Annotated in this window: 45 protein-coding genes and 2 pseudogenes; 8 read left to right on the forward strand and 39 right to left on the reverse strand. The window is 36.2% G+C overall.

What is annotated here, in order from left to right:
• From IKV95_RS05345 to nagA, 3 genes are all read right to left on the reverse strand, one after another.
• Positions 1–409 (reverse strand): GNAT family N-acetyltransferase (locus IKV95_RS05345; protein ID WP_029092517.1); only part of this gene is annotated, 409 nt, incomplete at its 3' end.
• Positions 410–583: 174 nt separating this feature from the next.
• Positions 584–1,294 carry a glucosamine-6-phosphate deaminase gene (locus IKV95_RS05350; RefSeq protein ID WP_029092518.1) on the reverse strand — a complete coding sequence of 237 codons (711 nt, stop codon included), beginning with the start codon at positions 1,292–1,294 and terminating at the stop codon, positions 584–586.
• Complete coding sequence (gene nagA, locus IKV95_RS05355; RefSeq protein ID WP_287451483.1) at positions 1,295–2,440, reverse strand: N-acetylglucosamine-6-phosphate deacetylase; 1,146 nt, start codon at positions 2,438–2,440, stop codon at positions 1,295–1,297.
• 249 nt (positions 2,441–2,689) lie between these two features.
• On the opposite strand from nagA, the gene IKV95_RS05360 reads away from it, so the two are divergent.
• Complete coding sequence (locus IKV95_RS05360) at positions 2,690–3,382, forward strand: DsbA family oxidoreductase (RefSeq protein WP_287451484.1); 693 nt, start codon at positions 2,690–2,692, stop codon at positions 3,380–3,382.
• 63 nt (positions 3,383–3,445) lie between these two features.
• Here the strand turns inward: IKV95_RS05360 and IKV95_RS05365 are convergent, their stop codons facing one another.
• From IKV95_RS05365 to IKV95_RS05400, 8 genes are all read right to left on the reverse strand, one after another.
• A complete protein-coding gene (locus tag IKV95_RS05365; RefSeq protein ID WP_036027739.1) occupies positions 3,446–3,745 on the reverse strand; it encodes a rhodanese-like domain-containing protein in 300 nt (99 codons plus the stop codon).
• Positions 3,746–4,524: 779 nt separating this feature from the next.
• Positions 4,525–5,124: an ECF transporter S component gene (locus tag IKV95_RS05370; protein ID WP_069132235.1), complete on the reverse strand. Its 600-nt coding sequence runs from the start codon at positions 5,122–5,124 to the stop codon at positions 4,525–4,527.
• Between the two features lie 965 nt (positions 5,125–6,089).
• Positions 6,090–6,980, reverse strand: coding sequence for an ABC transporter permease (locus IKV95_RS05375; RefSeq protein WP_029092522.1), 891 nt, complete (start codon positions 6,978–6,980; stop codon positions 6,090–6,092).
• A 7-nt stretch (positions 6,981–6,987) separates the two neighbouring features.
• Positions 6,988–7,938, reverse strand: coding sequence for an ABC transporter permease (locus IKV95_RS05380; RefSeq protein ID WP_069120717.1), 951 nt, complete (start codon positions 7,936–7,938; stop codon positions 6,988–6,990).
• Between the two features lie 88 nt (positions 7,939–8,026).
• The gene (locus tag IKV95_RS05385; RefSeq protein WP_029092524.1) at positions 8,027–9,601 is read right to left on the reverse strand and encodes an ABC transporter substrate-binding protein; all 1,575 of its coding nucleotides are present in this window, start codon (positions 9,599–9,601) and stop codon (positions 8,027–8,029) included.
• 129 nt (positions 9,602–9,730) lie between these two features.
• Complete coding sequence (locus IKV95_RS05390; protein ID WP_029092525.1) at positions 9,731–10,891, reverse strand: MFS transporter; 1,161 nt, start codon at positions 10,889–10,891, stop codon at positions 9,731–9,733.
• Positions 10,892–11,074: 183 nt separating this feature from the next.
• Entirely contained in the window at positions 11,075–12,316 is a 1,242-nt protein-coding gene (locus IKV95_RS05395) for a Y-family DNA polymerase (RefSeq protein ID WP_081312133.1), read from the reverse strand.
• A 20-nt stretch (positions 12,317–12,336) separates the two neighbouring features.
• A complete protein-coding gene (locus tag IKV95_RS05400) occupies positions 12,337–12,660 on the reverse strand; it encodes a hypothetical protein (protein ID WP_141690173.1) in 324 nt (107 codons plus the stop codon).
• Between the two features lie 219 nt (positions 12,661–12,879).
• Between IKV95_RS05400 and IKV95_RS05405 the strand changes: the two genes are divergently transcribed.
• Complete coding sequence (locus tag IKV95_RS05405; protein ID WP_029092527.1) at positions 12,880–13,416, forward strand: hypothetical protein; 537 nt, start codon at positions 12,880–12,882, stop codon at positions 13,414–13,416.
• Positions 13,417–13,499: 83 nt separating this feature from the next.
• On the opposite strand, the gene IKV95_RS05410 is transcribed toward IKV95_RS05405, so the two are convergent.
• The 3 genes from IKV95_RS05410 to IKV95_RS05420 form a co-directional block, all read right to left on the reverse strand.
• Entirely contained in the window at positions 13,500–14,003 is a 504-nt protein-coding gene (locus tag IKV95_RS05410) for a DUF1648 domain-containing protein (RefSeq protein WP_029092528.1), read from the reverse strand.
• A 17-nt stretch (positions 14,004–14,020) separates the two neighbouring features.
• Positions 14,021–16,186 (reverse strand): DUF2339 domain-containing protein, encoded by a 2,166-nt coding sequence (locus IKV95_RS05415; protein WP_287451485.1) that lies wholly within the window; start codon positions 16,184–16,186, stop codon positions 14,021–14,023.
• 258 nt (positions 16,187–16,444) lie between these two features.
• Positions 16,445–17,797: an aldehyde dehydrogenase family protein gene (locus tag IKV95_RS05420; protein ID WP_220709461.1), complete on the reverse strand. Its 1,353-nt coding sequence runs from the start codon at positions 17,795–17,797 to the stop codon at positions 16,445–16,447.
• Positions 17,798–18,044: 247 nt separating this feature from the next.
• Between IKV95_RS05420 and IKV95_RS05425 the strand changes: the two genes are divergently transcribed.
• Positions 18,045–18,788, forward strand: coding sequence for a helix-turn-helix domain-containing protein (locus tag IKV95_RS05425; RefSeq protein ID WP_029092530.1), 744 nt, complete (start codon positions 18,045–18,047; stop codon positions 18,786–18,788).
• 205 nt (positions 18,789–18,993) lie between these two features.
• Here IKV95_RS05425 and IKV95_RS05430 read toward each other — a convergent pair whose 3' ends face one another.
• The 13 genes from IKV95_RS05430 to IKV95_RS05490 form a co-directional block, all read right to left on the reverse strand.
• A complete protein-coding gene (locus IKV95_RS05430; RefSeq protein WP_029092531.1) occupies positions 18,994–19,617 on the reverse strand; it encodes a GyrI-like domain-containing protein in 624 nt (207 codons plus the stop codon).
• A gap of 185 nt (positions 19,618–19,802) precedes the next feature.
• On the reverse strand, positions 19,803–21,143 hold the full coding sequence (locus IKV95_RS05435) for an aldehyde dehydrogenase family protein (protein WP_069120727.1): 1,341 nt from the start codon (positions 21,141–21,143) through the stop codon (positions 19,803–19,805).
• A 428-nt stretch (positions 21,144–21,571) separates the two neighbouring features.
• Positions 21,572–22,312: a 2-dehydro-3-deoxy-phosphogluconate aldolase gene (dagF, locus tag IKV95_RS05440; protein WP_029092532.1), complete on the reverse strand. Its 741-nt coding sequence runs from the start codon at positions 22,310–22,312 to the stop codon at positions 21,572–21,574.
• Positions 22,313–22,327: 15 nt separating this feature from the next.
• A complete protein-coding gene (locus IKV95_RS05445; RefSeq protein ID WP_069134602.1) occupies positions 22,328–23,437 on the reverse strand; it encodes a DgaE family pyridoxal phosphate-dependent ammonia lyase in 1,110 nt (369 codons plus the stop codon).
• Complete coding sequence (locus IKV95_RS05450; RefSeq protein ID WP_069125881.1) at positions 23,424–24,530, reverse strand: amidohydrolase/deacetylase family metallohydrolase; 1,107 nt, start codon at positions 24,528–24,530, stop codon at positions 23,424–23,426. Before IKV95_RS05450 ends, IKV95_RS05445 begins: the two co-directional genes overlap by 14 nt.
• Before the next feature lie 15 nt (positions 24,531–24,545).
• Positions 24,546–25,196: a DUF4310 family protein gene (locus IKV95_RS05455; protein ID WP_029092535.1), complete on the reverse strand. Its 651-nt coding sequence runs from the start codon at positions 25,194–25,196 to the stop codon at positions 24,546–24,548.
• An 18-nt stretch (positions 25,197–25,214) separates the two neighbouring features.
• Positions 25,215–25,997: a DUF4311 domain-containing protein gene (locus IKV95_RS05460; RefSeq protein WP_029092536.1), complete on the reverse strand. Its 783-nt coding sequence runs from the start codon at positions 25,995–25,997 to the stop codon at positions 25,215–25,217.
• 33 nt (positions 25,998–26,030) lie between these two features.
• Positions 26,031–26,396: a DUF4312 family protein gene (locus tag IKV95_RS05465; RefSeq protein WP_069120733.1), complete on the reverse strand. Its 366-nt coding sequence runs from the start codon at positions 26,394–26,396 to the stop codon at positions 26,031–26,033.
• Between the two features lie 23 nt (positions 26,397–26,419).
• Positions 26,420–26,770: an SFCGS family glycine-rich protein gene (locus IKV95_RS05470; RefSeq protein ID WP_287451486.1), complete on the reverse strand. Its 351-nt coding sequence runs from the start codon at positions 26,768–26,770 to the stop codon at positions 26,420–26,422.
• A 25-nt stretch (positions 26,771–26,795) separates the two neighbouring features.
• The gene (locus IKV95_RS05475; RefSeq protein WP_119945496.1) at positions 26,796–27,128 is read right to left on the reverse strand and encodes a PRD domain-containing protein; all 333 of its coding nucleotides are present in this window, start codon (positions 27,126–27,128) and stop codon (positions 26,796–26,798) included.
• 15 nt (positions 27,129–27,143) lie between these two features.
• Positions 27,144–29,000 (reverse strand): BglG family transcription antiterminator, encoded by a 1,857-nt coding sequence (locus IKV95_RS05480; protein WP_069120736.1) that lies wholly within the window; start codon positions 28,998–29,000, stop codon positions 27,144–27,146.
• Between the two features lie 784 nt (positions 29,001–29,784).
• On the reverse strand, positions 29,785–30,897 hold the full coding sequence (locus tag IKV95_RS05485; protein WP_287451487.1) for a glycerate kinase family protein: 1,113 nt from the start codon (positions 30,895–30,897) through the stop codon (positions 29,785–29,787).
• 97 nt (positions 30,898–30,994) lie between these two features.
• Positions 30,995–31,891, reverse strand: a complete 897-nt coding sequence (locus IKV95_RS05490; RefSeq protein WP_051536021.1) for a TetR/AcrR family transcriptional regulator — start codon at positions 31,889–31,891, stop codon at positions 30,995–30,997.
• A 194-nt stretch (positions 31,892–32,085) separates the two neighbouring features.
• Between IKV95_RS05490 and IKV95_RS05495 the strand changes: the two genes are divergently transcribed.
• Both IKV95_RS05495 and IKV95_RS05500 read left to right on the forward strand, forming a co-directional pair.
• On the forward strand, positions 32,086–33,573 hold the full coding sequence (locus IKV95_RS05495; RefSeq protein ID WP_069132254.1) for a DHA2 family efflux MFS transporter permease subunit: 1,488 nt from the start codon (positions 32,086–32,088) through the stop codon (positions 33,571–33,573).
• A 131-nt stretch (positions 33,574–33,704) separates the two neighbouring features.
• Complete coding sequence (locus IKV95_RS05500) at positions 33,705–34,265, forward strand: GNAT family N-acetyltransferase (protein ID WP_069119857.1); 561 nt, start codon at positions 33,705–33,707, stop codon at positions 34,263–34,265.
• A 95-nt stretch (positions 34,266–34,360) separates the two neighbouring features.
• Here IKV95_RS05500 and IKV95_RS05505 read toward each other — a convergent pair whose 3' ends face one another.
• Both IKV95_RS05505 and IKV95_RS05510 read right to left on the reverse strand, forming a co-directional pair.
• Positions 34,361–34,621, reverse strand: coding sequence for a hypothetical protein (locus IKV95_RS05505; protein WP_029092543.1), 261 nt, complete (start codon positions 34,619–34,621; stop codon positions 34,361–34,363).
• A gap of 100 nt (positions 34,622–34,721) precedes the next feature.
• Positions 34,722–35,062, reverse strand: a pseudogene (locus tag IKV95_RS05510) (winged helix-turn-helix transcriptional regulator).
• 142 nt (positions 35,063–35,204) lie between these two features.
• Between IKV95_RS05510 and IKV95_RS05515 the strand changes: the two are divergent.
• Positions 35,205–35,546, forward strand: coding sequence for a DoxX family protein (locus IKV95_RS05515; protein WP_152792306.1), 342 nt, complete (start codon positions 35,205–35,207; stop codon positions 35,544–35,546).
• A 154-nt stretch (positions 35,547–35,700) separates the two neighbouring features.
• Here IKV95_RS05515 and IKV95_RS05520 read toward each other — a convergent pair whose 3' ends face one another.
• Genes IKV95_RS05520 through IKV95_RS05530 form a run of 3 tightly spaced genes read right to left on the reverse strand, consistent with a single transcriptional unit; the run spans position 35,701 to position 39,406 of the window.
• Positions 35,701–37,065 (reverse strand): PTS ascorbate transporter subunit IIC, encoded by a 1,365-nt coding sequence (locus IKV95_RS05520; RefSeq protein ID WP_029092546.1) that lies wholly within the window; start codon positions 37,063–37,065, stop codon positions 35,701–35,703.
• A gap of 21 nt (positions 37,066–37,086) precedes the next feature.
• Entirely contained in the window at positions 37,087–37,368 is a 282-nt protein-coding gene (locus tag IKV95_RS05525; RefSeq protein ID WP_029092547.1) for a PTS sugar transporter subunit IIB, read from the reverse strand.
• A complete protein-coding gene (locus tag IKV95_RS05530) occupies positions 37,361–39,406 on the reverse strand; it encodes a BglG family transcription antiterminator (RefSeq protein ID WP_069125887.1) in 2,046 nt (681 codons plus the stop codon). The genes IKV95_RS05525 and IKV95_RS05530 overlap by 8 nt, the downstream gene beginning before the upstream one ends.
• A gap of 553 nt (positions 39,407–39,959) precedes the next feature.
• Here IKV95_RS05530 and IKV95_RS05535 point away from each other — a divergent pair.
• The gene (locus IKV95_RS05535; protein ID WP_069126263.1) at positions 39,960–40,688 is read left to right on the forward strand and encodes a hypothetical protein; all 729 of its coding nucleotides are present in this window, start codon (positions 39,960–39,962) and stop codon (positions 40,686–40,688) included.
• Positions 40,688–41,794, forward strand: coding sequence for a hypothetical protein (locus IKV95_RS05540; protein ID WP_287451488.1), 1,107 nt, complete (start codon positions 40,688–40,690; stop codon positions 41,792–41,794). Before IKV95_RS05535 ends, IKV95_RS05540 begins: the two co-directional genes overlap by 1 nt.
• 177 nt (positions 41,795–41,971) lie before the next feature.
• Here IKV95_RS05540 and IKV95_RS05545 read toward each other — a convergent pair whose 3' ends face one another.
• The 7 genes and pseudogenes from IKV95_RS05545 to IKV95_RS05575 all read right to left on the reverse strand — a co-directional run.
• The gene (locus IKV95_RS05545; RefSeq protein ID WP_069119872.1) at positions 41,972–42,898 is read right to left on the reverse strand and encodes a transketolase family protein; all 927 of its coding nucleotides are present in this window, start codon (positions 42,896–42,898) and stop codon (positions 41,972–41,974) included.
• Complete coding sequence (locus IKV95_RS05550; protein WP_029092551.1) at positions 42,891–43,733, reverse strand: transketolase; 843 nt, start codon at positions 43,731–43,733, stop codon at positions 42,891–42,893. Before IKV95_RS05550 ends, IKV95_RS05545 begins: the two co-directional genes overlap by 8 nt.
• 11 nt (positions 43,734–43,744) lie before the next feature.
• Positions 43,745–45,106 carry a PTS ascorbate transporter subunit IIC gene (locus IKV95_RS05555; RefSeq protein ID WP_069134612.1) on the reverse strand — a complete coding sequence of 454 codons (1,362 nt, stop codon included), beginning with the start codon at positions 45,104–45,106 and terminating at the stop codon, positions 43,745–43,747.
• Positions 45,107–45,124: 18 nt separating this feature from the next.
• Positions 45,125–45,406, reverse strand: a complete 282-nt coding sequence (locus IKV95_RS05560) for a PTS sugar transporter subunit IIB (RefSeq protein ID WP_029092553.1) — start codon at positions 45,404–45,406, stop codon at positions 45,125–45,127.
• A 1-nt stretch (position 45,407) separates the two neighbouring features.
• Positions 45,408–47,465, reverse strand: coding sequence for a BglG family transcription antiterminator (locus IKV95_RS05565; protein ID WP_069126266.1), 2,058 nt, complete (start codon positions 47,463–47,465; stop codon positions 45,408–45,410).
• Positions 47,466–47,686: 221 nt separating this feature from the next.
• Positions 47,687–47,926, reverse strand: coding sequence for a hypothetical protein (locus IKV95_RS05570; RefSeq protein ID WP_029092554.1), 240 nt, complete (start codon positions 47,924–47,926; stop codon positions 47,687–47,689).
• Positions 47,927–48,151: 225 nt separating this feature from the next.
• Positions 48,152–48,408 (reverse strand): annotated as a pseudogene (locus IKV95_RS05575) (MFS transporter); the annotation flags it as partial.

Here is a 48,408-nt window from a genome sequence, read left to right on the forward strand (position 1 = left end):
ACTTTTTTTGACGTTCATAATACATTCCACGGCCACTTGGACCAACCGGTTCAAAACGATACTGCGCATACAATTTATGCGCTTCGCCATCGGCAATCAAACTCACATAACTGTCTTCAAATATTGCCGTCTCAATATATGTAGTAATATGTTCCATAATTTTCTTTCCTAGTCCTTTACCTTGATGATCTGGTCGCACTGCAATATCCACCACTTGGAAATTACAACCACCGTCACCGATAATACGCCCCATTGCAATCAATTCATTGTCATCCGAACGAATCGTTGCCGTGAAAATACTATTTGCTAGCCCTATTTCAGCATGTTCTATTTTACGTGGTGATAAACCTGCCGCTACCCTTAAACCAACAAACTCTGTTGCCGTTGGTGTATCATAAAGCACTCTCATCTGCTAGCCCCCTTTTTCAGTTACAATTGTTATTTCTTTTCTATACTAGCATATTTACTTTTACCCTTTCAATGATTCGCGCTTTGAAAAAAGCTAATTTAAAGCACTTTAATTGAACAAAAAAACACCCCAATAAAATTTATCAGGATGTCACTTATTATTATTTAGTATGTATTACTTCGACAACAAACTTGCTGCTGCTTCGTCTAAGAACACCATAACGTTATCGTGGCTTTGCAATGCTGTTGCAGGCACTTCATTCGTTACTGGTCCTTCAATCATCGCTTTAATTGCTGCTGCTTTTTCTTCACCAAAAGCTAATAAAACAATTTTCTTACTTTTCAAAATTGAACCAATTCCCATTGAGTAAGCTTCTGTTGGCACTTCATCGATTGAATCGAAAAAGCGAGCATTTGCTTCTAATGTTGCTTCTGTTAATTTAACACGTTGTGTTGTTCCTTCAAAAGAAGCTCCTGGTTCGTTAAAACCAATATGACCGTTTCCACCTATACCTAATAATTGCCAATCAAGTGGGTTTTCATCTAATACTTTATCATAACGTGCACATTCAGCTTCAGAATCTTCAGCTAAACCATTTGGTAAATAATGTTTTTCAAATTTAACTGAATCAAAAAGATTTTCATGCATGAAGTAATTGTAGCTTTGATCATGGTCTGGCGCTAAACCAACATATTCATCTAAGTTAACTGTTGTGATATTTTCACAATTTGGTTGTGCTTCACGTGCATATTTGTAAAAATCTAACGGTGTTGAACCTGTTGCTAAACCAATTGTTTTAATGTCACCTTTACTAATATCGTTAGCAAATACCTCGTACGCTTCTTTTGATGCTTCTGCTTTTGTTTTACTTACAAAAATTTTCATTTATTTTTCCTCCCATTGATAACGGCGTCCAATTGAATAAGTTTCAGAAACTTGCATTTCCGTATTTAAAAGTACGAAATCAGCATCTTTGCCTTCAACAATATCGCCTTTATGTGCTAAATTAAATTCTTTTGCTGGATTGTATGATGTCATTTGGATTGCGTCTGCAATTGAACAACCTGTAAATAACATCATATTGCGGAATGCATCATCCATTGTTAAAACACTACCTGCTAATGTGCCGTCTTCAAGACGTGCCTGTTTATCTTTAACATAAACAGTTTGACCACCTAGTTCAGATACACCCTCTTCTAAACCTTTTGCTCGCATTGAATCGGTAATAACCGTAATGTGGTCTACACCTTTCATTTGATAGGCTAACTTCACCATATCAGGTGTCACGTGAATACCATCAACAATCAACTCGGCCATAATATTACGTTCTAATAACGCATGTCCTACTGTCCCAGCTTCACGGTGGTGAAGCCCACGTGAGGCATTAAATAAGTGCGTTGCGTGACTGACTTTACTTTGCGCAAGCTGTGCACGAGTCGCATCAGTATGTCCCATTGACGGAATAATATGATGTTCAACAAGGTAATCTTCAAAAACACGTGTGTTTTCATTTTCTGGTGCATATGTTACCAAACGAATTAAATTGTTTGCTGCTGCGTTCCAGCGTTTAAACTCTTCTAAATCAGGCGCTTTAATATATTCTTCTGGTTGAGCACCTTTATGTATCACTGATACATAAGGGCCTTCAAGATGAATCCCTTGAATTTGTGGAATACGCGTTGCAGACTCCGCAATATTTGCTAAAGCTTTTTCAATTGCTTCTGGTGCTTGTGTCATTGTCGTTGGGAAAATTGATGTAATCCCTTCTTGTAACATTGAATTAATTTGAATTTCTAATTTTTCAGGATCAGCATCCATTACATCAAATGAATAACCACCATGAGTGTGCACATCGATGAACCCTGGAATCAATCGACTACCTTTTGGCGCGTTAATGATTTCTTCACCGGCTACAGCCACGTACTCATCCATAATGCCTATTTTTTTTATTTTTTCATCGAAGCGAATGTATCCGTTTTCAATAACACCATCATGTGTATAAATAGTTACGTCTTTCATTACTTTTAACATCTACTTCTCCTCCATTCAGAATAAAAGGTCTATACCAATATAATAAAACGAATTACACTATTTGTAAACCTTTTCTGCTTATAATTTTGAAATTAATTTCTTTTCGAAGAATAAACACACGAAATATTCACAATTACTTAGTTTTACCCTCTTTTGAGCAACATAATTGCTTTTCCTGTTAATTTAGCTAAACTAGAGTTATACACTTACTTTTTAGAAGTGACTACTAATTATTAAAGGAGCGTTTTTATGAAAGTTGAAATTTGGTCTGATTATGCCTGTCCATTTTGTTATATAGGTAAACGTAACTTTGAGGCCGCTGTGGATGGTGATGAGAACATTGAAGTTTCTTATCGTAGTTTTGAACTTGATCCTACTGCACCTGCTGAAAAATTAGCACCCTTACGCGAAATGTTATCTGAAAAATATAATGTTTCTGTTGAAGAAGCTGATGCCATGAACGCAAATGTTATTAATATGGCAAAACAAGCTGGTTTGGATTATGATTTCGATCATATCAAACCTACAAACACATTAAAAATGCATCGTTTAAGTCATTACGCTCGTGAAGAAGGCAAAGAAGCCGAGTTGACTGAAAAAGGACTTGATGCTTATTTCACAAAAGGTGCTTATCTTAATGACAACAGTACTTTATTAGAACTTGCGGATGCAGCAGGACTTGATTCTGAAAAAGCAGAAGCAGTCTTACGTTCAGATGCATACACAAAAGGTGTTCGTGATGATCAACAACGTGCACGTGATTTAGGTATTTCAGGTGTTCCTTTCTTCTTATTCGACGGTAAGTACGCTGTTTCTGGCGCTCAACCGACTGCTCAATTTAAAGCAGTGATTCAACAAATCAAAGAAAAAGAAAAAATTGTTCAACCCGAAAAACTTATTCCTGATGCAGCTGATTGTGCAGATGGTTCTTGTAATATCTAACAAAAAAAGAAGACTTCCTCATTAAAGGAAAGTCTTCTTTTTTTATTATCACTATCTGCTTGATTAACCTTCAACAACGTCTCCAGGCCATGCTGACATGCCGCCCATTACATTTGTCACATCATACCCCTCGTCCGTTAAAAGTTCACACGCTCGAGCTGAACGGCCTCCTGCTAAACAGATAACATGATAAGACTCTTTTTTATCTAAACGTGCTAATTCTTCACTTAAAATTGATAGTGGCACTGATATAGCACCTTCTATATGACCATCACTAAATTCATCGCTTTCTCGAACATCAAGAAGCATAAGCGGTTGTTGTTTGAATGCTTGTTCAAATGCTGGCATTGTTACTGATTTCATTAGTTATTCCACCTTTTCTACTTGTCTATGGGTCTAATACAGGCTGAGCCTATTCACCCTACATCCACTTACTATTATAACAAGCACTACTTTTAATTCATAACAAACAAGCTCAGTGTTTTCAAAACAATGTTCTCACAACCTAACAGAACATATGCTTTTTTCTAATGCTACCTCATCTAATACAAACAAGATTAAAACTCGTTACCTCTAAATATTAATATCTTTAATGTTGCTTTCTGCATCCAGAACTCCAAGCTTACTTTATCAAAACTTCATAAACGTAAAAAAATACGGCGAGACCTGAAATTTAAATCAGAAATAGACATCCTCTAGCAATCTAAACTTACTTCACCAAAATTTCATAAGCACATAAAAAAACTCACTGGACCTGAAAATAAAATTGGAGTATAGACATCCTCTAGCAACCTAAACTTACTTTATCAAAATTTCATAAACACATAAAAAAATCACTAGACCTGAAAATCAAATTGGAGTATAGACATGGACCAGTCTATAACAATTTAATTTCATTAGTCTAATGAGTGAGATTTTTAGTATTTCAATTGGGATAAAGTAGAACGAGCTTATCTTTCTTTCGGTGATCAGTCTATGACGATTAAAATTTCTAGCCTAAAGCGCCGTATTTTTATGGTATTCCAATTGAGATAAAGCAGTTAGAACGTTACTCTTAAGTTATAAACAAATGAAATGGCACTCAATTGCTCACGCAACAATGCCAGCAGCTTATCGTTCTTTCACTTATTCCACTTTTATTTTCACTTCAGTCGGTTTCGCCAGCGTCCCATTAATGGGCGTGCAATAATTGGTACAACAATTCCGGCGAAGACTGCTTCAAATATACCGTTAGTACCTACTATTGCCAATAACGCTCCTATAACCTGATCGTTAGCAATGTTTGAAACACTTGCATAAACTTCTTTATAAAACACATAGATCAACCCTAAGACTAGCACAGTATTAACAAGTGAACCTATCACTCCTGATAATACTAACGCCAACGAGCGTCGCATCTTTAACTTAGTAAACCCATTATAGGCATAACCTGCCAATAATCCAATTAAAATTCTTGGCAAAATAGAAATAATCGGATTTGTGAAAACATAAGCAGCCATTGGACTTGTTGGCATTGTGTAAGCTCGTATAAAAACAATGAGTCCCCAAATACCTCCAATAATGGCTCCTTCTTTCGGTCCTAAAACTACTGCTGCTACAATTACCGTTACAGGGATAATTGTAATATTTAATACGCCTAATGGAATATATCCAAGAAAAGGCACAAAAGTTTGAATAATAATAATTGCTGATAATACACCGAGTAACGTTAAACGTAATGTTTTGTTTTTTGAATTCTGCATAGCGTCTCCTCCTTTATAAAAAATAATTATAGACTATATTTCACTTTTTAGCTATCCTGTCATTTTACCCATTACAAATGTAATGAAAAACGCCTGTTCTATAACATCTCAGAGTAGCCCTGTTTTTAAATATATATTTCTTGAAAAATAGCAACCTCCTAAAACAGACCATTTTCAAAGGTGTCTCTCTTATGAAAATTTCATAATCAAAAAAATCAGATCTAAAAATCAAGTTTTAAATAGCAAGGTCTCTACCGCTTTTTGTCTCCAAAATCCAAAACTAAAACATTGAATTAGTACTCTTAAGGAATTGATATAAGGATTGGTACTCTTACTGCTTAACACATGGTTTGGTACTCGCTTTCGCTCCGTCCGTTTGGTGCTCTTACTACTTAACACATGGTTTGGTACTCGCTTTCGCTCCGTCCCATACTACTCCCGTAAAGCGGATAAATCCGCTACGGTAGTAGCACCCATACTGTTCTCGTAAGCGAATAAATTCGCTACGATAACAGTAATTTCAAAAATACCATCCTGACAAAATGTCAAAATGGTATTTTCTCAAGCCTCTTCAGTTTTAAATAGGTGTGAAAGTGCTTTCGCTACTCTCCAGCAAAAGCCAAACAACTCCTGCTAAATTTCACTCTCTCAACCCGATGAAAAGAGTCGCTCATTCAAGAGTTCCAATTTCTTTGGCGCTGAACGTTTGGTTTTACTTTTATTTGTATCTAGCACTTCAAGCCAAAACTTGTGAGATTTCAAAGAGACTCATAGCGATAAAAATAATCGCTAATCATTCTTTTCCAATCTCTTCAGTTCTGAGTGGGCTTGAGAGTGCCTTTATTTGTGTCTAGCAAATGCCAAACAACTCCTGCTAAATTTCACTCTCTCAATCAGACGAAAAGAGTCGCTCATTCAAGAGTTCCAATTTTTTTAGAGCTGAACGTTTGGTTTTGCTTTCGCATTTATCTAGCCATTGCTTTTCTAAATACATCTCCTAAAATGTTGAATGACAAAATTGTCAGTAAAATTAGCAGTCCTGGGAAAATAGCTAGGTAGGTAGCATCTCCCATGTAACCTTGTGCATTGTTCAACATACTTCCCCATGAAGCATTTGGTTGTTGAACGCCAAGTCCTAAGAAGCTCAATGCTGATTCTGTTAAGATAGCCCCAGCGACATTAAGAGATGCTGCAACTACTATAGAAGGTATCGCATTAGGAATAATATGCTTCAAAATGATACGCATAAATCCTGCACCAGAGGATTGAGCATACATGACGAATTCACGCCCTTTTAAGGTTAGTGTTTCAGCACGAACAATCCGAGCCACATCCATCCACGAAAGCAAACCAATGATAACAATAATATTTCCAATTCCTGGTTTTAAGTAAGCATTTAAAATCATCAAAAGGAAAAATGATGGAATTGACATAAAAATATCAAGGAATCGCATCATTAAATTATCAATCACTCCGCCAAAATAACCACTGATTGTTCCTGCAAGCGTACCTACAACAATGGCGATTATCATGGATAATACACCTACTGCAATTGAAATACGCCCACCATATAGAACCCTCGTGAAATAATCACGGCCGTGATCATCCGTTCCAAACCAGTGAGAACCACTAGGCGGTAAGAGCTTATCTTGGATGGATAAAGCATTTTGATCATAGGGTGTTAAAAAGGCTAACAGTGAGGCAACGCTCAAAATCACTAGTACACTGATTGCAAATATTGCACGTTTATCTGCTAAAATAAATCGCCAAGTACTGCTATTACGTGTTTTTTGCACAACGCCTGCTTCTTTAACAAAGCCTTCATTATGTTTTTTTACAAATTCAAAGCCTGACATCGTTCCCTCACTCCTTTTCCCTGATGCGCGGATCAATTATTGTGTATGCTATATCTGCTAATAAGTTTCCGATTATTAATAATAATGCCGAGAATAAAGTAATTGCCATGATAACTGGATAATCTAATTGGAAGATGGCATTAATACCTAAACTTCCCATACCCGGCCATGAAAAAATACTTTCAGTAATAAACGCGCCACTAATAATTTGCGGCAAAGACATACCTAATAACGTAATAACTGGCAACAACGCATTTTTTAATACGTGTCGTGCTAAAACATGTAATTTAGATAAGCCTTTTGCATAACCAAACAACACGTAATCCTCTTTTAATTGATTGATTGTATTCGAACGTACGTAACGGTAATACGAAGCGCACCCTTGAAAAGTTAATGTGACTACAGGCAAAACAGCATGCCATGCCATATCCGAAAACGAGGTTTCGCCAATCGTTCGCATCCCTAAACTAGGGAACCATCCTAGTCGAATCGAAAAGAAATCAATTAAAATCATCCCAAACCAGAATACTGGTATCGAGATACCTACATACGAAAGACCATTCAGAAACTTATCGATCCAACGATCTTCATAAGCTGCTGCTACCAATCCTAATGGGATTGATAATAACAATGTTAAAAAGAGCGATGTCCCCATTAAACCTAAAGTTGCAGGAATACGTTCCAAAATTTGTTCCAGTACAGGTTGGCTATTGCTGATTGAATACCCAAAGTTTCCTTGGAATACATTGGCTAACCAGCGAATATACTGCACATAAATGGGTTGATCTAATCCTAAACTTTGACGAATACGTTCGACATCATCAGGGTTCATGTCAGGTGTCACAAAGGAGTTAATCGGATCACCAGGTGCGAGTTTGATGAGCGCAAATGAAATTAACGAAATGACAAATAACATCGGTATCATTTGTAAGACGCGCTTTATTATTGTTCGGATCATTCTATATCTCCTACCTTTTTCCTAAAGAGTAAAAAACTGGTCACCCACACAGAGGTGGTCGACCAGTTTTTTTAACAGCTGATGCCTGTTATTTTTTCAAATAAAGTTTAGAGTAATCTTTAAACATTGATACAGGTTGTGGTTCTGCTTCTTTAACACCTGCAAAACGTTTATCTAATGCCAATACCGCATTATCATATGAAATTGGGTAAATGACTGCATTGTCAGCAATGTTTTTTTGAACATCAACATAAACTGCTTCACGCGCTTTATCATCAACAGTAACGGCACCTTTATTGAATAGTTCATCTAACTTTTTATCGTGGTTGTTACTATAGTTATATGGTGAATCACTAAGGAATAATGTTTTGTATGCATCTGGATCATTACCCATGATATAACCATTAATTGCAATTGAGTAATCTTTATTTTTACGGTCTAACGTAATGTTGCTTAACGCATTCGGGTCAGTTGGTTTCAATTCCAAGTTCACACCGATTTTTTTGTATTCTTGTTGTACATAAAGCGCAATACTTTCTTGTGCTTTACTGTTGTTCAAGTAATAAATACTTAATTTCGTTGATTTATCAAAACCACTTTTATCAACTAACTCTTTTGCTTTATCTAAGTTAGTATTATAAGTTTCAACGTCTTTAGTGAAGAATTTTGTGTTCTCTGTTAAGAATGAACTTGCTGGTTTTGCATATTCATCTGAACCATATGCTGCATCAATTAATTCTTTACGATCAAGTGCATAAGATAATGCTTGACGTAATTCTTTTGATTTTAAAGCTTCTTGATTTTGGTTAAATGCTAAGTAGCTTAAACGGTTTTCTGGGTATGTGATAATATCAACATCACTAGCTTTTTCAACCTTTTTACGATCAGCTGGTTGAATTGATTTTAAATTAATTTCACCGTTTTGTAAAGCTAGATTTGCTGCATTTTGGTCTTTTGTGATACGGAATGTTAATTTAGCTAATTTTGGTTTACCACCAAAATAATCATCAAAACGTTTTAATGCAACATATTCACCTGATTTATATTCAACAAATTGGAAAGGTCCAGAACCTACTGGTTTTTTATTTTTATCACTTTTCTCAATATTGTCAACACCTGCAAAAATATGTTCAGGGATTGGGTAGAATGTGTTTAATGTCTCTTCAAAAGCTGGAGATGCTGTTGGTAATGTAAATTTAACGGTTGTTTTATCTACCGCTTCTACTTTTAATGGTTTGCCATCAAAAACAAATTTACCACGGTTAGAAGAGTTTTGTTTCTCATCTAAAGTTGATTCAACTGTAAATACAACATCTTTAGCTGTTAAATCTTTACCATCATGCCATTTCAAGCCATCTTTTAATTTAACTGTATACACAAGACTGTCATCAGAAACATCGAGGCTTTTAGCTAATGCTGGTTTACCATCAAGTTCCCAAAATAACGGTGCATAAAGTGCTTCTTGCAAAGTTAAAGTAACACGATCTGAAGCGTAGTTTGGGTTCATAACACTCGGGTCACCTGCTACACCAATAATGAGTGAACCATCTGGATCTACTCCACCTTTACCAGACGACTCTTTTGTTGAACTGCCTGAATTACCACACGCCGCTAACACCACTGCAAAAACAGCGATTAACGTACCTAATAAAACTTTTTTCATTTTATTTCTCCCCCTAAACATCTCTTTTTCTACACTTTTCCAATTCCAAGTGAACGAGTGTGAATTAAATATAATTTACAATTATTTAGACTAATTGTCAAGCTTCTTATCTTTTTATTTTATCTTCTTTTAAACAATCTGTTTCCGTTTGTCGTAAGATATCTGAGCTAAAAGTAAGACAAGTCCAACCAAAGATAAAAGCGGTGCTGTTAAAACAACGAATTGTAAAGGCAATACTGTAATAATTATTCCTCCAAAGAAAGCTCCTAATGCATTTCCCACATTCATTGCCGACTGATTCAATGTACTCCCCAGCGTTGGCGCTTGTAGAGATAATTTCATGCTTCTAAATTGTAAACTTGGTGTCAAACCAAAAGCGATGATACCAAAGATAAATACACCAAACGGCACCAAATAGAAATTGAATTGTATAAAATAAAGGACTACAAACCAGATTTCTAATAATACAAGCAGAATAATCAGACCTTTATTAATATTCCAGTCAGCAATTCTACCACCGACCAAGTTACCAATCGTTACACCCACACCAAAAATGATCAAGACAAGAGCAACACCATTATCGTCGTAGCCACTTACTTCTCGTAAAATCGGTGAAATATAAGTGAAAAAGGCAAACACACTACTAAAACTGAATGTCGAAATCAATAGCGTCGTCCACATACTACCGGATTTCAAAATACTCAGTTCTGTTTTAATCGAGACTTCTTTACGTTGTTCGGCTGCTGGAACAAACTTCCATATGCCCGCAAAAGCAATGATACCAATAACAGAAATAATCAAGAAACTTGCACGCCATCCCCATTGTTGACCAATAATCGTCCCAAAAGGTACCCCGATAATATTAGCAACGGCCAAACCAGAAAACATTAACGCCATTGCACTTGCTTGGCGATTTTTTGGAACAAGACTCGCTGCGATAATCGCACCTAAGCCAAAGAATGACCCGTGAGCAAAAGCTGTGACAATTCGACTTAACATCATCACGCCATAGTTATCAGCAACACCTGCGATGGCATTGCCTATTATAAAGATGGCCATTAATATTAAAAGCGTTGTTTTTCGCTTTAATTTATAGGTTAGTAAAACAACAATTGGACCACCTATAGCCACACTTAGTGCATACATTGTAATCAATTGTCCTGCTTGAGTCACGCTTACTTTCAAATCTGTTGCTACTTCGGTTAATAGTCCCATAATAACAAATTCTGTCATTCCGATAGCAAATGCACCAATCACGAGCATCCAAATTGGCAATGGGTATTTTTTCATACACGATACCTTTCATTTATATATGTAAACTCGTTTAGTTTGAAACTTCAATTTATCAAACAATTTGCCTAATATACAAACGTCTCTCTTATTTTTTGATAGTAACTTTCTTTATGTCGAAACTAATTCTATCATTTTATCTGTCATCAAGTTAGTATTTTGTCTCGAAAAAACAAATTATTTTTAATGACCGCCTACAAGGCGTGAACGTTTAATCGCGGTCGCCCCTTCAGACAAGCTGCTAGCATGTATTAATGCCCGATAACCATAACGTTCTCTAATCAAGTCAATCGTACGTTCTAAACGTTCATTTGCGACAGTTTCTTCTATTATTTCAAACAAGTTAAGCTGCGAAGTTTTTTTAGCTGCGGTTTTACCACAGCTTATAGATATACGACGCACCGGTCCCTCTTGATAATTATCTTCAAATAATTTAACGGCGACTACTTGTAACTTTGTCGTGGAACTCGTTGCATTAATTTTGCGTTGAATAGAAAAGCTAGCGACTTCACTGCCTTTTGAATAATTGATTGCTAGATGCAAAACTTCACAATCTCGTTGATGTTTTCGTAAACGCGTAGCAACCTTATCAACCATTTCACGAATAACAACCAGCACCTCTGCTGGATTATGATAATCACGTTCCAAAATTTGAGACGTACCATAACTTGTACTTACTGGTTGTATGCGTTCTGCTAAGATAGAATAATCAATTCCATGCGCATGATAATAAAGTTGTTCGCCTATAATACCTAATTTTTTTTGCAGACTTGCCACATCTGTCTCTGCCAACGCTTTGACAGTAAAGATACCCATTTTTTGTAATGTTCTTTCTGTACGATGACCAATCCCCCACATCGCAGATAATGGATGAATCGCCCAAATTTTCGCTATATCTTGGTAGCTCCAATATGCTAAGTAAGGGTATTTTTCTTTTGCCTCATGATCCAATGCTAACTTAGCTAATAAAGGGTTATCACCAATTCCAACGCAAACAACCAAACCCAGTTCTTTAAAAATAGTTGTTTGAATAGCTCTCGCAATTTCTAAAGTTGTTCCGAACAGCGTGTGAGAATGCGTGACATCAATAAAGCTCTCATCAATGCTATATGGAAACCAGTTAATATCATCCGTATAACGTTTTAAAATCGTATTAACTTTTAAATTCATCTTTATATAATCATTCATTCTTGGTTCAACGATGGTAACAGGCCATTCTGGTTGTATCTCATATCGTCTCGTACCCGTTTTAATGCCATATTCTGCCTTTGCTCGCGGCGAAGATGCTAAAACAAGTCCTCCCGCTGAATCGCCACGACTCATTACGACCACTAAACTTTCTAAAGGATGCTCACCTCTTCTAACACTTTCAACACTTGCAAAAAAAGATTTACAGTCTATGCAAAGAATATCGCGTTTTGGCATTTCTTCATAAATAAAGTTCTTCATTCATACCACTTTTTTTCTGTTGTCAGAGTAACATGCCTTATTTCTGCAAGAGGAACACTGCAATAACCATTTGTCTCTTCATCTAATAGATACACCACCGTTGAATGATAACCCATGACGATTCCACTCATAGCAGATTGATAACTACCGTTTATCATAATATTTTGTTGAATGTTTACAGGGGTTTTATTCAACCAACTAGCCTCTAACCTTTTACTGATAACATCTAAAGATTGTTGTTCCTCAACTGGACCTTTTTCATTTGACAACGCTAAGGCCTCATTGTGTTCACTAAGAAAAAAACCTTGCCACTTCAGCATTTTCCGATCATTATATAGCATTCCATCACCTCTCACAAACAAGAACATACGTTCGCTTTTTACTTCATTTTACACGAACTCACCTTCTTTATGCAAATTAAACTTCTTTTGCGACAATCATCAAACGAAATATCCGTGCTATTACTACTTTACTTTTAGTCGTCCTTCAACTGAAATAATGCTATAATAATACTATTATGTAAAAAAAGGAGTAACTTCATGAATCACAACTTTTGGTTTATTTTCTTCGCTCAAATTCTATTTTGGCTTGTGTTTTTTTCAGCATTTATCAGCCGTTATCTCTTCAAATCAAAGAAATTAAGCGTCACCTTATTTATCGGCACTCTATTCATTGATTTTGCGTTACTATTTGCAACCACAATTGCAATAAAAGATGGAACAATCGCAACAATCTATCATGGACTAGCAGCAGTATATATTGGTCTTGTGCTTTTTTGTGGCCGTTCTATTCTTGCTTGGATTGACAATAAATTTAAGCCTGCTACCGAAAAACAGTTGCCTATCGCACAACAATTAACTGGAAAGTCTTTAGCCCGTTATAAATTAAAGGGCTCGCTTCGCCATCTGTACGCTTGTTTCTTTGGATCAATTTTGTTAATTATTATGGTGCTTCAAATTGACAACACGAGTCACACAAAAGGGCTCACCGATGTTATTAACCTGTGGCTATTCTTTTTATCACTTGATTTCTTATATTCACTAACATTCTACTTTTGGCCAAAAAAAAATAAATAAAGCGCCAACCCATCGATTTTCCGATAAGGTTGACACTTCATTTACAAGTTAACGCTTACCTCTAAAAGAGGGGAAGCGTTTTTTTATTGTTTTTTTGGTTTAAAGCGTCGTAAACTGACTAGTGCAGCAATCATCGCAAGTATTCCTAAAATAACGACGATAATAATGCTTTGGAAAAGGAGCGGATACACATCCCCTAACGCCCGGTTCATCACATCTAGAGAAAGCAATGCAAATACAACACTAATAAATAAATTCGTAACGGCTAATAGTGAACATGAAAACCGGTATTGAGCCGTTTTATTTTCTTCTCTTAAGTAATAATAATTATGCAGTTCTGGCCGATCACTCAAAATAAAGAGTAACACCCACATAAATAGTGAGATAGCAGGTAAAAACCAAACACTGCCTTTTCCACCCCACCCGTCAATTTCACCGCTAAAATTGAAATGCATCGGTACCACTTGTGGCAACTGTTGATACATAAATGCGACATAAAACGCTGTTGCTGCAGTGATTGCTAAACTAATCCAAGTACACCATTGTTGTAGAGGTGTGCGTTGATAACTTTCAGTCTTTTCCTTCATTAAATTATTCACCTCAATCAATTACTTTTTCGTGATTCGTTCCCTTTTAACGTTAACCATAAGCCGATACCACCCATACCAATAAACAGCAGTGAGCGAACAAACAAGCCCAAGTACCATAGATCAATAAAAATGAGTTTAAACAGCGCTAAGATGACTAAACTAAAACCAGCAATGCGTAACACATTTACTTTTTCAGTTAATCCCCAATGCATAATATAGAAGGCAAATACAAAAATCAATAACGTTTGCCCCATAAAAAGAATCGATTGGCTACCATTGTAATAGTACACGGTTTGCATATACAGTTTCAGCGCCAACAATAGCATTAACCCAAATAAGATAGTTGCTGATAAACGTTTATCCCATGGTGTTTGTAAACCATAATGACCTTCAAGAATCCGTTGCTGTTTCACATGATAGATTAAGAAAGACAGCACAATTAAGAGTCCTATACCTACAAGTAAAAATACCCAGATAGATTGTCCAAACGTAAAACTGACTAGTGTACGACAATAAATAAAAGCAGCTAATGCCAAATGGAAAATTGTCATTAGGCTTCCAAATCGAACCTTCTCATCATACAATAACACAACTGTTACTAATAAAATAATTAAATACAGTGGATAATTGAAACTAATAATAGATAATTGATTAATGAAGAAATAGGTTAAACCGATTGTAACAAGTGGCAACCACTCCAAGACAGCAATATTACTATTAATAATACTAAACGTTGCCTTACTATTAAGCTTCGTTGTCTTTTTCAAGTAACTATAAATAAGGTAACATCCAACAATTATTAACACGACATTCAAATTTAACACTGTAAAAACGGGTCGATGGGTGTTAAATATAACCAAATAAATATAGATGAAAAAACCAATACCATTCGTTGCATATAAGAATGGCGCTTGTAACCTAATAGCCAGTAGTAGCGCAAAAACAAAACCACACGTCGTATAGATAAACATCCAGGCAGCATCAATTGTAAAATAACCAACTAATGTGATTATTGTCATTAGTGTAATAACAAGATAAATATCAGATACACGCGGCACCACTTTTTTCCAACTCCATGCTGTAATAGCGATGAAGAAAATTATCAAAATGAGATGTGAAATTAAATTTTCAAAGCCTGCCATCAGAATAAAAACAGCAAATGTTACCATTAAGAGTGAATATATCAAACCGCTATGGAATGAACTGCTATTTCCCCAACGTTGATTCATCCCTAACCAAGTAATTGCTGTAAGTATCAATAAGCACATCAGAGTAATGATACCCATCGTGTCATTGTCACCATAATTTGCTACATTCAAAAAGATAACTGCCAGTAGTGAGAATAGATGATTAACAATAAAAGCCATCACGTGTGATTGCGACACGGTGAGCCACTGTAGGGCAATAAATACTAAAAGGACATAGGCGTATATATAATTATTTGAAACGGCCATATATTCCAATAGATATGGCAATAACAACGATGTAAGAGCGATGAAAATTGTTAGTGGTTGATAACGTTTATAGTACGCTAATAACAACCCATACATAATATACAGTAGTGCAATACTTAAACCTGCACCCTGACTAAACGCCCCATATAAAAAAGTTCCTGCGGCTGTTGTTAAGATACCAATGATGTAACTAAGTGCAAATAGTAAGTGACTTGAGAGCACACTGTTTTTTTGATAAATACGGTAAGCATAAACACCTGTTGCTATCGATATAATATAGGCGATTCCCAATTTTAAACCGAAACCAAACACACCATAATCATTTACAATTTTAAGTCCCCATAAAACGCCGAATATTATCATGGTAATAAACACTTTAGGTAATACTTTACGAATCATGGCTTCAATTGAAGTAGTCTTTATAGGTTCTTTCTTTAAAGGTTCTTCATTACGCAGTGTCTCTACTTTGGTTGATGTTAACGTTGTGTGACCTTTAGCACTGTCAGCTTGTTGCGCAAGACGTCTTTGCACGGGCGTTTGTACCACAGTCACTTTTTTCGTTTGAATCGCAGGTCTCTCCTTTAATGAATTTTTTTCATCCGTACGTCGAGGCACCTCTCGCTCTATACTAACAGACGCTGCATTTTTCTTAACTTGAAGCTTCAATTCAGCTAATTCTTGTTCTACTTGCGCTAAGCGTTCCGAAACAGATAATTTTTTATCCATGCTACCACTTCCTTTTAGCCTTTATGCTATTATTTTAATCCATACTAATAAATACACTTACATAGGTAGATGTCAGCACCAAATATTAACTAGGTTTTCTTGCTAATTATAGTCTATTTATACTGTTTTATCAACAGCCTATCCCTTGTCACTCTTCACTTTAGGTACCTATTCCAACAAAAAACACGCAATCAATGATTACGTGTCAGTAAACGCTATAGACTACTTTTCAATTTCAATCGTTTATTCATATTCATCTTATACGCCATAAGCAATGCGTTTGATATTTAAAAGATTCAATACACTGACATTATCCGTTGTACTACTTCCACCGATTGCACCGCATCCTAATGTTAATGAAGGAGCCAATTTCGTGGTAAAACCAATGGCACCCAACGCGCCTAACGTATTGATCAGTACTCGTGATGCCGTAATCTGTAAGCCATAATCTAATACACGTTCATCTGATTGAGTATGTAATATCGCAGTATGTCCAGCGCCTTCATTTGCTAATAATGCATTACAAGTTGTCATGCCTTCTTCCCATGTCTCTACCGTATAAAAACCCAATACGGGCGTTAATTTTTCACGTGAGAACGGATACTCTTTACCGATATTTGTTTGCTTAGCAATTAATACACTCGTATCTTCTGGCACTTCGATACCACTTAATTTTGCGACAAATACAGCTGGTTTTCCAACAATTGCAGGATTCATCCCACCATTCTCTAGCATAATGATGGCACCTACTTTCTGTGCTTCTTCAGCAGATAAAAAGTAAGCTTTTTTGTTTTCGAGTGCCTTTATGACATCCTTACAAATTTCTTTATCTACTACTAGTGACTGCTCAGAGGCGCAGATAGTACCATAATCAAACGTTTTACTTTCAATAATAGCTGCCACAGCTTCTTTAACATTTGCAGTTTTTTCGATATATGTAGGCGCATTTCCTTGTCCAACACCAATTGCGGGTGTGCCTGATTGATAGGCCGCTTTGACCATTGCTCCTCCACCTGTAGCTAATATTAAAGCCGCTTTATCATGTTGCATAAGGTACTGAGTCGCTTCCAAAGTAGGTTTTTTAATAACTTGAATTAAGCCAGCTGGTGCACCTTCTGCTACAATCGCTTTTTCAATCATTTCGACCGTCATCATAATTGCTTTCAACGCTTTGGGATGTGGTGAAAAAATAATCGCGTTTCTTGATTTTAAAGCTAGGAGTGCCTTGAAAATAACAGTAGACGTTGGATTTGTCGACGGAATTAACCCCACAACAATGCCCATTGGAATGCCAATCTCAATAATTTGGTTGATATCATCACGCTTAATTTCCCCAACAGTCGGTATATCTTTAATACTATTGTATACGTGTTCGCTGGCAAAAGTATTTTTTATTATCTTATCTTTTACATTACCAAAACCCGTCTCTTCATGAGCCTGAATTGCTAATTTTTCTGCTTGTTCACCTAGTTTTTGCGATACAACTGCTACTAAATGATCCACCTGTTTTTGTGAGAACCCTGCATATATTTGTTGAGCCTTCTGCGCAGTTGATATTAATTCATCTACGACTTCAACTGCTTCTACGTCTTTAAACATTGTTTCAACCATTGATTATCTCTCCCTCTTACACCCTTTTTGTTTGCGCTTACAAAATAATCATATCAAATAATATGTCTTTAATGTTAGGATTTTATTCTGGTCTTTCTGGATTAAATCCACTTTTCGACCCCCATCTTATACACCTTTTCATTTATTACTTTAGATTGTTTAACATCTACTAAATACACTATAAATAACTATGCTAATGTGCTAAAATGACATTATATTAACTAATTTGTATTACAGGGGGCAGTCCATGTGTTACGTGATGATCGTCAGCAACGATATTAAAGAACGTCAATATTTGCATCAAGTTCTGAATGAAGATTTTTTAAATGCTGTTGTTCTTCCTGAAGCAGCAACCGCAACTGAAGCATTAAAAATCGCACAATTATCGCAACCCGAGTTATTGCTACTCAGCCTAACATTGCCCGATGAAGAAAGTTCGCTCTTATATAAAGAAATTCTTGCATTACATCCGTCTATCAAAGTTGTTTTATTTGATGATGTTGGTGATTTTAAACGTGCACAATTTGCCTTGAGGGCAGGTGCAATTGATTATTTAGTGCGCCCTCTTCAGTCAACTGATGTTAAAAATGCAATTCATCGAGCAATTATAAACCTTAACCATGTATCTTTACTTAATAGAGACGGAAAGTTAACAACTTATAAAACAAAACAAAGCGTTGACCGTATGTTTATTTACTTACACTCCAATTATCAAAAAAATCTGACATTAAATGATTTAGCCGATCATGTACATTTAAACAAAAATTATGTCAGTCGCTTATTCAAAGAAACGGTGGGAATGACTTTTATCGCTTATTTAACAAATTATCGCATTCAACGATCGAAAGATTTATTGCGATCAACCACTGATAATATAACTGATATTGCTATGGCCGTTGGCTATATTGAACCGACATATTTCAGTCGCGTGTTTAAAAAAGATACACTCCTTACCCCCTTACAATATCGACAACGTTATCATATCGATTAATTCTCATTACATTAATCACCGCTTGTTTTCGTTACATAAATTAAATGTATACTTTGCCCTTAGGTCATTAAACTATTAATGAAAACATCGTTCGGCAGGAGCTTTTTTATCATTTTTTAGATAATAGCAAAACAAATAAAAGTAGCGCGGGATTTTCCGCGCTACTTTTATTTGTTAATTATCGACAAGGAAAATAGGTTTAGACTTACTCTATTATTTTATAACGCAGTAACGTTTTTTGCTTTTCAGGCAGTACCCTTCTCGCATCGGATAAATAAATTTCACGATGCTGATACTTCTCCATAATAACCGTTTTTTTCATATTATTTGTAGCCAATAATTGCTCCATTTGATCAAACGTTTCTTTTTCTGTATCAAATGAACCAATATGTAACCCTTGAATGACATGCCCTTCTTCATACTCAATTAACTGTGCTACTTTTATAAACGGATTATTTTTTTTAGCATACGTTTCTTCAACAATTTCATCAAATCTTTCAGCATTAAAAGTATCAGGTTGTCGAATCATAATTTGATAAACCAAGCCCTCTTTATCCACAACACCATCTATTGGTTTTTCTTTAGAAGTCCATACACCTTCTAATGGGTAAACGGTGTAAATAAAGGGATCTTCATAATATCCTGTTTTGTACTTCATTCGAATGGCATAAGACAACCCATATAACGCTTCGATTTGATGGGTGAACTGTGCTGTATTTGGATTACCTTCCCCTGCTATCGTAATAAACTTCATTTTTGGAATTTTAAGCATTTGAATGCCTGTTGTCATATACAGGCTTTTTTCTCTTTTTCTCCATTCATATTTCATTTGTATACTCCTTTTCAATTTATATTTCACTTTATTCATTATACCAATTAGAAAAATAATTGTTTGTTTATATAGTGTGTGAAATCATGCCTAAACTATCCCTTTATTCATCACACTCGCTTTTAAAATAAAAACACCTCAAAAGCAGACTTAATAGCTGTCTTTTGAAGTGTTTTATTTTTTACTTATTTACCAAACGCGACACGTTTAATGTTTAAAAGGTTCATCACACTAACATTGTCAGTTGTGCTACTACCGCCGACTGCCCCACAACCTAAAGTGAGCGATGGCATTAAGTTAGTTGTGAAACCAATTGCACCAAGTGAACCGTACGTATTAATTAACACACGCGATGCAGCAATTTTCAAGCCATATTCTAATGCAAGTTCTTCACTACTTGTATGTAGTAAGGCCGTATGTCCTGCACCTTCATTATGCAATAACATATTACAAGTTCTTACGCCTTCTTCCCATGAATGAACGGTGTACATCCCTAAAACAGGCATCAATTTTTCACATGAATACGCATTATGTTCGCCAATTTCAGTTTCCTCTGAAATCAATACTTTAATCCCTGCTGGAATGTCTAAACCACTAATTGCCGCAAGTGTCTCAACCGGCTTACCAACAAGCTCAGGATTCATACCACCGCCTTCTCGCATAATGAAACGGCTTAATTGATCAGCTTCTGTACGAGATAAGAAATAAGCGCCTTCTGCTTCCAGTTTTTGTTTCACTGCTTCTTTAATCTCCACATCCACAACGATTGATTGTTCAGAAGCACAAATTGTTCCATAGTCAAATGTCTTACTGTTGATAATATCTGTTACCGCTTTATTAATATCTGCAGATTTTTCAATATATGCAGGCGCATTACCTTGGCCTACACCAATTGCTGGGGTTCCTGAGCGATAAGCAGCTTTAACCATTGCTCCACCACCTGTCGCTAAAATCAAAGCGATGTCGTCGTGTGTCATTAGTTGGTTGGTCGCATCCAAACTCGGTTGTGCGATTACTTGAATGAGCCCTGCAGGTGCACCTGCACTGATTGCTGCTTTTTCAACATAATGCGCAGCCTTTAAAATTGATTGTAATGCTTTTGGATGGGGTGAAAATACAATCGCATTACGTGATTTCAGAGCGATAAGCGCTTTGAATATAACTGTTGATGTCGGGTTTGTTGATGGAATTAATCCTGCAACTACACCCATTGGAATAGCGATATCAATAATTTTATTTTCTTCATCACGTGCAATTTCACCAACTGTTGCAATGTCCTTGATACTATTATAAACATGTTCACTTGCGTAAATATTTTTTGTTATTTTATCTTTAATATTACCGAAACCTGTTTCATTATGAGCAAGTGTTGCTAACTCTTCAGCAACTGTTCCCAACTGTACTGATACAGCTGTAATAATTTCATCAACTTGTGCTTGTGTAAAGTTTTCATAAGAGCGTTGGGCATCCTTAGCAGCTTCAATTAACTGGCTGACCTCAAGTGTAGCGTCTGTAATTTTAATCATTTTAAGCGCCTCTTTTCAAATGTTTTATTTGTTTACATCCTTATCATAGCAGATAATATCGCTAATTGATGGGGACAAAAAATGACAAATAACACTGATTTGACAACGTTTTTCGCAATTTCCATCCATATAATCATAACGCTCTTTTTAGTTGTTATTTTGTAAGGGTTTCCAACCTTAACAACACAATAAGTAAGCGTTATCACATAAAAGTAACAATTTCGCCATATTTAAACTAAAAATCGTCTTTTTATTTAAATCTGTACTATAACAGTTCGTAAATATTGTATGTTTTTGCTGATAAAAAGGACATAATTAGCTTTATTAAGAATAAGCAGACCTCTCCTGTTGCAAAAAAACACTAAAAAACAGTATTTCAACGAAAACGTCAAAATACTGTTTATACAGATCAACTAGCTCTAATTTACTTAACTCAGCGTTTTTTCCATCATTTGAATCAAGGTTTTAACGTCTTCTGGACGCGTAAGTCCAGTTTCTGAATCAATAATAGAAGAATAAACGTGTGGAATCACTTTTTTCACACCTGCATCAATCGCAATTTGCACTATTTCTTCAAAGTTTTCTAAATCAATGCCACCTGTCGGCTCAAGATAAAAATCATAGTCTGCACACGCTTTTGCTACAGCAATGTATTCTTCTTTATGCGCAAGACCTTTCATTGGAAAATACTTAATAGAACTACCACCCATATCTTTTAACAATGAAATTGCTGTTTCAATTGGCACTTCTGTTGCAGGCGCTTGGCTACTTAAAGGGCCTGTTGCAATATTAACGTACCCTACTTTACCTGTCGGTGACACCAAACCATTAACAATTGTTTCATTTTGCCCTAGTAACGCACGGCTTGCGCCAATACCAGTGAATACTTGATTCACATGTTGGGGTTGTAAAATAGCTGAAATACGGCTCACCATTTGACTCTGATTTGGGTCACCTGCACCTAAACCGACTGAAAGAGCGTTGTTAGTTGCATGAGCATATTTTTTCATATCAGCGATTGCAGCTTCATCCGTTTCATAATTTTTAGAGAGCACACCAAGAACGATTTGACCGTTTGCCGCCTCATAACAATCTTTTGCGTTTTCCACTGAACCTGCTAAAACATTTAAACATAAACGATCTGACATATATTGGGGTGTTTTTTTCATATCATTTCCTCTTCTCTAGTTATTTAAAATACTGCGTAAACGTTCAACAATTTGAGTCATCTCATACTGATTAACTGCACGAATATCAAATTCAATCACACCATTGTTTGCACGGTATTCACGTGTATAGATTGCCAATTGACCTTCTTTAAGCTGTTTAACAACTTCAAGTGCCGTTACTGGACCACTCACCGCTACTTTGGCACGGTATATGTCACGTCCAGCGCCGTCTTGTTCTTCTGTTGCCTCAATGCCCGCAATTGTATTTAAATCCGCTAAAAATGGCTGTAACCGCGCTTTCATCGCATGCCCACTTTCACTACCGTTCTGGATATAATCCTCGATTGCCGTCGTAAACCCTAAAATGTTTTCTTTGCCTACTTTCATCGCACGTCCAATACCCTTAGTTTGCAATCGCACCCATTCAATAAGTGTTGCATCACCAATAACCAAGCCAGATGTCGGTCCTTCAATGGCCTTGCCTCCACTATAAATGACAAGGTTTGCACCTTCAGCTGTGTACTTTTCTAAATCTTCCTCGGCTGCTGCATCAACAATTAAGGGCAACTGATATTTTTTGGCAATAGCTGCCGCTTCTGCTACACTCAACATACTTTTTTGAACAGTGTGATGACTCTTGATGTATAAAATAGCAGCGGTTTCTGGTGTCACCATCATCTCAATATGCTCTGCATGACACATATTAGCATACCCCGCCTCGACTATTTTACCGCCACCCAGACCAACCATGACCTCAACGGGTGTCCCATAATCAACATTGTGACCCTTCGGTACAATGATCTCACGTCGACTCACTTTCTTTGTATAAGGATGATACGCATGGAATAAATCACCTTGGCCAATCATTCCCGCCACACTTTGTGCAATCCCAGCAGAAGCACTTGAAACAACGATTGCATCTTCGACCTCTAATAACTGCGCAATATGTCGACCTGTTTGGATGACGAGATCACTCATTTCAAAAAAATGTTGCCCGCCAAATTGTTGTGCGGCTAATACGTTGTCAGACACTTTTGATACACCTAAAATCGTCATTTTACCAGAGGCATTAATCACTTCTTTTAAACCGTATTTTTGATAACTTATTCCTTCAGTCACAGTCATACACGCTCCCTCCAATAATAGTATGCGATGGTACAATAACCGTCGTTGTTTCACGCGTGTTCCCATTCGAGTCCACCAATGTTTTACGACGCTCTTTTAAATTGAAAATAGTAATATCAGCATCATATCCTGCTGCTAGTTGCCCTTTATTATCCAAATGGAATGCTGCTGCAGGGTTTTCAGTAATCATCGGTAACACTTCAGCCAATGAATAGCCTATCACTAACATTTTTTCAATCGTTGTCGCCAAATCATAGACAGGACCCGTTTCACGATTGCGATGATAAATATCGGTACTAATCGTCTGACAGATAATTCCTGCTGCTTTCGCTTGTTCGGCAACGTTAAAATTAAAACTGTCCGTCCCATGACCAATATCAAAGAGAATACCTTTATCATAGGCTTCACGAACAAAAGGTTTCAACTGACCTGCTGTATTAAAAATACCATTCGGTTTACCATTGTAACAATGTGTCATGACATCACCCGCTGACATTTCGGTTAGGACGTCCTCTAATTCAGGAGGAGCAGAACCGATATGTACCATCAATGGTAAGTGATTACATTCAGACTGTATTTTTTTTGCCATTTGTAAGGGGACAATACCATTTTCACCCACAACAGTTTTGCTCATACGCGCTTTCAACCCTACTATAAAATCAGGGTAAGCTGCCAACGATTGAGTGATTAATGCAGATTGAATTTTAGCCAAATCAGCTAGTTCATCTTGTTCCACGATTCCCCATTTAGAAATATTCAAGAGCGCATAAACGTTGGTGTTTGCCTGTTGTGCCAATTCATAAAAATCTCCCACATTCTCCGCACCTGTTGTACCAGCATCAATCACTGTTGTTACACCTTTAGGAATTCCAATTTGATCAGGATAATCATAATAAAGTGTCATCTTTTCATAACAATGAACATGATCATCGATCCAGCCCGCTGACACATAACTTTCTCCTGCCAAATCAATGACTTCCTGAGCGTCTGCTTCTATTAAGGGAGCAACTGCTATAATTTTTTTATCTTTAATAGCGATATCGACGATGTCATCCGTCGCTAAACGGCCTTGTCGTATCAATAAATCATACATTTGTATCACCCTTTCTTATAACGCAATTGGGAAAATTGCGCCAAATATCATGGCACCTAATATCGCACCACCTGCAATCGGTTTACGCCAAATATAAAAAATCAATGCCCCTAGTACTGAACCCATACCAATTGGAATCGACGCTGTACATGCAGATAAAATTAACAGTGGCCCTAAAAAGCGACCAGCCGCATTCCCAGCACCCATCATGACATCTGCACCAAAAGTAGAACTCGATCCATTAATAGTGACTTTACGAATAAGAATGATGATACCACCAATTAACAAGCCGCAAATAGCACCCGTCAATAATGCCAAACCAAAGTTAGTAATCGGTGCGACGATATTCATACTCAAAAAAATCGCTGGTATACCGATACCTACACCCGTTAAAATGGACCCACCTAAATCAAGAATCCCTACGAGTGACCCTTCTAGAATACGCGCAAATAAGAAACTTGCACCAAAAGCGGCAGCTGCACCATAAGAACCACCGTCCATACCCGCTTTTAGCATTGCAACAATCGATACCTCGTTAAAAGCACCCACACCATACACATAATACATGTGCGTTCCTGCAAAAACGGCAGCTGCCATAATTCCTACGAAAATGGGAAACGACCAATCCGCGTACCAAAAATTACGTTTCAATCCTTCTTCTGTCATCCTTTTTCACCTCTTTTATTATTTACCGAAATTAAAGACGTTATGCACATCGTTTAACCAGTTTGGAATCGTTAATTTAAAACTTTCAATCATTTGCATATCAAAACCTCGGAAGAAACCACTAAATAAGAACAATAATATGATGGCTACCATAATTGATTTAGTCACACGGTTCCAACCAATATCATCCACACCTTTACCAATCAAAATACCCAAAACAACACCTGGTACAGCGTTACCCATTACGAGTTGAGATAACCCGCCCAAGATCGTTCCCCAAAAACCAGAACGACGACCGGCATCAATGGCAGCTAACCAAAATAGAACAGGCATCACTGTATTGATTAAAATCGTTGCTGCCGGTACCAATACTGCAACAGCAGCGACTTGTAACGATTCTGGGATTGCTGAAGCGGTTGTATTTAAGAACGCGACTAGCACCATTCCAATTAAACCACCGACTATACCCATTTTTTTAGGATTATGCATTGTTTCTGCTACATTTTTATTTTTCGTTAGTAAAACAGCGGTTGCCCAGTTAGGTATCACTCGATGCGTAACATCTTGTGTGAAGGCACCTGCTCCAACACTTGATGCCCAAGCATTGAAGAAGAAACCTAAACCGAATGAGAAATGCGAAGCGGCATCTCCCTCACAGGCATTCATTTCACCCAATGTTCGAAAGGCACCTAGACCTTGACTTGCTGGCGCGTGAAACATTCGTGCTGCACCTGCTGCTGCCGCAAATCCAAGCAATCCCCCAATGAGTAAAGATTTCATTAAAACAATCAGGATTTCCATTTTCGTACTCACCTATCCTTCTTTTTGTATGATTTACACTTCAAGTTTTTTACGTTTGCGTTTTGGTAAACTTAAACGTTCATATGTCTTCTTTTGCTTATTAACAAATGGCACTTTATCAACAATAATTTTTGTTAATTCAATCGTTACTTTCAACTCCACATGATAATCAACGCGTTTTCGTGGCATAAAGAAGAACAGAAAGCGCTCTGTACTATTCACAGCTTCTGCCGTTATAATTTCAATATCAATGGGCTCGATTCTGACAATGACATCATTGGCTGATTTTAAAATTTGATTATGAATCGTATTCAAAGCGCTGGCAAATGCCTGTTTTTTTTGCGAGCCAGAACCTTTAACTGTTACAATTTCCGTTGTTTTTTCTTTCACATTTGCCATCTGTTATCCCTCTTTCACCACTTTTATTTTTTATTCATATAAGCTTCGACAAGACGACGGCCTAATTCTTCTTGATCCATAAAGCCAAAACCAAGCACTGTTTTACCATCATTAATAGCCGTAACACCTTCCTCTACAGAGCGCATACCATGACGTTCCGCATAACCGTATTTTGTTGCAGCTGTAATTGCGCCCGCGCCGCCACTTCCACAAAAGGAAATGCCAATATCAGCTTTCTCTGTTTGCATCACATCACCTAAACGCATGTCAGCGCCCATTCCTGGTACTACAACGGCACGTCCTCCTGCTACTTCCACACCTTTTGCTACATTTTGTCCTTTTCCTAAACGATCTGCTATTACGACTGTTATCATTATTATTTCCTCCTCTAATTGTTTTTTAGTTATATTTTGCTGTTTCGAAATGAATGGATAATAAATACAATTCATCTTCAGGTAGATTACCAATCATTTGTACAACCTCAGTTGCGAGTTCTAATGATTCACTTGAAACGTCACTGAACATGCTCGGATCAATCGTCATCATTTTTTCTGATAAACGCGCGCGTTTAACCATTTCATTAAGATGGTTCGTTAGTACAACCACCTGTATTTCTGTCGGTACTATTGCTTGGACTGACATTAAAGCTAATGTATGAGCGACTACTTCTGCTGTTCGCTCACGGTCTTCACTTTCATCAATTATCATTTGTGCGTCTATTGGTAAAATCATCACATTTTACCTCCTTCATTCAATGCATACATATTGTAATAGTGCTGTTATTTCAGCACGATTAATTGCAAGTTTATTATGAGCCATAATTTTTTCAATGGCGCAGACATCTGTTTGATTTGTTACTAATGTTTCGGGGACAACATTGCCCTCATTTTGATACTGTGATTGAAAATGAATACGATGTACCATCATCATGACGTGCAACAAGAAAGCTTCTTCATAACCACTTTGAATTTGCCCTTCAAACAGGCGTTTCAATTCCTCATAAACCACAAACGCACTCAGCAAAAGATCGCGACTTTCATCTTCTATTCCCTGTTTATTAGGTACTTGTTGGCGCGCAACTAAACGCGTTAATTTATGTTCACCGGAACGGTTTTGCAACACACCTTGTACAAGCTCATTAATCATCGTGATATCTTGAGCGGTCGGTAATGGCTGTACCTTGATAAAAGGACGTTGAATGCCTTCTAATGGAAAAATACTAACCACTAAATCTGGATTTTTTTCCTTAATAACTTCCTGTGCTTTAAGGACAGATGCAAAACTAACTAATTCAACATTTGCTACTTCTTCCATAATCTTCTGCTGGATTAAACTTGTCACACCCAAACCTGTTGAACAGATATAGACAATTGAAACAACATCACGATTGGGTTGTGCTTTTTCATAGGCTACTAAAAAATGTAATGCTATATAAGATACAAACGAATCGTTCACAATCACTGCCGAACTGGCAATCAGTTTTTCTGAAGCGAACTGAATATGTCTGAATAAGTGTGAATATTTCGACTTTATATCATCCACAAAGGGATTGTATTCATTAACAAAAACATGTTTTTTATGTAGTTTTAATGATAAATGAGCAAAGAGATTATTAAAAAGCTGCTGATCTGCATTAAATGGCACTTGTTCTTTTTCACTTACCTCTGCAATTAATGCGGTAGTTAACTCTGCAATATTGGCATCTTGATAATTAATCAATATGTCACTAAAGATATAAATATATTCATCTTCTAAATTAGGAAAGTGATAGTAGTTAAACACAGCTTGCATCAATAAGAATGGCAGTTCTCGTTTTTGTTCAAGCTGTTGCTGATTATCTAGAATTTTATAACTTTTCATTGTATGCGTATTTTTTAAACGACCTGTCGCTATAGCAACGCGTAAAATGATGGCTAAAATTTCACTGTAATTAAATTGATCGAGCATTTCTTGGTCAACCAACTGTGCCATCTCTGTTAATGTGACGTTAAAAATCGTTGCCATTTCATGTGGCATTCCATAATTAGTTGCTTGTGTTTTTTCTTGATTAACAATCGTTTGCATCATGTTATAAACATCATAATCAGTCATACCTTTTTGGATAACAATTTCCATCAACAATCGAATCTGGCTTTCTTCGCCTGCTAAACAAAAACCATAGTGGTTACGTCGTTGTAGCGTAACGTCATATTCATAAAGTAGAAGCTCCATTTTTTCAAGGTCGCTTAAAATCGTATTGCGTGACACGGACATGTCCTCAGCCAATGTATCTGAAGTTAAAAACGTTTCTGCTAGTGCTAACCTTAAAATCAGACGGTAAATGCGTACTTCCTGATCAGGGAAAAGTGCATAACGTGCCACATGTAACAACTCATTTTTGATTTCAAGTTTTTTTGAATCGGGCCATTCTAACCAAATACCTTTATTTCTTCGAGATACGAGCGAGAGTTTTTTTTGTTCTAACCACGCACGAATATTATCTAAATCATATTTGATGCTGCGCACACTCATTTCGAACTGTTCTGCTAATAAGGCAGTCGTCAACGGTCCGTTTGCATCAATGAGCGTAAGCGTAATACTGATTTCGCGCTTTGAAAGCTGCACTGTGTCACCTCGTTTTTGTAGTAGTGATATCACTCTACATTCAATATAGACCAGGAATTGCATCAATACAATACAAATTAATTGCACTTTTAGTAGTGCAATGCGCAGTTTTTGGAACGATTACATTGCATTAATTAATAAGGCGTTTTTATTATACTTCCAAATATTAAGAACAAATGGTGACTAATGGACAATGATTTATTTAAAAGTAACTACTTTTTCATCCACACACTTGTTTTAATGCAAAAAATACATTGTCTGTTCAATTTTTTTTGCGTATGTTGCACCTATTCTCAAATAAAATGCACTTATTAGCGGAATCTATTTGCAACTCAAATAAAAAAGCAGTCCATTTCAGAACTACTTTTTAGATCTATTTATCGACTACTTCTTTGTTGAAAATTAGTGGTTCCGCTATTCTTTGTAAACAAAAAAACAACTGCACAGAATAAAGTGATGACTTTATTCTACACAGTTGCTTTGTGTGCTATTAATTATAATAGGGAGTTGGGAAAAAAATTCGTTAAATATCTACTGTATTGGGGATACTAAATTACACCTATAGGGTTGGGGAGAGTGTAATTTGAGATAAACATCTAACTAGCACTGTTTTAATTTAACACGTTTGACCCCATTATTATTCTTCAATTTTAGCTATTTAAGTTACAATATTGAAGAATCGACTGTTTGCTTAATTAAAACCAGCTTATTTATCAATTAAATTTGAAGCTATAACCGACAATATAACTCATTTGATGATAACTTTTTTGTACGTCAGCTTTTTTTATTCCCATTCTAATAGGATAAAAGTACGTTCAACTGCAGCTGCCAAATTAGTTGCTGCCGCAGAAATCGCTTCAGGGATAGTCACTGGCGCTTGTACAATGGGTACCACAGCTCTAATTCCTTCAGATGCAACTGCTGCAACATCACCTTCAAATCCGCCAACAAACGCAATAACTGGTACTTTTGCAGCTTTAGCTTGACGTGCGAGTGTAATCGGTAATTTTCCCATTAAACTCTGGCTATCCATTCGACCTTCACCTGTAATCAGTAAATCTGCTGTTTCCAATGCTTCCTGCAATTGATTAGCTTCTACTAACATCGTAGCGCCAGATTGCAGTTGACCTTTTAGAAAAAAACGGAGCGCAAAACCAATCCCACCAGCTGCCCCATCACCCGCTTCGCTTGTAAGCGCGCCAGTTGCTACTTCTAAATAATGCTGCATTGCTTCATCATAGGCAATTTCTTCATCAGGTAATAAGCCTTTTTGGGCGCCAAATACTCGCACTGCACCGTTCTCACCAATCAAAGGGTTCGTAACATCACTGGCACCAATGATGGTTGTGTTGGCTAATCGTTTATCTAAGAGAGATAAATCAATATAAGCCACTTCACCGAGATCAGCACCACACCCCTGTAAACGTTCACCGCGTCGATTAAAAAATTGACCGCCTAGAACAGTCACTAAGCCAATCCCCCCATCAATTGTTGCACTACCTCCTAAACCAAGCACAATTTTTTTTGCCCCTTTATCCAATGCATCACGCATTAAATGACCAGTTCCTGCACTTGTACGATTCAATGGATGTGTATCAGCTGATGCATACTGAATACCTGACGCAGCACTCACATCAATATAAGCCGTTTTTTCAGTAGGGACCCAGCCATACTTTGCTTCGATTTTTTTAAAAGCAGGTGATACCGTAACGACATGACACCATTCGCCGTCTGATTGACCTGACATGAAAGCCTCCGCTGTGCCCTCGCCACCATCCGCCATTGTAAATGACAGTGCATGATGACCTCTTGTTGTCACAATATCTGCAATAATACGATTAGCTGCTTCACTTGTTAACGCGCTTTTCATTGAATCCATCGCAATGATAATATTCATAAACTCACCCCATTGTTGTTTTAAAAACCTTCTCTCTTAGTTATATATCCTCTTATAGTAATAATTAACCTATTTTTCGAATATAAATAGACTTCATTTAACGTTCGTTTAATAATTCTCTTAAAAATGTTCTATAGACACAATATTCTTCTATCTCTTTATTATGTAAAACCTTCTCTATCGATAGTGTAAAACTTTCAAAAATAAAATCGTCACTGAAATTTTCGTCCAAAATATTTTTTTGGATAAAGAACAACATTTTTGTTAGATAATCGTTATCACCTTCTGAAAGATTACTTTTAGTATCTAGCGCTTTTTTTAAATTCATCGTAACTAAAGTTAAACGACGTTTATTATCAATACCGCCTTCAATTTGCGGAAAATAATCAGCGATATCTTGATTGGTAAACAAAGGTGTCGCCATTACATCACTATGTTGTACCAATAATAATGACTGATCCAATGCGTACCGTATCATTTCCTCATTTGTGTATTTTTTATTCACCGCACGATTCATTTCAAACATCATATGCGTTAATCCCATGAATTGCAGTGTCACATCAAAGGAATGTTCTTTTTTGTCTGATGGTAAAATATCCATCAAACGCTCATTGACCCAAACAATCATAAAGTAGCGGAAATTTTTAATAAAGGCGATGAGTTCTAAATCATTTGAAATCATCACATCATTAATTAATTCTTGTATTTTAATTTTATCGTTATTCCCCATCAACAATACCATTTGTTCAATGAAAATAGTGGGATCTTTCAAGTCTTTGCCTACTACCAAAGCATCTCGGCGTTCACGTAACAGTGCAAACATCGATGAAAAAACCGACTGAAATAATTCAGATTTTGATGAAAAATAATTGTAGAATGAACCTTTTGAAATACCACTTGCTTCTAATATATCTTGAATTGATGTGGCATGATAACCGTGTTTTATAAAAAGCTCACGGGCAGTATCGATGACATGCATTTTGCGTTTGTTCATATTGAGCGCATCCTTTCAATCGAATAATAGGGTTATTATAACACATGTACAATTAGTCCAATAATAAACCGCTAGTATAAAAACCTTGCAATCCACTAATAATCGGTGTACTATTAGCTCATACATAAACTGATAGTTCATAAAATGTACTATCGTTCCAATCGTAATTTCAATTAAAAGGAGAAATGAATATCATGTCAGAAACACACACACAAACCAACAAACCTAAAGTAGCCTACGGGGTCCTAGTGGTCTTAATGTTAGGGGCTTTCGTAGCGTTACTCAGCAATACGCTACTTAACATCGCGTTGCCTTCAATTATGAAGGATTTTAACGTCTCAGCTGCAACGGTACAATGGTTATCTACGGGTTATATGCTCGTTAATGGTATTTTAGTGCCAACCACAGCCTTTTTAATTAAAAAATTCTCAGCGCGTCAACTGTTCATTACTGCGATGGCGTTGTTCACAACAGGTACTTTAATTGCCGGTTTTGCAGGAAGTTTCAGTATTCTATTAACGGGTCGTATGGTTCAAGCTTCTGGGGCAGCAATTATGATGCCACTTTTGATGAACGTTATGTTAACAAGTTTTCCACCTGAAAAACGTGGGAGCGCGATGGGACTTTTTGGTCTTGTAATGATTTTCGCTCCAGCAATTGGACCTACACTTTCAGGTTGGATCATCCAAAATTATGAATGGCCGATGTTATTCTTCATGATTGCACCGATTGCATTTATCATCTTATTAATCGCTGTCTTTAGATTACATGATAAAAAAGAAAGTCTCCCTGGTAGTATTGATATCTTATCGGTTATCTTCTCAACATTTGGATTCGGAGGTATTTTATACGGCTTCAGTTCAGCAGGTAATAAAGGTTGGAGCGATGCGATTGTTATTACATCTTTAGTAGTAGGTGTTATCAGCTTAATTTCACTCGTATGGCGTCAATTCAAATTAGAAGAACCTATGCTCGATTTTCATGTCTTTAAATACCCAATGTTTGCCTTATCAACTGTCATTTCATTCACACTCAACATGGCAATGTTCTCAGCAATGCTGTTGATGCCCATCTACTTACAAAACATTCGAGGCATTTCACCGTTAGACTCTGGTTTACTATTATTGCCGGGGGCGATCGTAATGGGGATTATGTCACCTATTACAGGACGTTTATTTGACCGTTTTGGTGGCCGCATCTTGGCTATTATCGGATTATCAATTACAATTGTTACCACCTATTTCTTTGCAAAACTTACATTAGATACCACTTATACTCAGTTAATCTGGCTTTACTCTATTCGTATGTTTGGTATTTCAATGGTAATGATGCCTGTTATGACAAATGGTCTTAATGCTTTACCAGCTAAATACACGCCACATGGTACTGCTGTAAACTCAACCATTCAACAAGTATCTGGTGCGATTGGTGGTTCATTACTCGTAACGATTATGTCGAATCGAAGTGTCACCCACGGTAAAGAAATGTTTGCAGATGCTGCCAAACAATTACAAGCCGCAACGTCTCCAGAAGCTTTAGCACACTTAAAAGAATTAATCACAATGAAAGCAACTATCGAAGGGATTAATGATGCTTTCCTAGTTTCAGCATTTGTAGCTGTCATTGCGTTAATTGCCTCATTCTTTATTAAACGCGCCAAAGCACCTACTTCTGAAAAGTAAGACGAACTGCAGAACAATGAAACGAATTAAATTAGCATTTTGACGATTCTTGTCAAGATGCTTTTTCTATTTTGTAAGACCACTAATATATATGGTATACTAGTCTCAATTTAACTGATAGGAGGCTAATTATGACAGCAGAACGTACGCAAACACAACTTTTATTGGCACAAAACACTGTTATTCCTGGCGAAAGAATTATTCTACGTCCTATTACATTCGATGATGCCGCTGATTTATATGAATATGGACAGGATCCTGAAACAACTGAATTCGTCTTTGAAACACATGCCACTATTGAAGAAAGCATTTTGGGTATTGGTACTTATTTTATGTCTGATCCCATTGGAAAATTTGCCATTGAATTACGTTCAGAAAACAAAATGATTGGTACGTTTGATTTACGTGTTAATGAAAACGATTCAAAAGCAGAAATTGGTTATGTTCTTAATAAAGCCTATCAGGGAAACGGGTATATGACCGAAGCCGGTGCATTAATACTTGATTTAGCTTTCAATACCTTACGTTTAAATAAAGTTTTTTCGTTACATGATGTGAAAAACCCCCAATCAGGGGCAGTGATGAAACGACTTAATATGACCTATGAAGGTACTTTACGGCAAGATAAATTCTTTAAAGGGAAATTTTGTGACTACAGTTATTACTCTATCTTAAAAACAGAATATCACTAATGACTCTGTGTTTACCTTACTTAAACAGCCACGTAACTATAGCGTGGCTGTTTAAATTTCCCCATAAAAAAACTAACTATAAAATAAATTAAAAGTTAGTCTGCATATATCATTAAATCATAAATTCTTTGCATTCTTTCACCTGTTTCATTCAAAAAATCTTGATTAATCATCCCAAAATGAACAATTGCACAGTTGTAGTTCGTGTCAAATTTATCGTAACTAGCATAATTTTCAAAATACAACCTGAACTTATCTTCCTCAACCTTGATATCTTGGATAAACCCTTCAAAAATTGTAGGAGATACTTCCATTAAAAATTGATAATCATCTTTTTTCATATCAATAATAAACACCGTTTCACCTCTTTTTTGTCGTAAATCAAAAGACGTAGACAGATTCAATCAACTAGTGAGAGCCATATCTACTCGTTTGTTTTATAATTACACGTAATCTTTAGTTGAGGGGATTACCTTCTTCAATGTAATCGATATGTTCACTTCCCCATCGATGCATTTCTGAAAGTAAAGGGGGTAGTGTTTTTCCATGTGCAGTAACTGAATACTCCACTTTTGGCGGGATTTCAGGGAATACTTCTCTTTTCAAAATACCGTTTTTTCTAGATCTCGTAGTTGCCCACTTAACATTTTTTTCGTGATTGAAGGAATCAGTCGTTGTAATTCACTAAATCGTAGCGTTTCATATTGAAAAATTTGAAATAAAATGATGACTTTCCATTTCCCGGTGAAAATTTCTAATGATTTTTCAATCGCATTTGTGCCGATTTTTTCATCCATGGTTACTCTTTAGATACCAGGTCACTATAAAGTGCCTCCTTACAAACTTAAAAGATATATTGTATTATAACCTTAGTCATTTATCGATAACAAGTTATTATTTTTGATAGTGATTAAATTATAATTAAAGGATGCGTGAGGAATGGTTATTTTTCAAATGATACTACAAGTCATATTAGCACTTATATTTTTAATGTCTGGCGCTGGAAAAGTAAAAGGTGGTACCGAATATGAAAAAGGCTTCGAAGCCTACGGTTTACCTGCTTGGTTTGTGCGTGTTACTGGTATTGTTGAAATTCTAATTGTTATTTTATTAATACTAGGATTTTGGTTCCCAATCACACTATTAATTGGAGCTGTGCTTACTATCTGTGTAGCTATCGGAGGCACTTTGGCACATATACGTACAAAAGATGATTTTGTTAAAATGTTACCGATTATTTTCGTTGGGATTTTTGCTATTATTATTTTAATCATTGCCTAACCTAAAAATGACAATCAAAAAAACCTATAGAGTTGGCACTAAAAAGTGATCTCTATAGGTTTTATTTTGTATACTACCTGATTTTTTTAAATACTATTTTTGCTAGATACTATCTCTCAAAATTAATGTTATCAAATGAATCTACTACCCATTTTTATTCTTCTTCAATATTATTGACTGCTACTTTTGAAGGACGGAGAATACTTGGTAAAGCTAATACAATGACAAGTACAATCGCTAAACCGTATACACCAAATGAGCCCATCATGTCGCCCAATTTACCGAGTGCAATTCCGATAACACCAAAGTCAACATCACCAAATGTTGTATTACTAAATCCAAGGTCACCAAGCACTGGTAATAATAGTGCTGGTAAGAATGCAAGTAATAAACCGTTAACAAACGCACCTACCATAGCCCCACGACGACCACCTGTTGCATTTCCAAAAATACCTGCTGTTGCACCACAGAAGAAATGTGGTACTAAGCCTGGAATAATTAAAACGCCTCCGGCAGCTCCAAGAATAAACATTCCAACTAAACCACCTACAAAACTACTAACAAACCCGATAATGACTGCTGTTGGTGCATAAGGGAAGAAGACAGCACAATCAACTGCTGGTACTGCGTTAGGAATTAGTTTTGTTGCAATCCCTTGGAAAGCAGGAATTAAATCTGCAAGAATCATACGAACACCTGCATAAACAATGGCTACACCGACTGCAAATTGTAAACCACTTAATACAGCAAAGATATAAGGTGACTTACCATCCGATATAGTAGAGACGAAATCGCTACCTGCTGCAATCGCAGCAATCAGATAAAAGACAACCATTGTTAAACCTGTCGAAATTGTTGTGTTTCGTAGGAAACTAAATTTTTCAGGCACTTTAATATCTTCTGTACTCGCACTTTTTCCACCTACAGCTTTACCAATCACTGCTGACAAGTAATAGCCTAAGCTGCCAAAGTGACCCAGTGCAACTTCATCACCATCTGTCACTTTAAGCGTAAAGCGTTGCCCGATTGCTGGTGAAATTGCTGACCATGCACCGAGGAAGAAACCACCTAACAAGACCATTTTCCAGCCACTGAAGCCTGTTGCACCTAAAACAGCTGATAAGAGACAAGCCATAAAGAAACTATGGTGACCTGTTAGGAAAACATATTTATAACGCGTAATACGTGCAATTAATAAGTTAAATAAAAGACCTACAACGAGAATACTCATCGTTTCGACGCCTAATAAATCCTGAGCTACTGAAGTGATCGCTTCATTATTAGGAACAACACCTTTAATATGGAAACCTGCTTCAATCATCTTCGAAAGCGGTTCCAAATTACTCGAAATTACATTGGCACCGGCCGCTAACATCAAATAACCTAAAATCGGTCCTAATGTTCCTGTCAGCACTTTATGACCCGGTGACTTCAATGCGATCAAACCTACCATCGCCACAAGCCCCATCAAAATTGCCGGTTCACTTAACATATCTTTAAGAAATTCTAAAAATGCCATTTTAGTTCCTCCTCTGTACGTTTATTTTTGAGCCATTTCCAATAGTGTTGGTAACACATCTTCTTTAATTTTTTTGCGGTTCATGTAGCTGCGTGTAAAAACAACTTTTTGATCCGCTTTAAAAATATCAGCAAATTCTTTCACTGTCACAAATAAATCAGCATCTTTGCCTACCGCTGCATTAGAATCAATAGATTCCGCATCAATTTCAATGCCATTTTCCTTCGCTAATTCTTCAATTTTTAATTTCAACATTAAACTACTACCAATTCCATTCCCACATACTGTTACAACTTTAATCATTGTCAACACTCCCTTTTGTTTTAATAATGCTATAAATTGCTTCAATTGTTGGAGCGACTACCAGTTCGGCAATCGTTTCTTCATCTTCGAGGATATTGGATAATTGCTTCAAAGCCGTTAAATGACTTTCACTGTCTACTGCACTCAATACGAACACCAATTGCACCTGATAATCATCATCACCTTCATGTCGTAAATCAAAATCGACAGGGTGTTTTAATTGTAAAAGACTCATCCCTAATTTCTTACTGCCACTTTCTGGTCGAGCATGCGGAATGGCAACATGTGGTGCAATCACGATATAAGGTCCAACATCTTCCACCATTGTTATCATCGCTTCAATATAACCGTCACTAATATAATCATTCACTAATAGTGGCTGCGCTGCTTGTTTGATTGCTTCTTGCCATGTGAGTTGCTGCTCGGTTTGTTGAATAAAGTCTGTGGTTACTAATTCATGCAAGTTAATCCCTCCTTGATCTTGTCTTTTTAAATTCATCAAGTCAGATAGTGCCTTAAAGAGCGCCTGTTCATCTTTCACTGAAGCATAACGCTGTACAACTGACATGACATCACTGACATTGACAGCTGCTTGTGCAGGTTGCCAATTAAAATCATGACGTAATTGTTTTTTTAACATCTCTTTTTCAACAGGGTTCAATATCGGTTTAATAACGTATAAGGGTTGTGTTGTAACAAAATGAACAGTCGAGAAAATTAAATCAAATGTACCCGCTGCTAAATCTGCTACTTCTGATACGCTGTGTACGGGCTGAAACGTAATATTTGGGAATAACAAACGCAGTTGGTATACCATAATCAAAGAAGAACTGACACCGTTAGGGCATACTGCCAATGCACGGATACTTTTAGTTTCAGTCGGCAATTGTAACTGTCCACCAAAATGAATGGTAAAGTAAGCAATTTCATCAGCGGTTAACGGTTGTTTGACCGCTTCCTCTAAAGGTCGCAATCCCTTTTTTACAAGTTCATATAAATCCGTGTACTCGTCTTGTATCGTTTTAACATAAGGGTTATGAAGCGGTGTTCCAAATAATAGACGAAAATAGCAAGGGACTAAATGCTCATATAAACTATCAATTAATGTTTGTGATGCTTCAAAACTGTTTAACGTGTAGCGTTGCACCTCATTTATGATAGCCTCTGTTAATACTAAAAACGCTTTTTCTTGCACCAATCCTTGCTTACCTTGCAAACTTGATAATAACTGAGCGGTGACGAAAATCACGTTACCAGACCTATCGTTAGTTAAGCCTAGATACGTCGCCACCTCTTCAGCCATTTGTTGCATGGTTACGCTTTGAATGTATTGCAATTGTTGTGGCGAATAAACTAATTCATGTTGCTGTTCACCATGTTTGATAAAAAGTAGGAGCTGAATCACATGTTCAAACCGTTCATTAACGAAACGCACATCATATTTTGCAGCAAGTGACATCACAAATTCTCTTAATGCCTGTTTATCATCTGGTAGCTGCCATCTCGCAAAAATTAAATCGAGTAATTGACCCGCGTGCGGTGATTTTCGTAAGCTGTTTAAACTGGCATCAATACATCGACGAATATCGTGTTCAGGACCTGAAATAACATACCCTTCTTTACGTGAGTATTTTAGCGTTAAATCAAATACTGATAAAGAGGACTTCACTCTTTTTAAGGCGAGCACGACTGAGTTCTTACTCATATTCAATAGCTGTTGATAATGTGCGTTAGACACCCACTCTTGCCTCAAATACGTATATAAGATCACCATATGTATACGCTCTTCGCCGTCTAGCAAAAGTTCTTGTGCTTGTATTGTCGTCCAGTCAGTTTTTAATGTGGCTGGTACACTAATATGTCCCTCTTTAATCGTAACCCGTGGGAGTGATAACGCAGCGAGTCGCTTATTTAACTGCTCTATTTCATACCACGCTTGTTTTTTCGTTACTTGCTGCTCAATTGCAAACTCTGCAATCGACAAAGTTGAGTGCGTCAACAATAATGTCACTGTCGTAACAAATTTAGAATCTAACATGTGTATGCCTCTCCTATCTCTACTTTCAGTCTATTGTAACCGCTTTCTTTATTCAATCTATTTTAAGCACTAAATATTAGAGCCAATTTCCTTTTTATTGGGCGGATGGTTTATAAGACCTTATCCCACATGACTTTAGATGCTGTGCTTATTTTCTAGTATACCAAACCAATTACAATTGATTGATGCGTTTTTGAGAACGATAAGACCCTTTGAATAGTCGTTAACCTTCTTCTTTCGTTCTATATCTAAACGATATTTTATAAGCGTTTGACTTAAAAAGTGGCTTTATCCGCCTTTTAACAGTTTGACTCTATTTAATAGCTTGCGTTTGTCATTTTTTTACAGTTAAAAACGTTCTTGTTATAAGAAAAAACAGGACATTATTATTGTAAAATGGGCTTTATGTAAATACTTTTTTAAAAAAAGTGTTCAGTATCTCTAAGTTGCTATATTAGAACTTAAAGCGTGTCAAAAAATAACCAAAACTATTCACACTATTAAGCTATAATTAGCAATATGTTTAATAGACATTAAAAATAGGAGGGATTAGATGATTAAAAAAGTTATATCACTCGTTGTTTTAGCAACTATTTTCACAGTATGTTTACCGATACAAGAAACAAACGCCAACACTACTGGAGCTAATTTAAAAGCATTAGAAACCACTTTAACATTGGACGAAGCAAAAATAATCGTTGCTAACTATGCAACAAATACGTCGTTAAGCGTTGATGAAGCAGAAAAACAATTAACAGCTGAGCTTGAGTCTAAAATTAAAGAGGATCGTTCCGAACAAATGAACCAAACTCACACAACTAGAGGAGCTAGCTCTGGCAAGTATAAGCTTTCTAAGTCCAAATATGTTGGTGATGTCTTTTATACACCCTCTTCTACTTTAGGGATCCCTCATGGACACAACGGTATCTATGTCAAAAAGGATCGTATAGTTGAAAGTATTCCTAAAACTGGTGTACGCAATATTGCCTACAACGGGCGTAATGTTGAAAAAAACACAGTCATGCAAGATGTCAAAGTATCTCAAAAAAAATGCACTGCCGCCGCTAATTGGGCAAACTCACAAGTAGGTGAAAAATACTCTAAAAACTTTGCTACAAATAGAAAAACAGGCAAATATGGTGCAAAAAATTGTTCTAAACTTGTTTGGAGTGCTTACATCTTAAAAGCTGATATCGATATTGATAAAGATAAGGGTGCTGGTGTTTATCCAAAAGATATTCGTGATTCGAACTATACGCACACCTATAAAACGATTAAATGATGAATAGAAAAATAAAGGTCACACTAATAAGCAGTACGCTCATCATTATTTTGACTGTGGTTTTATATCACATAATAACGAACACTACAGATACCTCAACAACTGATAATAACAAAATAGCATTCTCCTTATATTTCACGAAAGATATGACTTCTGGCATCAACAAAGGTAAAATAATTTCATATCAAGACTCCACAATAAAAAATAAAATTTCTACTACAGGGATTGATAATAGCATTATTTTTTACGATGAAAACACACTACACTCATCAGATACAGAAACAATGTTTGCCTATGATGAAAATAATCTTCAAACGTATAAAAAGAAGCGTAAGTTTGAAAGCATGAGTATCAGTTCATTTAAATTTGGAAGTGATATAGTTCATATAAATAATAGTGGTTATGGCGATGACAACTCCTACAATACAACGTTATATAACGCTACAAAAAATAATCAGCTTATAATTAAAGATATAATCTCGAATGTCGGTCATTCAAATAATACACTATTTTTAATGTCTGATCGGGATGAAAACAATCGGATGACTATTTACACTGTTACATCAAAAAATGACCAACTCACCCCTGCTAAAAAACTTTATTTTCAAGGAACTAACAATGGTGAGTCTCATATCATTGGCGATTTAATTTATTATAATGAGTCACTCTTATTTGTCGAAGATGATGGTATTGGCAAAGTGAACTTCGTGATGATTAATCTTCCTGATAATAAAATAACTAAGAAAAAGCTTTTAAGCTATAAAACAAGCGATGAAATATCTGAATTAACACCTTATAGTAATACTAATTCTGTCTTTCTATTTAAAGAAAATTGCTATTTTTTAGATGCCACAGGTATTTTACACCAAGTAGATTTAAAAACGCTCACATTAACCAAACAAACATTAGCAAACGATACGACAAATAGATATATTGATACTAAGAAAGATTCGCTGTTTCTCTTTGAGGAAAATGATACAAATAATTTGCTGAAAGAATACACATTAAAATCTGATGGAACATTGCATTTGAAAAGCACGACTAACGTTATGTTTCCGTTAACGATCTCCGGTATGTACCTCTCTAACTTTAAGGTGAAAAAATAGCCGCCATCTTTAAAAAAAACATTTTATAACCTCCTTATCCGTTTGAAATGTCATTAACAATTTTCAAATTAAATTCAAAACTATATTTTCCCATAAAAATAGCGACCTCCAGAAGTTAGATTTTAAGTCTAGCTTTTGGGGGTCGCTTCAGTCATGTGCTGTTTTTTATATTATGTTTTATTTATTCAAAACTTGTTCAACAGCCGCTACAATAGCTTCTTTTGTCAGCTCATATTCTTCCATCAAATAAGCCATTGTTCCGACTTGACCAAATTGTTCTTTTACACCAATACGACTCATTTTTACAGGATGCTGTTCGACAACAACTTCTGCAACTGCACTACCTAAACCACCAATAACATTATGATTTTCTGCGGTTACTATGGGTCCCATTTGGGCAATTTCAACGATTTTCGATTGATTTATCGGTTTAATACGAAACACATCTACTACTTTTGCAGAAATACCTTTTTTCAGTAGGATTTCAGCCGCACACCTTGCTTCACTCACCATGATACCCGACGCTGCTATTGTAACATCGGTTCCTTCTACTACCGTTAACAATCCCTCTCCAAAAGCTTCATTTCCTTCGTAAATAGGTGGTGTCACTTTACGAACAGTACGAATATAATGCAAACCTTTCGTTTTATAACAATGCTCTAAAATATATTTGAATTGATGTGGATCTGATACTTCATAAACAGAAATATTAGGGATGGCTCTCATTAAAGCAAGATCCTCAAATGGCATGTGTGTACCACCATTCATCTCTGCAGTCACTCCGGCATCACTACCGACAATAATGGCATGATTTTGAGCAAACCCTAACGAAATAAACACCTGATCAAATGCACGTCGTGTCGCAAAAGGAGCAAATGTGTGGATGAAAGGGATATAGCCCGTTACTGACAAACCCGCAGCGACACCCATTTCCTCTGCTTCCATAATACCGACATTTATATATCTTTTTCCTAGCTCTTCTTTTATTTTATTCGTGCTAATCGAACTTGATAAATCGGCTTCTAAGCAGACTACTCGCTCATCTTTTTGTGCCAGTTCAAGCAATGTTTGTGAATAAACTTGTCTCATTTCCAGGTTAAACATGATTCGACACCTCATTCCCTAGTCTTAATCCTAACTCTTGAATCGCATCATTAATTTGTTGTTGCATGCTTTCATCTGGTCGAAGATGATGATTATCCTTCAAGTTTTCTAAAAAAGGCACACCTTGACCTTTAACTGTATCCAACACGATTGCTATTGGTTTTCCTATCATTTTTTTTGCTTCTTTCACAGCTTCAGATATTGCTTTAGTACTTCCTCCATCTATTCGCCAGCTTGCAAAACCAAAAGCTGTCATTTTTTCTACAAAATCAAACGGTTCGCATATTTCAGAGGTGAAGCCATCTAGTTGTTTTTTATTATCATCTATAAAAACAATCAAGTTGTCTAATTGATGATGTGCTGCAAATTGAAAAGCTTCCCAACATTGCCCTTCATTTAATTCACCATCTCCAACAATAACATAGGTGTTATTAGATCGTCCTGCAATTTTATGTCCTTTAGCGATACCAGTTGCACCTGATATACCTTGACCTAATGAACCTGTCGTTAAGTCTATTCCTGGGGTTTTATTACGATCCGGATGCGATGGTAAGCTTGTACCATTTTTATTCAAACTATACAGTGTCTGTTCATCAAAATAACCCTTCAAAAATAGCGTTGCATATAAAGATGGTCCTGCATGGCCTTTTGATAACACAAAATAATCGCGTTGAACATCATCTTTTTGAGCAACTGATGTGTTCATTTCTTCACCATATAAAACGGCTAATGTTTCCACAATTGAAAGACTGCCACCGTAATGCCCAAAACCTAACGTATGAAGTTCTCGTAAAGTATAATATCGAATTTTATCAGCAAATACTTCTAAATTCATATTGATCCCTCCTATTTTATTACTTCTGTATTTTTATTTTTTTTCATATATGTCAAAACAAACATCACTGCTAAAACTAACATAATACCAATGATAACGGCTGTTTTCCCTCCAATGGAGGACAAGCCACCTAAGAAAATACCAGCAATGCCATAATCTGCATCTGAGAATGTGGAATCCGCAAAACCTAGGTTCCCTAAAACAGGCATTAATAATACAGGTAAAAAACTAATAAGAATTCCTTGAATAAATGAACCAAATATAGCTCCTTTTAAACCACCTGTTGAATTGCCAAAAACACCTGCAGTTGCACCACAGAAGAAATGCGGGACCACGCCTGGGATAATAATGACACCCCCTGAAAAAATCATGATCATCATACTGACAATACCACCAGCAAAACTAGAAAAGAAGCCTATTAAAACTGCATTAGGTGCATATGGAAAAATAATCGGACAGTCTAACGCCGGTTTTGCATTAGGGACAAGTTTCTCGGAAATACCTTTAAATGCGGGCACAATTTCAGCAAGTATTAAACGTACTCCAGATAAAATAACAAATACACCTGCAGCAAAAGTACCAGCTTGCTGTAAAGCATAGATCAAGTAGTTTGTTCCTCCACTAAGGTTTTCAGTAATGTAGCTGCTACCTGTAAATAACGCCACAATAATATAAATGATTCCCATCGTAATTGTAATACTGACCGTAGAATCACGTAAAAAAGCAAGACCTTTTGGAAAATTAATATCTTCTGTTGATTTGCTTTTAGTTCCAAATAATTTACCAACTAAGCCGCTTAATGCATAACCCACACCTCCTGTATGACCTAATGCAACAGTGTCATTACCTGTGATTTTTTTCATAAAAGGTTGTAAGATCGCAGGAGATAAGGTATTTACAATACCCAGTGCTAAACCGCCTAATAATATCAGTGGTGCGGTTGTAAAACCTGTCACTGATAAAATAACCGCAATCATACATGACATATAAAGAGTGGCATGCCCTGTTAAATAAATATATTTAAAGCGTGTAAAACGCGCAATGAGGACATTAAATATCATTCCAATTAACATAATAAGAGCCGTTGATGTTCCAAATTTGGTAAGTGCAATCGCTACAATCGCCTCATTGTTTGGCACAACTCCTTGCATATTAAAGGCAACTTTAAACATCTCGCCAAATGGCTCTAATGATGCCTGTACAACACCTGCTCCAGCGGTGACGACCAGGAAACCTACGAATGTTTTAATACCGCCTCGAAAAATATCACTTGTTGATTTTTTTTGTAAAACAAGACCAAGCACAGCAATTAATGCTACTAAAATAGCTGGTGTACTTGCGACATCGATTAAGACATTCAAAAAACTTTTCATGTTATTCCCTCCTCATTTTTATAAAATTCCAAAGTTCTGACATGCTTTTGTAACCTTTTCTTTCAGTTCATCCATATCAATAATGCTATTTAAAACAACAACATTTCCCAGATGTCCCGCACTATCTGCTAAATCTGCCGCTACAAAAAAGATATCTGCTAAATCGGGTGTTGTACTCCCCAAATCATAATGATTCACCTCGACAGTTTCTAATCCAAGCTCTTTTAGCACTGTTTTAATGTTCATTTCAACCATAAAACTTGACCCTAGTCCTGATCCACATACCGCTGCAATTTTCATCCTAAATCACTCCTTCATTTATAATTTTCAATAGTTCTGTTTGCGTCTTTGCTTCTAATAAACACTGTAATTTTTCTTTATGGGACAAGATTTTTGTCAAATCAGATAATGCTCTAAGATGCATCTCATTATCCACCGCTGCTAAACAAATAAAAATTCTGATCGGATGTTTTTCATCATCTAATAAAAAAACTGGTTCTTTCATTTTAAGCAATGACATTCCTAACTTATTAACGCCATCTTCTGGACGTGCATGCGGTAAGGCAACACCTTCGCCAATATGAATAAAAGCACCAAATTCCTTCACTTTATTTATCATCGCTTCGATATATTTTTTTTCAATACTACCATTGTTCACTAATGGTTTTGCACTGAGAGCTATAGCTTCCTCCCAATCAAGCTTTTCATCGGATACTTGGACAGTATCTTTATCTAATATTTCATTCAACATAGGGCCGTCCTCCTTCATTCCTCTAACCTCTTTCATCACCTTATTTGTAACGGTACGTAAGAGTTTTTCTTTGGTTATGCCTTTGCGTAAATCGACATGATCTAAAATTATTTCAACAATTTCATTAATAGAGGGAACGACTAGTCCAGGAATTAAGAAATCATGTTGCACTTCATGTAATAATTGATTTTTTTCTTTTGTCGTTAAAAGGGGGCGTATCTGATAAACCTTTTTGGGCGATGCTATTGGGACACTTGTGAAAATCATATCGTATTCTGCATCTGATAGTTGAGACACTTCACTAACTAAATAAATACCTTTAAATTCAATTGTGGGGAATAATTTTTTTAACTCTGCTGACATAATAAGAGAAGAACTAATACCATTAGGACAAACAATAATACCTCTGTAATTACTTATTTTTTCTGTTTGTGTTTGGTGAGCAATTTGACCACCAAATAGAATTGTAAAATAACCTACTTCATCTTCGGGAATAACTGTTTTCATCTCTTCTTCTAGTTGATAAAGTGCACTCTTCGTCAATTCAAAAAGTTCCTCATGCGACTCTTTAATCTGATCAATCATGACATTACTTAGAGGCATTTTATACTTGATTCGATAGATAGCAGGGACAAGATGGCTAAACAAATCAATTGCGAATTTTTGTCGATTACTAAAATTCACAACTGCTAATCGTTCCATATTACGGATGATTTTATCAGCAGTTTGCATCCAATGATTGAGCGAAGTATCACTAATATCACCCTGTACAATTGTCATTAAAATGATTGTGAAATAAGCAATTTCACTACTATTATCTTCATCCTCGGTATACTCTTTTAAAAAAAGTTCACTTAGTTTATATATATTAAGTTGTTCTAACTCTTGAAGTTCTTGCTTAGAAAAAATAACTGGATGTTGTAGTCTTCGACATAGTAACAAACCAATAAACCAAATAGTTTCCTCAATACGACTTGGGACAACTGACAATTCATTATTTTGAATAAATTTTTCAAAATTTGCTGTTAATTCCCAATAAAAGGTATTCGTTTTTATTTTCAATATTTGTGAAAGTCCCCACTTTCCTGTCTCAGTTATAGCTATTTTAAGAATGTATTTTCGTGCAACAGTTCTTACATTTTTTTCATTACCCACGAGATGAAAACCAGTTCTACGAGAATATGTTAATTGAATATTCATTCTCTCTAATTTTTTTCGCATTTTTTTTATATCAGCCAACACTGTATTACGACTAACTCTTAAAAAAGACTGATAATGAAAAACTGATAAATTTTCTAACTCAGTAAAAGTAATTAAATAGAGTAGTGCTTGTCTGTCAGACTCACTATAGACTATTGTCGCGAATTTCCGACCAATGATTACTTCGTTCCAACGATGTTGAACTAATGCCGAAATGAAAAACTGATCACCTGTTTGTTCAATTAACGGAAGACCGAGTATAGTTAAATTCACATTAACTTTACCTATTTCCTCAAGCGCTTTACTCTCTGAACAAGACAAGAAGAACATCAGTTGTTCTTTTGTAATAATGTTTTCTTCCTTCTTAGCTAACTCCACAATAATACGATTGAATCTTTTGTTTATCATGTTTGCTCCCCCCACTAAAACTATATATTGTAAGCGCTCTATTTAATACTTAACTTCAGCACAATTTAACTTTTAACTTTTTTATCTATTGGACTCTAATTATTATTTTATACTCCATCACACCAAACTAAACCACTGGTGGCATGATTCTCACCTTAAAACTAAAAAAAAAGAATGTAGACAATTCAATGTCTACACTCTTTAACTCAGTTATTCAAAAATCACGTATTTAATAGGCTTGTAATAAGTAAGATAATTGCTAGACTAGCAGCCAGCGTTACGATGTAATTTTTCGTTTGAACTTTCATAATAGCAAGAACACTAAAAGAAATAACCATCACAATTTGCAGCCATATCGGATAATCAAAACCTGTTTTTTCAGTTAAAAAAGAATACATTATATTACCTACTATTAAAATCATAAAAAATAACGCTAAGGCTACTACGGTTTTTTTCAGCATACTTATAACCTCTTCTCTCATTTAATTACGGCTTTAGTAAATAGGTTCAAAAGCGTTTCATTAGTTTTATGTTAGCACATAAACTCTGTCAATACACTTTTCATAAAGAAAACTTTTGGAAAACAGTTAAATTAATAAGCTGTTATATTGAAAACTAAAAAATTCTTCTCTGCACAAAAACACCCACTATCCAAAATAGAGGGTGCTTGTTTAAGCATTTGTTGATTATTTTCCGAAAGGTTTCGAACGTTTCAAGAAGAACGATAACACTAATGCTAGAATTGTAATACCTGTGGCAACCATGAACGTATAATTAATACCATCAAGTAAAGCCGTTTGTGTAATTTGTGCTTTCACTGCAGCGACTTGATCTGGAGACATTGCTGCACCTGCTTGAATTGCTTTTTCTTTAGCAGCTGCTGCTAGCTCCGTTGCACGCGTCACAATGTGTTTATCCATAATAGTAATCAATATAGCTGTAC

It is taken from the genome of Brochothrix sp. (genome assembly GCF_017549435.1).
GTDB lineage: Bacteria > Bacillota > Bacilli > Lactobacillales > Listeriaceae > Brochothrix > Brochothrix thermosphacta.

Excerpts from the sequence above, each read along its gene's own strand:
- IKV95_RS05350 (WP_029092518.1), bottom strand. The coding sequence starts at position 1,294 with ATGAAAATTTTTGTAAGTAAAACAAAAGCAGAAGCATCAAAAGAAGCG.
- nagA (WP_287451483.1), bottom strand. The coding sequence starts at position 2,440 with ATGTTAAAAGTAATGAAAGACGTAACTATTTATACACATGATGGTGTT.
- IKV95_RS05360 (WP_287451484.1), top strand. The coding sequence starts at position 2,690 with ATGAAAGTTGAAATTTGGTCTGATTATGCCTGTCCATTTTGTTATATA.
- IKV95_RS05365 (WP_036027739.1), bottom strand. The coding sequence starts at position 3,745 with ATGAAATCAGTAACAATGCCAGCATTTGAACAAGCATTCAAACAACAA.
- IKV95_RS05370 (WP_069132235.1), bottom strand. The coding sequence starts at position 5,124 with ATGCAGAATTCAAAAAACAAAACATTACGTTTAACGTTACTCGGTGTA.
- IKV95_RS05375 (WP_029092522.1), bottom strand. The coding sequence starts at position 6,980 with ATGTCAGGCTTTGAATTTGTAAAAAAACATAATGAAGGCTTTGTTAAA.
- IKV95_RS05380 (WP_069120717.1), bottom strand. The coding sequence starts at position 7,938 with ATGATCCGAACAATAATAAAGCGCGTCTTACAAATGATACCGATGTTA.
- IKV95_RS05385 (WP_029092524.1), bottom strand. The coding sequence starts at position 9,601 with ATGAAAAAAGTTTTATTAGGTACGTTAATCGCTGTTTTTGCAGTGGTG.
- IKV95_RS05390 (WP_029092525.1), bottom strand. The coding sequence starts at position 10,891 with ATGAAAAAATACCCATTGCCAATTTGGATGCTCGTGATTGGTGCATTT.
- IKV95_RS05395 (WP_081312133.1), bottom strand. The coding sequence starts at position 12,316 with ATGCCAAAACGCGATATTCTTTGCATAGACTGTAAATCTTTTTTTGCA.
- IKV95_RS05400 (WP_141690173.1), bottom strand. The coding sequence starts at position 12,660 with ATGCTGAAGTGGCAAGGTTTTTTTCTTAGTGAACACAATGAGGCCTTA.
- IKV95_RS05405 (WP_029092527.1), top strand. The coding sequence starts at position 12,880 with ATGAATCACAACTTTTGGTTTATTTTCTTCGCTCAAATTCTATTTTGG.
- IKV95_RS05410 (WP_029092528.1), bottom strand. The coding sequence starts at position 14,003 with ATGAAGGAAAAGACTGAAAGTTATCAACGCACACCTCTACAACAATGG.
- IKV95_RS05415 (WP_287451485.1), bottom strand. The coding sequence starts at position 16,186 with ATGGATAAAAAATTATCTGTTTCGGAACGCTTAGCGCAAGTAGAACAA.
- IKV95_RS05420 (WP_220709461.1), bottom strand. The coding sequence starts at position 17,797 with ATGGTTGAAACAATGTTTAAAGACGTAGAAGCAGTTGAAGTCGTAGAT.
- IKV95_RS05425 (WP_029092530.1), top strand. The coding sequence starts at position 18,045 with ATGTGTTACGTGATGATCGTCAGCAACGATATTAAAGAACGTCAATAT.
- IKV95_RS05430 (WP_029092531.1), bottom strand. The coding sequence starts at position 19,617 with ATGAAATATGAATGGAGAAAAAGAGAAAAAAGCCTGTATATGACAACA.
- IKV95_RS05435 (WP_069120727.1), bottom strand. The coding sequence starts at position 21,143 with ATGATTAAAATTACAGACGCTACACTTGAGGTCAGCCAGTTAATTGAA.
- dagF (WP_029092532.1), bottom strand. The coding sequence starts at position 22,312 with ATGAAAAAAACACCCCAATATATGTCAGATCGTTTATGTTTAAATGTT.
- IKV95_RS05445 (WP_069134602.1), bottom strand. The coding sequence starts at position 23,437 with ATGACTGTGACTGAAGGAATAAGTTATCAAAAATACGGTTTAAAAGAA.
- IKV95_RS05450 (WP_069125881.1), bottom strand. The coding sequence starts at position 24,530 with ATGTATGATTTATTGATACGACAAGGCCGTTTAGCGACGGATGACATC.
- IKV95_RS05455 (WP_029092535.1), bottom strand. The coding sequence starts at position 25,196 with ATGACAGAAGAAGGATTGAAACGTAATTTTTGGTACGCGGATTGGTCG.
- IKV95_RS05460 (WP_029092536.1), bottom strand. The coding sequence starts at position 25,997 with ATGGAAATCCTGATTGTTTTAATGAAATCTTTACTCATTGGGGGATTG.
- IKV95_RS05465 (WP_069120733.1), bottom strand. The coding sequence starts at position 26,396 with ATGGCAAATGTGAAAGAAAAAACAACGGAAATTGTAACAGTTAAAGGT.
- IKV95_RS05470 (WP_287451486.1), bottom strand. The coding sequence starts at position 26,770 with ATGATAACAGTCGTAATAGCAGATCGTTTAGGAAAAGGACAAAATGTA.
- IKV95_RS05475 (WP_119945496.1), bottom strand. The coding sequence starts at position 27,128 with ATGATTTTACCAATAGACGCACAAATGATAATTGATGAAAGTGAAGAC.
- IKV95_RS05485 (WP_287451487.1), bottom strand. The coding sequence starts at position 30,897 with ATGAATATTATCATTGCGATGGATTCAATGAAAAGCGCGTTAACAAGT.
- IKV95_RS05490 (WP_051536021.1), bottom strand. The coding sequence starts at position 31,891 with ATGAACAAACGCAAAATGCATGTCATCGATACTGCCCGTGAGCTTTTT.
- IKV95_RS05495 (WP_069132254.1), top strand. The coding sequence starts at position 32,086 with ATGTCAGAAACACACACACAAACCAACAAACCTAAAGTAGCCTACGGG.
- IKV95_RS05500 (WP_069119857.1), top strand. The coding sequence starts at position 33,705 with ATGACAGCAGAACGTACGCAAACACAACTTTTATTGGCACAAAACACT.
- IKV95_RS05515 (WP_152792306.1), top strand. The coding sequence starts at position 35,205 with ATGGTTATTTTTCAAATGATACTACAAGTCATATTAGCACTTATATTT.
- IKV95_RS05520 (WP_029092546.1), bottom strand. The coding sequence starts at position 37,065 with ATGGCATTTTTAGAATTTCTTAAAGATATGTTAAGTGAACCGGCAATT.
- IKV95_RS05525 (WP_029092547.1), bottom strand. The coding sequence starts at position 37,368 with ATGATTAAAGTTGTAACAGTATGTGGGAATGGAATTGGTAGTAGTTTA.
- IKV95_RS05530 (WP_069125887.1), bottom strand. The coding sequence starts at position 39,406 with ATGTTAGATTCTAAATTTGTTACGACAGTGACATTATTGTTGACGCAC.
- IKV95_RS05535 (WP_069126263.1), top strand. The coding sequence starts at position 39,960 with ATGATTAAAAAAGTTATATCACTCGTTGTTTTAGCAACTATTTTCACA.
- IKV95_RS05540 (WP_287451488.1), top strand. The coding sequence starts at position 40,688 with ATGAATAGAAAAATAAAGGTCACACTAATAAGCAGTACGCTCATCATT.
- IKV95_RS05545 (WP_069119872.1), bottom strand. The coding sequence starts at position 42,898 with ATGTTTAACCTGGAAATGAGACAAGTTTATTCACAAACATTGCTTGAA.
- IKV95_RS05550 (WP_029092551.1), bottom strand. The coding sequence starts at position 43,733 with ATGAATTTAGAAGTATTTGCTGATAAAATTCGATATTATACTTTACGA.
- IKV95_RS05555 (WP_069134612.1), bottom strand. The coding sequence starts at position 45,106 with ATGAAAAGTTTTTTGAATGTCTTAATCGATGTCGCAAGTACACCAGCT.
- IKV95_RS05560 (WP_029092553.1), bottom strand. The coding sequence starts at position 45,406 with ATGAAAATTGCAGCGGTATGTGGATCAGGACTAGGGTCAAGTTTTATG.
- IKV95_RS05565 (WP_069126266.1), bottom strand. The coding sequence starts at position 47,465 with ATGATAAACAAAAGATTCAATCGTATTATTGTGGAGTTAGCTAAGAAG.
- IKV95_RS05570 (WP_029092554.1), bottom strand. The coding sequence starts at position 47,926 with ATGCTGAAAAAAACCGTAGTAGCCTTAGCGTTATTTTTTATGATTTTA.